The sequence below is a fragment of the Chryseobacterium sp. R2A-55 genome, from assembly GCF_021401085.1.
In the GTDB taxonomy this organism is placed as follows: Bacteria; Bacteroidota; Bacteroidia; order Flavobacteriales; family Weeksellaceae; genus Kaistella.
In genome coordinates this window covers 1-54,140 of the sequence record NZ_JACBFP010000011.1, presented here as the reverse complement: position 1 = coordinate 54,140, position 54,140 = coordinate 1, and the positions used below count along the sequence as shown (strand labels likewise).

71 protein-coding genes (1 of these 71 running past the window's edge) are annotated in these 54,140 nt (G+C 39.6%); 63 read left to right on the top strand and 8 right to left on the bottom strand.

The genetic code is table 11. From position 1 onward, the window contains the following. The 11 genes from L0951_RS11715 to trmB form a co-directional block, all read left to right on the top strand. Positions 1-96, top strand: partial view of a thermonuclease family protein gene (locus L0951_RS11715; protein WP_234111447.1) — the 3' end only. Its footprint begins 405 nt before the window's first position; 96 of the gene's 501 nt are visible here — the last part of the coding sequence; its start codon lies beyond the left edge, outside the window; it ends in the stop codon at positions 94-96. A 214-nt stretch (positions 97-310) separates the two neighbouring features. Then, entirely contained in the window at positions 311-1,834 is a 1,524-nt protein-coding gene (locus L0951_RS11710; RefSeq protein ID WP_234111446.1) for a TlpA family protein disulfide reductase, read from the top strand. A gap of 80 nt (positions 1,835-1,914) precedes the next feature. Beyond that, on the top strand, positions 1,915-2,211 hold the full coding sequence (locus L0951_RS11705; RefSeq protein ID WP_234111445.1) for a hypothetical protein: 297 nt from the start codon (positions 1,915-1,917) through the stop codon (positions 2,209-2,211). Continuing rightward, a complete protein-coding gene (locus tag L0951_RS11700; RefSeq protein WP_234111444.1) occupies positions 2,208-2,516 on the top strand; it encodes a hypothetical protein in 309 nt (102 codons plus the stop codon). Before L0951_RS11705 ends, L0951_RS11700 begins: the two co-directional genes overlap by 4 nt. 127 nt (positions 2,517-2,643) lie before the next feature. Then, positions 2,644-4,059: a 23S rRNA (uracil(1939)-C(5))-methyltransferase RlmD gene (gene rlmD, locus L0951_RS11695; protein WP_234111443.1), complete on the top strand. Its 1,416-nt coding sequence runs from the start codon at positions 2,644-2,646 to the stop codon at positions 4,057-4,059. A gap of 34 nt (positions 4,060-4,093) precedes the next feature. Next, a complete protein-coding gene (locus L0951_RS11690; RefSeq protein WP_234111442.1) occupies positions 4,094-4,570 on the top strand; it encodes a DUF6452 family protein in 477 nt (158 codons plus the stop codon). Beyond that, positions 4,536-5,195: a DUF6048 family protein gene (locus tag L0951_RS11685; RefSeq protein ID WP_234111441.1), complete on the top strand. Its 660-nt coding sequence runs from the start codon at positions 4,536-4,538 to the stop codon at positions 5,193-5,195. The genes L0951_RS11690 and L0951_RS11685 overlap by 35 nt, the downstream gene beginning before the upstream one ends. A 346-nt stretch (positions 5,196-5,541) precedes the next feature. Beyond that, positions 5,542-8,478 carry a reprolysin-like metallopeptidase gene (locus L0951_RS11680; protein WP_234111440.1) on the top strand — a complete coding sequence of 979 codons (2,937 nt, stop codon included), beginning with the start codon at positions 5,542-5,544 and terminating at the stop codon, positions 8,476-8,478. A 253-nt stretch (positions 8,479-8,731) separates the two neighbouring features. Beyond that, complete coding sequence (locus L0951_RS11675; protein WP_234111439.1) at positions 8,732-9,445, top strand: hypothetical protein; 714 nt, start codon at positions 8,732-8,734, stop codon at positions 9,443-9,445. A gap of 143 nt (positions 9,446-9,588) precedes the next feature. Continuing rightward, the gene (locus L0951_RS11670) at positions 9,589-10,314 is read left to right on the top strand and encodes a DUF6759 domain-containing protein (RefSeq protein WP_234111438.1); all 726 of its coding nucleotides are present in this window, start codon (positions 9,589-9,591) and stop codon (positions 10,312-10,314) included. A 126-nt stretch (positions 10,315-10,440) separates the two neighbouring features. Further along, positions 10,441-11,118, top strand: coding sequence for a tRNA (guanosine(46)-N7)-methyltransferase TrmB (gene trmB / locus L0951_RS11665; protein WP_234111437.1), 678 nt, complete (start codon positions 10,441-10,443; stop codon positions 11,116-11,118). A 33-nt stretch (positions 11,119-11,151) separates the two neighbouring features. Here trmB and L0951_RS11660 read toward each other — a convergent pair whose 3' ends face one another. Together L0951_RS11660 and L0951_RS11655 are read right to left on the bottom strand one after the other, a co-directional pair. Further along, positions 11,152-11,628 carry a Dps family protein gene (locus L0951_RS11660; RefSeq protein WP_234111436.1) on the bottom strand — a complete coding sequence of 159 codons (477 nt, stop codon included), beginning with the start codon at positions 11,626-11,628 and terminating at the stop codon, positions 11,152-11,154. A 102-nt stretch (positions 11,629-11,730) separates the two neighbouring features. Continuing rightward, positions 11,731-13,359 (bottom strand): leucine-rich repeat domain-containing protein, encoded by a 1,629-nt coding sequence (locus L0951_RS11655; protein WP_234111435.1) that lies wholly within the window; start codon positions 13,357-13,359, stop codon positions 11,731-11,733. Between the two features lie 85 nt (positions 13,360-13,444). Here L0951_RS11655 and L0951_RS11650 point away from each other — a divergent pair, with 85 nt between their 5' ends. Next, a complete protein-coding gene (locus L0951_RS11650; protein ID WP_234111434.1) occupies positions 13,445-15,052 on the top strand; it encodes a hypothetical protein in 1,608 nt (535 codons plus the stop codon). Between the two features lies 1 nt (position 15,053). Here L0951_RS11650 and L0951_RS11645 read toward each other — a convergent pair whose 3' ends face one another. Further along, positions 15,054-15,905, bottom strand: a complete 852-nt coding sequence (locus tag L0951_RS11645; RefSeq protein ID WP_234111433.1) for a hypothetical protein — start codon at positions 15,903-15,905, stop codon at positions 15,054-15,056. Between the two features lie 152 nt (positions 15,906-16,057). Between L0951_RS11645 and rpsL the strand changes: the two genes are divergently transcribed. The 4 genes from rpsL to rpsJ are packed head-to-tail and all read left to right on the top strand — an operon-like array spanning position 16,058 to position 19,422. Continuing rightward, positions 16,058-16,471: a 30S ribosomal protein S12 gene (gene rpsL / locus L0951_RS11640; RefSeq protein ID WP_048499091.1), complete on the top strand. Its 414-nt coding sequence runs from the start codon at positions 16,058-16,060 to the stop codon at positions 16,469-16,471. A gap of 25 nt (positions 16,472-16,496) precedes the next feature. Next, positions 16,497-16,973, top strand: coding sequence for a 30S ribosomal protein S7 (gene rpsG, locus L0951_RS11635; RefSeq protein ID WP_048499090.1), 477 nt, complete (start codon positions 16,497-16,499; stop codon positions 16,971-16,973). A 6-nt stretch (positions 16,974-16,979) separates the two neighbouring features. Beyond that, complete coding sequence (gene fusA / locus L0951_RS11630; protein WP_234111432.1) at positions 16,980-19,097, top strand: elongation factor G; 2,118 nt, start codon at positions 16,980-16,982, stop codon at positions 19,095-19,097. A gap of 19 nt (positions 19,098-19,116) precedes the next feature. Further along, positions 19,117-19,422, top strand: a complete 306-nt coding sequence (rpsJ, locus tag L0951_RS11625; RefSeq protein WP_002661363.1) for a 30S ribosomal protein S10 — start codon at positions 19,117-19,119, stop codon at positions 19,420-19,422. A gap of 187 nt (positions 19,423-19,609) precedes the next feature. On the opposite strand, the gene L0951_RS11620 is transcribed toward rpsJ, so the two are convergent. Both L0951_RS11620 and L0951_RS11615 read right to left on the bottom strand, forming a co-directional pair. Beyond that, the gene (locus L0951_RS11620; protein ID WP_234111431.1) at positions 19,610-19,843 is read right to left on the bottom strand and encodes a DUF4919 domain-containing protein; all 234 of its coding nucleotides are present in this window, start codon (positions 19,841-19,843) and stop codon (positions 19,610-19,612) included. Between the two features lie 3 nt (positions 19,844-19,846). Then, a complete protein-coding gene (locus L0951_RS11615) occupies positions 19,847-20,269 on the bottom strand; it encodes a hypothetical protein (RefSeq protein ID WP_234111430.1) in 423 nt (140 codons plus the stop codon). Between the two features lie 206 nt (positions 20,270-20,475). Here L0951_RS11615 and rplC point away from each other — a divergent pair, with 206 nt between their 5' ends. From rplC to rplQ, 28 genes are all read left to right on the top strand, one after another. Beyond that, on the top strand, positions 20,476-21,102 hold the full coding sequence (gene rplC / locus L0951_RS11610; RefSeq protein ID WP_234111429.1) for a 50S ribosomal protein L3: 627 nt from the start codon (positions 20,476-20,478) through the stop codon (positions 21,100-21,102). Further along, complete coding sequence (gene rplD / locus L0951_RS11605) at positions 21,093-21,722, top strand: 50S ribosomal protein L4 (protein ID WP_234111428.1); 630 nt, start codon at positions 21,093-21,095, stop codon at positions 21,720-21,722. The genes rplC and rplD overlap by 10 nt, the downstream gene beginning before the upstream one ends. 3 nt (positions 21,723-21,725) lie before the next feature. Then, complete coding sequence (gene rplW, locus L0951_RS11600) at positions 21,726-22,013, top strand: 50S ribosomal protein L23 (protein ID WP_234111427.1); 288 nt, start codon at positions 21,726-21,728, stop codon at positions 22,011-22,013. A 78-nt stretch (positions 22,014-22,091) separates the two neighbouring features. Beyond that, positions 22,092-22,913 (top strand): 50S ribosomal protein L2, encoded by an 822-nt coding sequence (gene rplB, locus L0951_RS11595; protein ID WP_234111426.1) that lies wholly within the window; start codon positions 22,092-22,094, stop codon positions 22,911-22,913. Between the two features lie 2 nt (positions 22,914-22,915). Next, on the top strand, positions 22,916-23,194 hold the full coding sequence (gene rpsS, locus L0951_RS11590) for a 30S ribosomal protein S19 (protein WP_048499083.1): 279 nt from the start codon (positions 22,916-22,918) through the stop codon (positions 23,192-23,194). A 2-nt stretch (positions 23,195-23,196) separates the two neighbouring features. Then, entirely contained in the window at positions 23,197-23,598 is a 402-nt protein-coding gene (gene rplV / locus L0951_RS11585) for a 50S ribosomal protein L22 (protein WP_234111425.1), read from the top strand. A 3-nt stretch (positions 23,599-23,601) separates the two neighbouring features. After that, positions 23,602-24,348 carry a 30S ribosomal protein S3 gene (gene rpsC / locus L0951_RS11580; protein WP_234111424.1) on the top strand — a complete coding sequence of 249 codons (747 nt, stop codon included), beginning with the start codon at positions 23,602-23,604 and terminating at the stop codon, positions 24,346-24,348. Between the two features lie 113 nt (positions 24,349-24,461). Beyond that, positions 24,462-24,887 (top strand): 50S ribosomal protein L16, encoded by a 426-nt coding sequence (gene rplP, locus L0951_RS11575; protein WP_048499080.1) that lies wholly within the window; start codon positions 24,462-24,464, stop codon positions 24,885-24,887. 10 nt (positions 24,888-24,897) lie between these two features. Continuing rightward, positions 24,898-25,086, top strand: coding sequence for a 50S ribosomal protein L29 (gene rpmC / locus L0951_RS11570; protein WP_234111423.1), 189 nt, complete (start codon positions 24,898-24,900; stop codon positions 25,084-25,086). A gap of 12 nt (positions 25,087-25,098) precedes the next feature. After that, on the top strand, positions 25,099-25,356 hold the full coding sequence (gene rpsQ / locus L0951_RS11565) for a 30S ribosomal protein S17 (RefSeq protein WP_234111492.1): 258 nt from the start codon (positions 25,099-25,101) through the stop codon (positions 25,354-25,356). Then, positions 25,356-25,724 (top strand): 50S ribosomal protein L14, encoded by a 369-nt coding sequence (gene rplN / locus L0951_RS11560; RefSeq protein WP_031503404.1) that lies wholly within the window; start codon positions 25,356-25,358, stop codon positions 25,722-25,724. Before rpsQ ends, rplN begins: the two co-directional genes overlap by 1 nt. A gap of 19 nt (positions 25,725-25,743) precedes the next feature. Further along, positions 25,744-26,064 carry a 50S ribosomal protein L24 gene (gene rplX, locus L0951_RS11555; RefSeq protein ID WP_234111422.1) on the top strand — a complete coding sequence of 107 codons (321 nt, stop codon included), beginning with the start codon at positions 25,744-25,746 and terminating at the stop codon, positions 26,062-26,064. A gap of 13 nt (positions 26,065-26,077) precedes the next feature. Continuing rightward, positions 26,078-26,629 carry a 50S ribosomal protein L5 gene (gene rplE, locus L0951_RS11550; RefSeq protein WP_234111421.1) on the top strand — a complete coding sequence of 184 codons (552 nt, stop codon included), beginning with the start codon at positions 26,078-26,080 and terminating at the stop codon, positions 26,627-26,629. Positions 26,630-26,632: 3 nt separating this feature from the next. Next, on the top strand, positions 26,633-26,902 hold the full coding sequence (rpsN, locus tag L0951_RS11545) for a 30S ribosomal protein S14 (RefSeq protein WP_031503409.1): 270 nt from the start codon (positions 26,633-26,635) through the stop codon (positions 26,900-26,902). A gap of 147 nt (positions 26,903-27,049) precedes the next feature. Next, positions 27,050-27,448 (top strand): 30S ribosomal protein S8, encoded by a 399-nt coding sequence (gene rpsH / locus L0951_RS11540; RefSeq protein ID WP_234111420.1) that lies wholly within the window; start codon positions 27,050-27,052, stop codon positions 27,446-27,448. A 17-nt stretch (positions 27,449-27,465) separates the two neighbouring features. Then, positions 27,466-28,011 (top strand): 50S ribosomal protein L6, encoded by a 546-nt coding sequence (gene rplF / locus L0951_RS11535; protein WP_234111419.1) that lies wholly within the window; start codon positions 27,466-27,468, stop codon positions 28,009-28,011. Positions 28,012-28,025: 14 nt separating this feature from the next. Further along, positions 28,026-28,373 (top strand): 50S ribosomal protein L18, encoded by a 348-nt coding sequence (gene rplR, locus L0951_RS11530; RefSeq protein WP_234111418.1) that lies wholly within the window; start codon positions 28,026-28,028, stop codon positions 28,371-28,373. Between the two features lie 19 nt (positions 28,374-28,392). Next, the gene (gene rpsE, locus L0951_RS11525) at positions 28,393-28,914 is read left to right on the top strand and encodes a 30S ribosomal protein S5 (RefSeq protein ID WP_234111417.1); all 522 of its coding nucleotides are present in this window, start codon (positions 28,393-28,395) and stop codon (positions 28,912-28,914) included. A gap of 10 nt (positions 28,915-28,924) precedes the next feature. Continuing rightward, entirely contained in the window at positions 28,925-29,101 is a 177-nt protein-coding gene (rpmD, locus tag L0951_RS11520) for a 50S ribosomal protein L30 (RefSeq protein ID WP_048499073.1), read from the top strand. A gap of 78 nt (positions 29,102-29,179) precedes the next feature. Further along, positions 29,180-29,626, top strand: a complete 447-nt coding sequence (gene rplO, locus L0951_RS11515) for a 50S ribosomal protein L15 (protein WP_234111416.1) — start codon at positions 29,180-29,182, stop codon at positions 29,624-29,626. 9 nt (positions 29,627-29,635) lie between these two features. Continuing rightward, positions 29,636-31,015, top strand: coding sequence for a preprotein translocase subunit SecY (gene secY, locus L0951_RS11510; protein ID WP_234111415.1), 1,380 nt, complete (start codon positions 29,636-29,638; stop codon positions 31,013-31,015). A gap of 11 nt (positions 31,016-31,026) precedes the next feature. Further along, on the top strand, positions 31,027-31,242 hold the full coding sequence (gene infA / locus L0951_RS11505; protein WP_004917349.1) for a translation initiation factor IF-1: 216 nt from the start codon (positions 31,027-31,029) through the stop codon (positions 31,240-31,242). 88 nt (positions 31,243-31,330) lie between these two features. Continuing rightward, positions 31,331-31,447, top strand: coding sequence for a 50S ribosomal protein L36 (rpmJ, locus tag L0951_RS11500; protein WP_007839480.1), 117 nt, complete (start codon positions 31,331-31,333; stop codon positions 31,445-31,447). A gap of 9 nt (positions 31,448-31,456) precedes the next feature. Beyond that, the gene (rpsM, locus tag L0951_RS11495) at positions 31,457-31,834 is read left to right on the top strand and encodes a 30S ribosomal protein S13 (RefSeq protein ID WP_048499070.1); all 378 of its coding nucleotides are present in this window, start codon (positions 31,457-31,459) and stop codon (positions 31,832-31,834) included. A gap of 15 nt (positions 31,835-31,849) precedes the next feature. Beyond that, entirely contained in the window at positions 31,850-32,239 is a 390-nt protein-coding gene (rpsK, locus tag L0951_RS11490) for a 30S ribosomal protein S11 (protein WP_048499069.1), read from the top strand. A gap of 79 nt (positions 32,240-32,318) precedes the next feature. After that, positions 32,319-32,927 carry a 30S ribosomal protein S4 gene (rpsD, locus tag L0951_RS11485; protein ID WP_234111414.1) on the top strand — a complete coding sequence of 203 codons (609 nt, stop codon included), beginning with the start codon at positions 32,319-32,321 and terminating at the stop codon, positions 32,925-32,927. Positions 32,928-32,961: 34 nt separating this feature from the next. Next, positions 32,962-33,957, top strand: coding sequence for a DNA-directed RNA polymerase subunit alpha (locus L0951_RS11480; RefSeq protein ID WP_234111413.1), 996 nt, complete (start codon positions 32,962-32,964; stop codon positions 33,955-33,957). 6 nt (positions 33,958-33,963) lie between these two features. Next, positions 33,964-34,518, top strand: coding sequence for a 50S ribosomal protein L17 (gene rplQ / locus L0951_RS11475; protein WP_234111412.1), 555 nt, complete (start codon positions 33,964-33,966; stop codon positions 34,516-34,518). A gap of 202 nt (positions 34,519-34,720) precedes the next feature. Here the strand turns inward: rplQ and L0951_RS11470 are convergent, their stop codons facing one another. Further along, positions 34,721-35,158, bottom strand: a complete 438-nt coding sequence (locus L0951_RS11470; protein ID WP_234111411.1) for a hypothetical protein — start codon at positions 35,156-35,158, stop codon at positions 34,721-34,723. 256 nt (positions 35,159-35,414) lie between these two features. On the opposite strand from L0951_RS11470, the gene eno reads away from it, so the two are divergent. The 6 genes from eno (at position 35,415) to L0951_RS11440 (ending at position 43,573) form a co-directional block, all read left to right on the top strand. Further along, positions 35,415-36,710 (top strand): phosphopyruvate hydratase, encoded by a 1,296-nt coding sequence (gene eno, locus L0951_RS11465; RefSeq protein ID WP_234111410.1) that lies wholly within the window; start codon positions 35,415-35,417, stop codon positions 36,708-36,710. An 81-nt stretch (positions 36,711-36,791) separates the two neighbouring features. Beyond that, the gene (locus L0951_RS11460) at positions 36,792-38,078 is read left to right on the top strand and encodes a citrate synthase (RefSeq protein WP_234111409.1); all 1,287 of its coding nucleotides are present in this window, start codon (positions 36,792-36,794) and stop codon (positions 38,076-38,078) included. Between the two features lie 271 nt (positions 38,079-38,349). Beyond that, positions 38,350-40,842 carry a phenylacetic acid degradation bifunctional protein PaaZ gene (gene paaZ / locus L0951_RS11455; protein ID WP_234111408.1) on the top strand — a complete coding sequence of 831 codons (2,493 nt, stop codon included), beginning with the start codon at positions 38,350-38,352 and terminating at the stop codon, positions 40,840-40,842. Between the two features lie 47 nt (positions 40,843-40,889). Next, positions 40,890-41,579: an SMUG2 DNA glycosylase family protein gene (locus L0951_RS11450; protein WP_234111407.1), complete on the top strand. Its 690-nt coding sequence runs from the start codon at positions 40,890-40,892 to the stop codon at positions 41,577-41,579. Positions 41,580-41,660: 81 nt separating this feature from the next. Further along, positions 41,661-42,425, top strand: a complete 765-nt coding sequence (locus L0951_RS11445; RefSeq protein ID WP_234111406.1) for an enoyl-CoA hydratase/isomerase family protein — start codon at positions 41,661-41,663, stop codon at positions 42,423-42,425. 446 nt (positions 42,426-42,871) lie between these two features. Further along, a complete protein-coding gene (locus L0951_RS11440) occupies positions 42,872-43,573 on the top strand; it encodes a hypothetical protein (protein ID WP_234111405.1) in 702 nt (233 codons plus the stop codon). Between the two features lie 142 nt (positions 43,574-43,715). On the opposite strand, the gene aspS is transcribed toward L0951_RS11440, so the two are convergent. After that, the gene (gene aspS, locus L0951_RS11435; RefSeq protein WP_234111404.1) at positions 43,716-45,470 is read right to left on the bottom strand and encodes an aspartate--tRNA ligase; all 1,755 of its coding nucleotides are present in this window, start codon (positions 45,468-45,470) and stop codon (positions 43,716-43,718) included. Between the two features lie 933 nt (positions 45,471-46,403). Then, on the bottom strand, positions 46,404-47,114 hold the full coding sequence (locus tag L0951_RS11430) for a helix-turn-helix transcriptional regulator (RefSeq protein ID WP_234111403.1): 711 nt from the start codon (positions 47,112-47,114) through the stop codon (positions 46,404-46,406). A 95-nt stretch (positions 47,115-47,209) separates the two neighbouring features. On the opposite strand from L0951_RS11430, the gene L0951_RS11425 reads away from it, so the two are divergent. The 13 genes from L0951_RS11425 to L0951_RS11370 form a co-directional block, all read left to right on the top strand. Next, on the top strand, positions 47,210-47,488 hold the full coding sequence (locus L0951_RS11425) for a hypothetical protein (RefSeq protein WP_234111402.1): 279 nt from the start codon (positions 47,210-47,212) through the stop codon (positions 47,486-47,488). Between the two features lies 1 nt (position 47,489). After that, on the top strand, positions 47,490-47,615 hold the full coding sequence (locus tag L0951_RS13725; RefSeq protein ID WP_262908498.1) for a hypothetical protein: 126 nt from the start codon (positions 47,490-47,492) through the stop codon (positions 47,613-47,615). 10 nt (positions 47,616-47,625) lie between these two features. Further along, the gene (locus L0951_RS11420; RefSeq protein WP_234111401.1) at positions 47,626-47,877 is read left to right on the top strand and encodes a hypothetical protein; all 252 of its coding nucleotides are present in this window, start codon (positions 47,626-47,628) and stop codon (positions 47,875-47,877) included. Positions 47,878-47,952: 75 nt separating this feature from the next. Further along, positions 47,953-49,977: a transposase family protein gene (locus L0951_RS11415; protein WP_234111400.1), complete on the top strand. Its 2,025-nt coding sequence runs from the start codon at positions 47,953-47,955 to the stop codon at positions 49,975-49,977. A 2-nt stretch (positions 49,978-49,979) separates the two neighbouring features. Continuing rightward, positions 49,980-50,840 carry an ATP-binding protein gene (locus L0951_RS11410; protein WP_234111399.1) on the top strand — a complete coding sequence of 287 codons (861 nt, stop codon included), beginning with the start codon at positions 49,980-49,982 and terminating at the stop codon, positions 50,838-50,840. Further along, positions 50,837-51,274, top strand: coding sequence for a hypothetical protein (locus tag L0951_RS11405; RefSeq protein ID WP_234111398.1), 438 nt, complete (start codon positions 50,837-50,839; stop codon positions 51,272-51,274). The genes L0951_RS11410 and L0951_RS11405 overlap by 4 nt, the downstream gene beginning before the upstream one ends. A 1-nt stretch (position 51,275) precedes the next feature. Next, positions 51,276-51,905: a hypothetical protein gene (locus tag L0951_RS11400; RefSeq protein WP_234111397.1), complete on the top strand. Its 630-nt coding sequence runs from the start codon at positions 51,276-51,278 to the stop codon at positions 51,903-51,905. Between the two features lie 6 nt (positions 51,906-51,911). Beyond that, the gene (locus L0951_RS11395; RefSeq protein ID WP_234111396.1) at positions 51,912-52,133 is read left to right on the top strand and encodes a hypothetical protein; all 222 of its coding nucleotides are present in this window, start codon (positions 51,912-51,914) and stop codon (positions 52,131-52,133) included. A gap of 3 nt (positions 52,134-52,136) precedes the next feature. Further along, positions 52,137-52,382: a hypothetical protein gene (locus tag L0951_RS11390; RefSeq protein ID WP_234111395.1), complete on the top strand. Its 246-nt coding sequence runs from the start codon at positions 52,137-52,139 to the stop codon at positions 52,380-52,382. A gap of 18 nt (positions 52,383-52,400) precedes the next feature. Further along, positions 52,401-53,096, top strand: coding sequence for a DUF3164 family protein (locus L0951_RS11385; RefSeq protein WP_234111394.1), 696 nt, complete (start codon positions 52,401-52,403; stop codon positions 53,094-53,096). A 3-nt stretch (positions 53,097-53,099) separates the two neighbouring features. Then, complete coding sequence (locus L0951_RS11380; RefSeq protein ID WP_234111393.1) at positions 53,100-53,405, top strand: hypothetical protein; 306 nt, start codon at positions 53,100-53,102, stop codon at positions 53,403-53,405. A gap of 19 nt (positions 53,406-53,424) precedes the next feature. Then, positions 53,425-53,892 (top strand): hypothetical protein, encoded by a 468-nt coding sequence (locus L0951_RS11375; RefSeq protein ID WP_234111392.1) that lies wholly within the window; start codon positions 53,425-53,427, stop codon positions 53,890-53,892. Between the two features lie 13 nt (positions 53,893-53,905). Continuing rightward, positions 53,906-54,140 (top strand): hypothetical protein (locus L0951_RS11370; RefSeq protein ID WP_234111391.1); only part of this gene is annotated, 235 nt, incomplete at its 3' end.

Here is a 54,140-nt window from a genome sequence, read left to right as displayed (position 1 = left end):
GAATACGCAAGATTGGAGGAGTTGGCCAAAAGCAAAAAACTCGGTTTGTGGAGCGATCCGAATTCCATTTCACCGTGGAGTTTTCGAAAACCATAGCAAGGCTTGTCCACCGACAGGCGCATACGGAATGCGAAGTTTGAATTTCATAAAATCCCGTCACTTATTTTGCAACCTCTTCAATATTTTTATCCGATGCTGCAATTGCGACGCATGCACCAAAAGAAAATCATGTTAAAATAATGATAAAGTGCTTATTTTTTCGTGTGTTCGCAAAGAATAAATTATTTTTGCAGGAATTTAATTTTTAATAATGAAAACTTATTTTTTAGTATTTCTTTTCGCCGTGATGGCAGTTTCATGTTCAAAAAAAGTAGAGGTGACCGGAAATTTTGCCGGCGGTTCGCCATTGGAAAGAGTGGAGATTATTGAAGCTTCAGGAGTAGGAACTTTGCCTTTGATTAATATGGGCGTTGATCCAAAAGGCAGCTTCAGCGGCAGTTTTGATGCTCCGAAAAATGGGATGTACCTCATATCCTATGCCGGAAAGCAGGCGATGGTTTATTTGAAAGGTGGGCAAAAATTCAATATTTCTGGTCAGGCAGCAAATTTTCCGCAGCAGTTCACTGTGACTGGAGACGCACAAAAAAATAATGAATTCATTGCTGAAACCGTGAAATTCATCCAGGAATATGCACCGAAAATCAATATGCAGGAACTCATTGCCAAAGATGAAGCGGGATTCTTGAAGGGTGTGGAAAAAATCAAAACAGATATCGGAAATAATATAGAATCTGCTGCCAAGAAAACTTCTCCGGACAGCGATGCAATCCAGTGGAAAAAAGACGAACTTAATGCAAGCATCCTAAGTGTGATGGCACAGTATGAAAACAATCACGGAATGGCGACCGGGAATCCAAGCTTCAAGGTAACCAAAAATTTCCTTGATCTGGAGAAAAAGCTGACCACAGACCACGATAGACTGCTGAGAAATCAGCCTATTTTCCGAAATTACCTTTTGGGGAAACTGACGAACGGATTTCAAGAATTTGCCGCTTCCCAAAACAAGGACGGGAAATCAACTTCTTCAGAGATTTTTGCGAAGTATTTGGAAACGAAAAAAGATTTGTCGCAGCTGACCAAAGATTATTTGCTCGCATTCGTGATTTCCAGCCAGGATGTCTCTCCCAATGAATCTCCTGAAAGAGCCGAATCCATCAATAAACTGATTGAAAAAAATATCAAGGACTCTGAAGTGAAAAAAGATTTGCAGAGAATCCAGTTTGTGATCAATGGTCCAAAAATTGGCGAAGCAGCTTCCAGCGGGAAATTGGTGAAAGCAGACGGTAATACGGACAAACTTTTTGACGGAAAAGGAAAACCAACCATGGTGATGTTTTACGCTTCATGGAATCCATACATCTCTGAAGCAGCGATTCCGGTACTAAAGGAAGTGGTGAATTTCTACAAATCAAAAATGAATTTCACCTATGTGAATTTAGATGATACCCAAGAACAGTTCGTGAAAACCAGCAACGCCATGTTGAAAGGGATTCCAGGAACCAACCTTTATGCTGATGGTGGACTGAATTCTAAGATTGCCAAAGATTTTGGAATTTATGGTTTCAAAATGCCTTCATTTATCGTTTTGGATAAGGACGGAAAGATTGCAAGCCGTTTCTTTTACAATTTGGCAGATCCAGAAATAGTAAGTGTTTTGGATAAAATGACCGGGTTGAAAGCTCCTACAGTTGCACCGGAAGCACATCTGCAAAACGACTTGTTGGCGCCAAGTGCTCAGGATTTGCAAAAACAACCGGCTCCTACCGCAAAATAAAAATTCAGAAAGTAGATATTCAAATTCCCGATGGCTTTGTCTATCGGGAATTTTTATATATTTACTTAAATTTAAATGTGATGGAACATCCGCTCTTGATTCCAAAAAGATATTTGCTGCCAATGGCGGTTTTTGGGTTAGTCGTTGTTTTGTTTGGCGCTTACATGATGCTCGTTCATTGGAACTTTGGCGATCTCACCGGGAATATTGTCATCGACTTGGGAATTGTTTTTTCTGCAATTTCGTGGGTCATCGTGATTACAGATATTTTCAGAAACCGAAATAAATATTCAGTATTTTGGATAGTGGGAATGATTTTGTTCGGAAGCATCACCACTATTTTGTATCTCATTAGAAGAAAAGAAAAAACAAATTGAATAAGTCTTCAAATCTCCTCGTCTCCAAAAACATCATTTATGCAATCGCTTTACTTGGTTTGATTTTTGGGATTTTTACCGTAACAATTGACCTGACAAATTTTGGCATTCCATTGGAAGTGGGTAAAATCCTCCCTTTTTTAGTTTTGATCTGCAATTTCATCTCTGCGGTGGTTTTGATTGTGGATGTTTTTAAAAATAATCTTTCCGCCAAATATTTGTGGACTATAGGTTTTTTATTGACCGGTTGTGTCGCCGGAGTTTTCTACCTGATGAATCGGGAACGGAATTTGGCGGGAAAATGAATTTCATTTAATAATCCGGATTTTTGAGGTTTTTTAATGAGGTTCTCAAAAATTGATGCATTAGAAAATGGGGATGATTCCCCTTTTTTTGTTTTAAAACCTTAATTTTGTGCCACTAAATTTTTCAATGAGAAAGAAGCAAAAAAATATGGTGTTGGAAAACATCAAACTGATTTCCGCAGGAGCGAAAGGAGTTGCAGTGGGAAAAACGGAAGAAGGGAAAACTGTTTTGGTTTCAGGTGCGGTTCCCGGTGATGTGGTAAATGTGCGGGTGAAGAAATCCAAATCAAAATATGTGGAAGGCGAAGCGCTGGAAATCTTGGAAAAATCTCCGTACCGAGCAGAGCCGAAATGCATCCATTTCGGAGTTTGCGGCGGCTGCAAATGGCAGAATCTTTCCTATGAAAAGCAACTTGAATTCAAACAGGAAGAAGTTTATAACCATATCAAAAGAATCGGCGGGATTGAGGATTTCGAGACTTTGCCGATTATGGGAAGTGAGGAACAATATTTTTACCGCAACAAAATGGAGTTTTCCTTTTCCAATGCTCGTTGGCTTACTTTTGATGAAGTGAGCTCGGGTGAAGATTTTGGTGATAAAAATGCGCTGGGTTTCCATATTCCCGGAATGTGGAGCAAGATTTTGGACTTAAAGGAATGTTGGCTGCAGGAAGAGCCTTCGAACGCGATCCGTCTTGCTGTAAAAAATTATGCGGTGGAAAACGGTCTGGAATTTTTTGATGTGAAAAACCAGGAAGGTTTCTTGAGGACTTTGATGATGCGCCAGAATTCAAAAGGAGAATGGATGGTTTTGTTTCAGCTCTTCCGTGAAGAAAAAGAGCAACGTGAAAAATTGTTTGATTTTCTTTTGAAGGAGTTCCCGCAAATTAAGACTTTGGTTTTTGCCATTAACTCGAAACCCAACGATTCCATTTATGATCAGAATGTTCAGACCTATTTCGGGGAAGGATTTTTGAGGGAAGAAATGGATGGATTGAAATTTAAAATCGGCCCCAAATCATTTTTCCAAACCAATTATCAGCAGGCACTAAACCTTTATCGGAAAACCCTGGAATTTGCTGATTTAAAAGGTGATGAAGTAGTTTACGATTTATACACGGGAACCGGAACCATTGCGCAATATGTGGCCAGAAATGCGAAACAGGTCATCGGGATTGAATCCGTTCAGGAAGCAATTGACGCGGCAAAAGAACATGCGGAATTAAATGGGCTTTCCAACTGCACATTTTATTGTGGCGACATGAAAGATATCTTTAATGACGAATTTTTAGCCAGCCATCCCAAAGCAGACGTTTTGATTACCGATCCGCCAAGAGACGGGATGCACCAGAAAGTGGTGGAGCAAATTCTGAAGCTTTCACCTGAGAAAATCGTGTATGTGAGCTGCAACTCGGCAACTCAGGCCAGAGATTTGGCTTTGATGAAAGACCACTATCGGCTGGTGAAAATTCTGCCGGTGGATATGTTTCCGCAAACTCATCATGTGGAGAATATTGCACTTCTGGTGAAAATCGCGAATTAGTTTATAAGCAAAGTCAATTAAATACAATTGAATCATGAGATTTCTGAAAATATTTTTGTCATCGGTTTTTCTGCTTTCACTTTTTTCCTGCGGAAGTGATGACGATATTTGCGTCGGGGGGGAAGCTACTCCGAGAATGAAACTGAAATTCAAGACCAAATCGACCGGAAAACTGAAAACCTTGGATTCATTATATGTGCAGGTGAACTATGGAAACGGTTTGATTCCTGTTATTGCAAAAAGTAAGGTGGATTCGGTGTTTATCCCTTTGCGAGTGGATGATGGTCCATTTACCGAGATCTTGGTGGGCTTGAAAAAAGCAGAAATTAACTCAAAAATCAAAGTCAATTACACCACTGCTGCTCAATATGTTTCACCTGCTTGCGGAATTAAGAAGATGTACGAAAATGTGACTTCTCAGTTGGAAGTTGCAGATGCCGTGATTGATCTGGAGCAAAATCAAACCCAAATTACAGATGAAAACAAAACGCATCTTTTCCTTCTTTTTTAGTGTTCTTTTCGTTTTGAGTCTTGCGCAGACACAGCAGGATTCCACGAAATTTAAATGGAAATATCAACCAAATTTCCTGGTGGGAATTGATGTGCTGAATGCCGCAACTGGTTTATTTTCGGACCGGATGCTTTATCAGGGATTTGTTTCCTCACGATTGACCAAAAACATTCATGCGGTGGTGGATGCGGGTTTTGAAAGAAACGTGTACCAGAAAAACGGATATGATGCCACTGTAAACGGACCTTTTCTGAAATTGGGGGCTTTCTATATGCTCGCAAGTGACCGAGAGAATCCGATGAACGGTTTCTATCTCGGTGGCAAATTGTCCGGTTCATTCTACAGTCAGGAATACAAAGCGGTTCCTGTTCGTGGATATGGCGGAAGTGAGACATCGGTAGCATATCCCGCAAGTTCTCAGAGCTCTTTTTGGTTGGAGGGCGCCGTGGGGGGAAGAGTTCAGCTTTTTGAGAGTCCTTTTTATATAGAGGTCAACATTCAACCCAGATACCTATTGTTTTCCACAAAACAGGAAGATATCCAACCTATGATTGTCCCAGGATTTGGCAAAAGTTCGGGCAAGTTTAATGTAGGTTTTGCCTGGAATATAGCTTACTTCTTCTAAGAAAAATGCAGTTGCTGCATCATTTTTCCTCCTGATGGTCTTTATTATTGAAGCGCAATGAATTGCGCAGGGTGGTCATTGTCCCTTTCAAAATATTTTATGCCATAAAATATGCCATTTTATTATTGCTAATTTTTTCATCCAAAAATTAGGTCAAATTTTTTAAATTGGAAACTATCATTGTGTTGTAGTTATTTTTTGATTGGTTATAGTATAAAATCTGCAACATAATGTTTGTCTTATTAATGATAATCTGAAAAACATTCTTTAGAATTAACATTTTTATTTTGATGGAGTGCTAAAAAAGCAATAAATTTGGCGATATCAAAAAAATATTATTAATTCTATGAAGAAAATTTTTACTTCTTTGCTTTGTGGATTGATGAGCACTGCTGCCTTTGCGCAATGGAGTCCAACGTCAATGCAAGGCGAAAGAATCCGACCGACAGCCAATGTCACAAGTTATTATTCCCTGGATCTTAATGTGATGAGATCCAAGCTTGCTAAAGCGCAGGAAACAGGAAAAAATTCAACTGCTGTTGAGATTAAGTTGCCCACTTTAGCTGGGAGTGTCCAAAGATTCGCTGTTTACAGTGCTCCTGTAGCAGTGAAATCATTAGCGGATAAGTACGATTTGGGATCTTATGTAGGAGTCGGGATTGATGATCCTACTGCTTATGTGAGATTCAGCTTGTCTCAAAACGATTTTCAATCGATGATGCTGAGAAATGGTGCTTATGAATTTATCGAGCCACAAAACGCTTCGAAAACGGTTTACGGAGTGCTTCCAAAAACAAATAAGATCGACTCGGACAATGCATTTTTCTGTTCAAGTACTGAACCGGCATTGAGCAAAGCGCAGATTGACAAATTGTACATGTCTGGAAAAGGGTTTGCCAATAATCCGACTAACTTCAATAAGGCGTCTGACAAAAAATTCAGAACCATGCGTCTTGCAATGTCTGTAACTGGTGAATATACCCAGTATTTTGGTGGAACGGTAGCCGGAGCACTGACTGCAATCAATGCGACTTTGACCAGATGTAATTTTGTTTTCGAGAAAGATTTTGCCCTTCAGCTTTTGTTGCAGGATTTCCCTCAATTAATTTATACGAACCCGAACACAGATCCATATTCCCCAGCTGCTACCGGAGCCGGTGGTGCGTGGAATCTTGAACTTCAGAATAACCTGACCAATACGATTGGGAATGCTGCTTACGATATCGGACATTTGTTTGGTGCCACCGGTGGAGGTGGAAATGCCGGATGTATCGGTTGTGTTTGTGTGAACCCTGTTAATTCAAGTTCGAAAGCAAAAGGGTCGGCATTTACTTCCCCTGCAGATGGTAAGCCATTTGGTGATAACTTCGATATCGACTATGTTGCCCATGAAATGGGGCATCAGCTCGGAGCAAACCACACATTCTCAATGGGTCTTGAAGGAACTGGGCAAAATGTGGAGCCTGGTTCAGGTTCAACGATCATGGGTTACGCAGGTATCACCGGTGCTACAGATGTGCAGCCGCATTCCGATGCATACTTCCACATTAATTCGATTATTCAGGTTCAGAATAACCTCATTGCAAAAACCTGCGATGTGGAAACTTCGATCAACAATAGTCCTCCGGTGATTACTCCAATGCCTGCAGTGACCATTCCGAAGGGAACTGCTTTTGTCTTGACCGCACAAGCAACTGATCAGGAAGGAGATCCACTCACCTATACCTGGGAAGAAGTTGATAATGCTACGGTAGAAATTACAAAAACCAACTTGGGAACAACTACAAGTGGAGCGAGCTTCCGTTCGATCATGGGAACTGCAAGTCCAACAAGATATTTCCCTAAGTTAGCTACAGTAATGTCAGGAGTTTTGAGTAATCCAAACGGATGGGAAGCTGTTTCCTCTGTTGCAAGATCTTCTAACTATAGAGTAACCGTAAGAGACAATAACCCTGATCCTCTACAACAACAGACTCAGGAAGCTTTGCAATCGGTAACAGTTCATGCGAATGGACCTTTTAAAATTACCTCTACTAAAGTCTATAATAACGCTCCAGGTGCATTGACTTGGGACGTGGTTGGAACAAACGCAGCACCATTTAATGTGGCGAATGTAAAAATCGATTATACCACAGATGACGGGGCAACATGGACCGTATTGGCTGCTTCAACGCCTAATGATGGTTCAGAAAACTTCCAGTTTACCCAAACAACCGGAGCCACATTGAAAATCAGAATTTCAGCGATTGGAAACGTGTTTTATGCGGTTCAGCCAGTAACCGTGGCTGCGATGGATCCTTGTACTGGAGCTGCTCCTACAGGACTTGCGGTTACCAATATTACCACTGATGGTGTGACAGTTTCTTGGAACGCAATAGCAAACGCAACCTTTATCGTGAGATATAAAAAAGCGAGTGACACTAATTGGACTGAAGTGCCTGTAGCAACCAATACCTACAATATTACTGGACTGGATGAAGGAACTGCCTACAATGTTCAGGTAGCCGCTGTGTGTTCTGGAACTACAGGAACTTATACCGCCGTGACCAATTTCAATACCTCCATGTTGCAGTACTGCAATTTGACTTCTACCAATTCTAATGACGAGTTTATTTCTAATGTGAAAATAACTCCGGAAGGTGGTACTCCAGTGATGAACAGTAACTCCGGTGCATCAACATATACCAATTATACGACAGATCCGGCGAGACTTGTAAACTTGGTGGCAGGAACCAGCAACAACGTGATTTCCGTTTCAAAATCTTGGACAGGAACCCAATTCAACGAAGCAGTAACTGCCTGGATTGACTTCGACAGAAGTGGTACTTTTGATGACAGTGAATTCATCTTGTCTACATCTGCAGATAAAACAACACCGGTTACCGATATTTTCGCAGTACCGTCAAATGCGTACACTGGACCAAAAACTGTGGGAATGAGAGTGGCATTGAGATATAGCACTCCTCAAATTACCCCATGTGGATCTTACACTTATGGTGAAGTAGAGGATTATGCTGTGAAAATTACTTCAAATCTTGCGGTGAATGACGCAGTGAAATCAGAAGGAGTAAAAGTATTCCCTAACCCGGCCGTTGATTTGTTGAATATTGTGAAAATTTCTGACAAAGCTACTTACTTAATTACCAATATGGCTGGTCAAGTGGTTTCTAAAGGACAGGTAACCGGAAACAAAGTTCAGGTTTCTAACTTGGAGAAAGGAGTTTACATGATTTCCATCAATGACAATGGGCAAGTAAGCCAAGTGAAATTTATCAAAAGATAATTTTAGCTCAATAAATTCGTAGTCCCCGAGGTTTTGCTTCGGGGATTTTTTGTTGAAAAAGAGAACGTTCAAAATTCATTTAACGGAATTTCTCATTATTTAACCTAACTTTAACCGTGTTGCCTCATCAAATAATCGGATTTTGCATAAAAATTCGATTATTTTTGCTGCTCCTATGAAGAAAACTTTTTTCCTGTTGATCGTCCTTTTCTTTTGGAAGGCGAATGCTCAATTTTTCTCCGGTGAAATTTTGATGAGAGATCAATCAATCTATTATCTGAATCAAATTTACGTTACTAATATTACCGAGCATAACACTGTTTATACAGACTATTATGGATCATTCAGAATACCTGCAAAACCGGGAGACATCATCCGGTTCACCTCTATCGTCACCGATAGAAAAGATGTGGAAGTGACAGCTGAAAATTTAGAAAACACCCGAAATATTGTTGAATTAAAAGTCGCCTATTATGACATCCAGGAGGTTGTCATCAGTAGGTTCAAGCCCACGGGAAATTTAAGGAAGGACGTGGCATCTCTGAAAAACGGGGAAAAAGAACTCGCACTGCAAAAGGTGATCGGATTGCCTGCTCCCAAAGGTACCGGTTTGCCCACCCAACTTCCTGTCGCGAGTTTGGCCAATGGTGGACTCAGCTTCGGCCTAGAAAGTATATATGATATTTTATCCGGAGAACGAAAGAAGAAAGAGAGAGCTCAAGAATACGAGAAAATGAGCAACGCTATTACCGCGGTGAAAAACTATTTCGGAAAAGCCTATTTCAATAATTTGAAGATTCCCGAAAATCTAGTTGACAATTTTCTGCAATTTGTCTATACTTCCGATAACTTCTACGCTTTGGTAGAAAGCCAAAAAATAGAGATCGTGGGGGTTTATATTGATAAGTATCTTCCTGTTTACCAAAGGCGTCTAAGAAATTCCCATTTAATAGAGGAGGCCAAATAGAGGGAGGTACTTCTAAAAAAAATTAGCTATTTTTGACGGAGTAATTGAATGTTTTTGTCCGGAATTAGCCTATGAAGAATTTTTCCAAAGTTATCCTTTTGTTCATGGTTTTTTGTGCTGCCTCTTTTCATTCGCAAGAAAGAATGAAAGACTACTCGCGCATTATGAGCAGCACGAATGTTTACGAAATCGAAGCGTTTCTCCGCGATGCTCATCCAGACGACCCGAAAAGGATTATTCTAAGACCACGCCTGATCAAAATGTTGAGGGAATATATCAAAAATGCAAAAGCTGGCGATCAGAGGGTTAAGGAATATCAGGAAAAGATTTCTCTCCTCGTGAAAAGGGGATCTACCAAGATTAGCTTTGATGAAATGAATGCGAAAATCAGACAGGCTCAGATTGCCAAGTTTCAGAGGGAGCTTGCAGAAAAAGGAAATTATTCGACAAAAGTTTACGGAGCCAGTTCTCCAGCGGGTTTAGAAACTCCAAAAGACCAACTCTCTTCTGAAGATGCTGCCTCCAACCGAATGTCTGCCGAGGAAGATAAAGAATTTAAAATGTTAATGTCTGAAAATCCAATCGAACACAAAAACCGAACGGTGAAAATCCTGAATTCCCTTTTTGATAATGATCCCAATAGCGCTGAAAGCATTGTGATGATTACAAATAAGTCGAAATGCAATATGATTATGCGTATCGAGGGAGTGGGCTATACCAAATACAGGCTTCCGGTTCCTGCGAATGGTGATAATACGATTGTGGTGAAAAAAGGGGATTACCTTTTCTCCAGCATCGTGTGCGGTTCCCAGTATTCCTCGCAGAAAACCGTGCAAAAAGCAATTATGGTTTCCCTTGGTGAAAATTAACTGGTCAGTGAGGCATAAAAATAGATAACATTATTGCCCAAAAACTTCGCATATTATTTTGCCACCCTTTAGGAATATTCCTAAGTTTTAATATTTTTTTTTACATTTGTTCCCTTTGATTTTTAAATGGGTAAAAATAAACTGGCAAGATTTGCCGAAAATAAGACGCTTCCGAATGTTTTTCAGCCAACTCGGGAGGAAGCGCTGAATAATTCCTACTTAAAGGGAAAATGGAGGTCTGATGTTTTTAAGAATGATCATCCGATCGTTTTGGAACTCGGGTGCGGAAAGGGAGAATACTCCGTGGGTTTGGCAAAAGCTTTTCCTGAAAAAAACTTTATCGGCATTGATATTAAGGGTGCTAGATTTTGGTTTGGAGCCAAGGAAGCAATCGACAGCAAATTAAGAAATGTAGCTTTTCTGAGGACTCAAATCGAACTGGTCGATTGTTTTTTTGACCATGATGAGGTGGATGAAATCTGGATCACCTTTCCGGATCCGCAAATTAAATACCGAAGGACGAAACACAGAATGACACACCCTGATTTCCTGAAAAGGTATAAGAAGATTTTGAAAAAAGACGGCGTGATCCACCTGAAAACAGATTCCGAATTTCTGCATGGGTACACATTGGGATTGCTTCAGGGTGCAGGCCACGAGATTATTTCCGCCCATCACGATATTTATGGAGCACCAGAGTATGAACCAGGAACTCCACTTCTGCGAGAAATAAAAACCTATTATGAAGGCCTGTTTTCAGCGAAGGGAAAAACAATTACCTATACCAAATTCAGGCTCAGATAATTCATCGTCACCTCCCGAAAACTACTCCTTAGATTATTTTCCCAGATAGGAATTGTACATCCAGACTTCTTTCTCCTGTTCGGTAATATAATCGCTCATCTGTGAATTGGTTCCCTCGTCACCTGCTTTTTCTGTGAGATCCAGCAGGTCTCGTTGCAGATCGATAATGATTTTGAAGGAAGCCAAGATGTTTTCCACACATTTTGTGGCGTCACTGACTTCTTTGCTTTCCTTGATGGAAGAAAGTTTCAGATAATCGGAATAATTGTGGTTTGGAACTCCGCCAAGAGTGAGAATCCTTTCTGCAATCTCATCAATTTTCAGAACCAAATTATTGTAAAGTTCCTCGAATTTCGGGTGAAGCGTGAAGAATTGTTCTCCCTTGATGTTCCAGTGTGCACCTCTCGTGTTTTGATAAAAGACGGAGTAATCTGCCAGAAGGATATTGAGCTGTTCCGCTATTTTTGCGCAGTCGGTTTCTTTGAGGCCAATAATATTCGAATTTTTCATAACATTTAATTTATCACAAAAATAAGAAAATTGGACCTCTTTAGAAAGGATTAGCAATAGTCAAAAACAATCGGAGTTATGTTGAAAGATTTTAAAAATCTATTACTGTTTGATGAATTTGAAAGATTTCACGCCGTCTGAAGTCTTGATCGACAAAATATAGTTTCCAGATGGAAGATTGGAAACATTGATGCGCCTGCTGTTTTCTGAAAAGATGACCTTTCCGCTTAGGTCAAACACAAAGACTTTTTCGATATCGTTCCTATTCGTTTTGATATTCAGAAAATCCTTGGTCGGATTAGGATAAACGATCAAATCTCGGGACACCTCCTGAGTTGCTAGTGCATTCGCCAGAGTCACGGGTTCCCGGTAAAATGCGACCTCCATCAATGCTTGCGGAAGTTTTTCGAAATAGTAGGCTTCACAGGTATAATCTGCAAAGTCGCTTTCAGTCACATTGCTGATGTAATAAGACTCGGTGGTAGAGGGCGTTTTTTCGTCCAAATTCTTAAACCAGGTAAAAAGGTAATCATCCCCGCTGAGTTCTTGCGGAAGCGCTGCAGATGCTCCTAGTAGTGCAGAGATTGTTTTTTGCTCATCATACCTTTGTGGAGAATAGGTAAAGTCTGCCATCTCTTTGTTTTTCAAAAGAAAATCCCGGAGGTCCGATTTGGTGTACCGGTTGTTATCGATGAAGGTTAATTGGGGGATTAGATCCGGAATTGTACCAGTCATTTGGTTTCCAACCAGTGAAAACATTTGCAGCATCGGAAGCTGAAGCAGAGTTTCGGGAAATGCGGTGATTTGGTTTTTATCCAAATACAGTTGCTCCAATTTTTTCAAGAGTCGGATAGGCTGAAAACCTGATGAAATTTTATTGTCGCCCAAATTGAGATGAACCAGATTGGTGAGCTGCGGTAATTCGGCAGGAACTGCGGTGATCTGGTTACTTCTTAACGAAAGCCATTCCAAATTTTTCAATGGCAAAAGTGCTGCTGAAAAATTGGTGACGAATAAATTATCACTTAGGTCCAGTGTTTTCAGCGTGGTGAGATTTCCAACTTCGGTTGGGATTTTTGTCAACTGATTTCCCGACAGGTTTAATTCAAGAATTTGGGTTAAAGTAGAAAGATTCCCGAAATTCTGCGTAATCGCGTTATTGCTTAGGTTGAGCGATTTCAATGAAGTCAGTGTGGAGATTTTTTGCGGAACTGCAGTCAACCCGGTATGTGAAAGATCCAATACCGATAGTTGGGGAAAGTTCCCGAGCAGCATATTGAGGTCTGCAAACTGAAAATTATTGTTACCCACGGAGATTTCCGTCAATTTTGAGAGGGGCAGAATTGCAGCGGTAGGATCGCCGGTGAATCGGTTGTTGCTTAAATCCAGGCGAATCAGGTTTTGCAAAGAAGAAATCGCTGGAGAAACATCACCCGAAAGCTGATTGGAGCTCAGATCAAGTTTTTCCAGTTTCAGCAGACTGGAAACTAATGTAGGAAAACTGCCTTTCAAGCCGTTTCCGCGCAGGTTCAGTTCCACCACGCTTCCGCCAATTACCTTCACGCCGAACCATGTTTTAGGATCTTTGGCCATGTCCCAGGTTTGGCTCCACTGGTCGCCGGAAGTAGTGTTGTAAATGCCGATCAGCGTGTTTCTTTCTGCGTTGGAGATGCTCCATTGCTGCGCGTAAAATAGCTGCGAGAAAAATAGAAAAAGTAGAATTTTTTTCACCCTGTTTTGTGTTTTTTTAGAAGTACAAATATATATTAAAAGTTGAAATGAGAAATTAATTTTTAAAATTTTGCATATTTGCCAAATGAAGCGGTATTTGTTTTTGCTTTTATTGATCTTCACTGTCATTACAGGTGGATATTTTTTATGGAGTTGGAGCTTGCTTCCAAAAGGTGAGCGGTTTGTTTATCCTCTGGACGATGCCTATATCCATTTGGCGATTGCGAAAAATTTTGCGTTGAATGGAGCTTGGTCGATTAATGCAACAGGATTTGACAGCGCTTCGTCTTCGATTCTTTATACATTGTTGCTTTCCACATTGATTAAAGTTTTTGGCGACTGGGAATTTTATCCTTTGATCATCAATATTGCAGCTGGATATTTGGCGGTTTATTGGTTTTACAGGTACTTCAAAGATTTTTACACTTCATCGGAAATGAAGTGGGCAATTATTCTACTTTTGCCCTTTTCCTTATTATATGCGATGACACTGATCGGAATGGAACACACCATCCACATGTTTCTGATGGTTTTGGCTGTTTACTGGATCCATAAAAATGTGGATGCCAATTTTGAAGGTTCGAATTTCATTAAACTTTTGATCATCGTATTGCTCATTTCGATGATTCGCTTCGAAAGTATGTTTTTTACAGCAGCACTTGCTTTCGCTTTATTTTTAAGACAAAGTTTCCGGAAAGGTTTTTGGGTGTTGCTGATTGGTTTTTTCCCGATTTTGATTTTCGGTTTGATTTCGATGCAAAATGGCGGCTTTTTTTTTCCGAATTCGGTCTTCATAAAAACCAGTGTTCCGAGTGAGGGAAATTTGTTTTTCAAACTGTGGATTATATTTCGGGAAGGAATTCTGCTTAATGCGAGTTTTTACAAATGTCTGTTTTTCCCGTTTCTGCTGGCGGGGGTTTATTTGATCAAAAAATATCGTGGTCAAAATATGCGGGACTTGTTTCAAAGAGAAACTTTAATCATCACCATTGTTTCAGTGGGTTTGATGCATGCATTATTTTCCATTTTGAAATACCGCTATGAAAACTATCTGATGATTTCACTTTTGCTGGTAATCATTCCGATTATTTCCGGTTTTCTTAAAAACCTTAAAGCAGGAAAAGTCAAGCTTGATGTTTTCAACATGATTTCTTTAATGAGCATATTGGGTATTTCGGTGATTTCTGTTTATAGGTTTCAGTACATGCATCGTCCTTCAGTAGTTGGTTCCAGGGATATTTATGGTCAGCAAGTTGAAATGTCTAGGTTTCTTGGCGAGTTTTACCGTGGTGAAAAAGTGGTTGCAAATGATATTGGTGCAATTTCCTATTTCAGTGGTGTTCAGTTATTGGATATGGTGGGATTGGGTTCCACAGAGGTGGCCAAAATGATTTTGGAAAATAATGATTTGCCGGCTCCCGAATTTCAGAGTCATTATCGAAACTTTTTGATGGAGTACACTGCCGAAAATAATTATCAAGTCGCCGTCATCTATCCAAAATGGTTTCCCGGTGATATTCCTTCCTCCTGGATTCCGGTTGCGTCTTGGACTAATCCAGATAACCGCATGGCTGCGCAGAACCGGGTTGTTTTTTATGCGCTAAAACCAGGGCAGATAAAAAAACTTCAGCAAAATCTGATGCGTTTTGATCGGAACAAGAAAGTGGTTCAAAGTTTTTATATAAAGAACTAATCTACTTAATTCTGTTCATGGCATCCCGCACAAAATCGTAATTCGGTTGTTGATCCTCGCATTTCAAGATGTCTTCCGGAGACTTTTCCCGGATGAAATCATTATAATCATTGCAGTTCTTGAAAATGTTGAATTCTTTATTTTTGAAATCCCAAACGACTCCTTTCCAGGTGGTCAGTGTGGAGGCAACCGCAGCTCCGGCAACTCCTGCATTATAGGCAAGTGCTTTCGCCCATAGATTTCCAAGCGGAACCTCGGTATAAAGATAATTGTCGCCTCCCACCAATGCTTTTACGAAGCTGTTCGGATTATCGGAATCTTGCGCCCGGTCCGTTTTATTTCGGTTTTGAAGAATGGCTCTCACGTTGAAATAGAGAAGACTGTTATGAACCACCGCGAAAACATATTTTAGTTTTGAATCAGATTTGTCATAGAAGTAACAAATTGGGGCACTATCGCCCAAAGGCGGTTTGTCTAATCCATAAAGACCTCGTTTGAAGAGTCTTGGATTTGAACTTGGTGTTTTGTTGATGAATTCCTCTTTGGTTTTGTAAACACCTTCAGGATAACCGAAACTGTCATTTTCTATGGTTTCAATTTTCTGCGCAACCGGAGCTTCTATGGTGATCTCTTTTTCTTCAACTTCTTTAATGGAAGCATCGAACAAATCTTCCGGCTGATTGGTATTTGCATTAATATAATATGCTTTGTCATTTTTCCAGGTCAGATCCTTGAACAGGATTTTGTCATTATTGATTAAGGTCATTTCCCCAGATTTCATATTTCTTTTTTCAATTTGTGAAAAAGCCATTTGCGAAATAAGAACGCAGATCAAAAAGGTAATTATTCTCATGTTAAAGTTTGTTCTTCATTGGCAAATATATCAAAATTCAATATTCTGATGGAATTGATTCCTAATGATTTAATTCAAAAAAATATTTGGGAAGCAGTTTGCCAATTAAAATTTTATTCCTACTTTTGCACCCTAAAATAAAAAGCAATTAAATGCCTACTATTCAACAACTAGTAAGAAAAGGAAGAGCCACACTTGCCAAGAAGAGCAAATCGGCTGCCCTTGAATCTTGTCCACAAAGACGAGGTGTATGTACAAGAGTATATACCACCACTCCGAAGAAACCAAACTCTGCACTAAGAAAAGTAGCAAGGGTAAGACTTTCTAACGGTAAAGAAGTCAACGCTTATATCCCGGGCGAAGGACACAATCTTCAAGAGCACTCGATAGTATTGGTGAGAGGCGGAAGGGTGAAAGACCTACCGGGAGTACGCTATCACATTGTTCGTGGAGCTTTGGATACCGCAGGAGTTAACGGAAGAACTCAGAGAAGATCTAAGTATGGAGCTAAGAGACCAAAACCAGGTCAAGCTGCAGCAGCACCTGCAAAAGGTAAGAAGAAGTAATCATTAATTTTTAAGAAACGAAACAATGAGAAAGACAAAAGCGAAAAAAAGACCGTTGTTACCGGATCCAAAATTTAATGATCAGCTGGTAACGAGATTCGTAAACAATTTGATGCTTGACGGGAAAAAGTCAATCGCATTCAAAATTTTCTATGATGCGTTAGACATCGTGGAAGCTAAAAAAGGTGAAAACGAAAAGTCTTCCCTTGAAATCTGGAAAGATGCTTTGACTAACGTAATGCCTCACGTGGAAGTGCGTTCAAGAAGAATCGGTGGTGCAAACTTCCAAATTCCAATGCCAATCAGAGCCGACAGAAAAATCTCTATGGCGATGAAATGGCTCATCAAATATTCTAAAGCAAGAAATGACAAATCGATGGCTCAGAAATTGGCTGCCGAAGTAATCGCTGCTGCTAAAGAAGAAGGTGCTGCGTACAAAAAGAAAACAGACACTCACAGAATGGCTGAAGCTAACAAAGCATTTTCACACTTTAAATTCTAATCTGAAATGGCAAGAGACCTTAAATATACAAGAAACATCGGTATCGCTGCTCACATCGACGCAGGGAAAACAACCACTACAGAAAGAATTTTATTTTACACCGGTAAAACCCACAAATTGGGAGAAACTCACGAAGGTTCTTCTCAAATGGACTGGATGGAGCAGGAAGCTGAAAGAGGAATCACGATTCAGTCTGCAGCAACGACTTGCCAATGGCAGTTCCCCACTTCACAGGGACAACTTTTACCTGAATCTAAGCCTTACCATTTCAACATCATCGATACACCGGGACACGTTGACTTCACTGTAGAAGTAAACCGTTCCCTAAGAGTATTGGATGGATTGGTATTCCTTTTCTCCGCAGTAGACGGAGTTGAGCCACAATCCGAAACCAACTGGAGATTGGCAGACAACTACAAAGTGGCCAGAATGGGATTCGTAAACAAAATGGACCGACAGGGAGCCGACTTCTTAATGGTGGTAAACCAGGTGAAAGAAATGTTAGGTTCAAACGCAGTTCCAATCGTTTTGCCAATCGGTTCTGAGGAAGATTTCAAAGGAGTGGTGGATTTAATCAAAAACAGAGCAATCGTTTGGGACGATGCTGGTCAAGGTGCAACTTACCAAGTAGTTCCAATTCCGGAAGATATGAAAGAGGAAGTTCATACTTACCGTGAAAAACTGGTTGAAGCTGTAGCTGATTATGACGATACTTTGATGGAGAAATTCTTCGAAGATCCAGATTCTATCACTGAGGACGAAATCAACGAAGCGTTGAGAAAAGCAACCATCGATATGTCAATCATCCCGATGACTTGTGGTTCTTCATTCAAAAATAAAGGAGTTCAGTTCATGCTGGATGCAGTTTGTAAATACCTTCCTTCTCCGATGGATAAAGAAGCGATCGACGGAACTGACCCAAGAACTGACGAGCCGATTACCAGAAAACCAGATGTGAAAGAACCTTTCGCAGCGCTGGCTTTCAAAATCGCAACCGATCCTTTCGTAGGAAGACTGGCTTTCTTTAGAGCTTACTCCGGAAGACTTGATGCAGGTTCTTATGTTTTGAACACCAGATCTGGTAACAAAGAAAGAATCTCCAGAATTTATCAGATGCACGCGAACAAACAAAATCCAGTGGAATATATTGAGGCAGGAGATATCGGTGCAGCTGTAGGATTTAAAGATATCAAAACTGGTGATACTTTGTCTGACGAGAAAAACCCAATCGTTTTGGAATCGATGATCTTCCCAGATCCGGTAATTGGGATCGCCGTGGAGCCAAAAACAAAAGCTGACCAAGATAAAATGGGTAACGCTCTTGCAAAACTGGCTGAAGAAGATCCAACTTTCCAAGTGAAAACTGATGAAGCTTCTGGGCAAACGATTATTTCCGGTATGGGTGAACTTCACCTGGACATCATCGTGGACCGTATGAGAAGAGAATTCAAGGTGGAGGTGAACCAAGGTCAGCCGCAGGTGGAATACAAAGAAAACCTTACCGCTACTACTAACCACAGAGAAGTTTACAAAAAGCAATCTGGTGGTCGTGGTAAGTTTGCGGATATCGTTTTCGAATTGGGTCCAACCGATGACGGAAAACCTGGTTTGGTATTCGTGAATGAAATCAAAGGTGGTAACATTCCAAAAGAATTTATCCCTTCGGTGGAAAAAGGATTCAAAGAGTCTATGAAAAACGGACCGTTGGCAGGTTTCGAAATTGAAGGGATCAAAGTTACCCTTAAGGACGGATCATACCACGCAGTGGACTCGGATCAGTTATCTTTCGAATTGGCAGCTAAAATGGGATTCCGTGAAGCGGGCAAGAAAGCGAAACCAGTAATCATGGAACCAATCATGAAACTGGAAGTAGTAACTCCGGAAGAATATATGGGAGATATCGTGGGTGACCTTAACAGAAGAAGAGGAACCGTGAACGGTATGGACGATAGAAATAACGCCAAAGTAATCAAAGCTTTCGTGCCACTTTCCGAAATGTTCGGATATGTAACTTCATTGAGGACTTTATCATCAGGTAGAGCAACCTCTTCAATGGAATTCGAAAGATACGAAGCAGCGCCTCAAAACGTTGCCGAAGAAGTAGTCGCTAAAGCTAAAGGTTAATTTTAAAAATTAGATTAAAATGTCACAACGAATCAGAATAAAATTAAAATCTTACGATTACAATTTGGTGGACAAATCTGCCGAGAAAATCGTAAAAACGGTAAAAGCGACCGGTGCTGTAGTAAACGGACCAATCCCTTTGCCAACGAACAAGAGAATCTTCACCGTATTGAGGTCTCCACACGTTAACAAAAAAGCAAGAGAACAGTTCCAGCTTTCTGCACACAAAAGATTGATGGACATCTATTCCTCTTCCTCAAAAACTGTAGATGCTCTTATGAAATTGGAGCTTCCATCAGGAGTTGACGTGGAAATCAAAGTATGATGATGGAGCGGGAAGTCCGAAGTCCGGAGACGGAAGACTAACTGCGAAATACTTATAATGAATCCGTTCTCTAAAGAGGGCGGATTTTTGTGTTAAAAATAGTCGATAGTGCATTTGCTCCAAATCATGATTTTAGCAATTTTTGGTAATGAGTACTCGTTTTATTTTCCGCACTCCGTCTTAAAATCTAAAATCCTTTACCATAAAAAGAAGTAATATCGAAGTAAAAGCTTTTGGTAGAACCATCCGGCTTTGTAACTGTGATCACGTCAAAAAATCGGCCTTTGTTCTCACTGAGTGACTGGCTATTTAATTTGCAGTCGCTACAGTTTGCTTTCACGTATTGATATTCTTCCGGCACGCTGCTTATTTTGATGGCGTTTTCATAGGAGGATCCGTCATTTTTTGTTGCGGTTTCCATTTTTTAGTTTCCGGTTTTCGTGTCTATGAATTCATAACCGTTGTTTTCCATGCCAACTGTGATTTGTTCGCTCTTAAACTTTACCCGCTTTGAATCCAGAACAGTATAGCTGTAGACATCTGTTTTCCCGTCATAGTCATGGAATTCGTAATATTTTCCATTTTCGGTCCACCATTTACCTTCTTCGTGGGTGGTATCTGTGATTTCATCTTGCGTGAATTTGAAATTGATGGTGTAGGTTCCGTCATCCATTCTTTTCATTTCCCAAGACTTGGAGACGCCGTCTATTTGCTGGTCTTTTTCGGAACCGGTCCAAACTCCGGCCAATCTGGTGTCTATTTGTTTTCCGTTTGCAAGGGTTTTGATCTGTGGCGAACATCCAGTTAAAAACAGGCTAAAAATGGATAACAGAAATAATTTCTTCATGATTAAAATATTTGCAGAAAATATACAAAAATTAGTGAAAGCTCCGCGATTAAATTTTATAAATATTTTTATCTCTCTCATTGTCAATTCAAAAAATCTTCATACATTTGCACTCTCAATTTAGGGAAGAAGTGTGCCTATTTCGAACGTAGAAATCACTGCAATCTCTGATTGACAATGAAGAACTTAATAGATATATATAAATAATGTCAGGTATTATTGGTAAAAAAGTCGGGATGACTTCCCTGTTTAACGAAGAAGGAAAAAACATTCCTTGTACCGTTATTCAAGCAGGTCCATGCTCGGTTTTACAGGTCAGAACCATAGAAAAAGATGGGTACAAAGCTGCTCAGCTTGGTTTCGATGACAAGAGTGAAAAGAACGTTGGTAAAGCGTTGGCCGGCCATTTCAAAAAGGCGGGTGTAACTCCAAAAGCTAAACTTGTGGAATTCTACAATGAATTCGTAGACGAGTTGAAAGTTGGAGATGAAGTAAAGGTAAACTTATTCACAGAAGGGGAATATGTAGATGTTACTGGAACTTCTAAAGGTAAAGGTTTTCAGGGTGTTGTTAAAAGACACAACTTTGGTGGTGTAATGCAGGCAACACACGGACAGCACAACAGATTGAGAGCTCCAGGTTCTATCGGTGCAGGTTCAGACCCGTCCAGAGTTTTCAAAGGAATGAGAATGGCGGGTAGAATGGGTGGCAAACAAGTTACCGTTCAAAACCTTGAAGTGTTAAAAGTGGATGAAGAACAAAATCTTTTAGTAGTAAAAGGTGCTGTTCCGGGAGCAAAAAATTCTTATGTAATTATCAGAAAATGGAACTAGTAGTATTAAATACATCAGGAAAGGAAACCGGAAGAACAGTTACTTTGGACGACTCAATCTTCGGGATTGAGCCAAACCAGCACGCGGTTTACTTAGAAGTGAAACAATACCTTGCTGCACAAAGACAGGGGACTCATAAATCAAAAGAAAGAAGCGAAATCACCGCTTCTACCAGAAAGCTTAAAAAGCAAAAAGGTTCTGGATCTGCAAGATATGGTGACATCAAATCACCTACTTTCAAAGGTGGAGGTAGAGTTTTTGGTCCAAAACCAAGAGACTACAGATTCAAACTGAACAAAGCTTTGAAAAGATTGGCTAAAAAATCTGTGCTTTCTCAAAAATTGAAAGATAATTCTATTAAAATTTTGGAAGCTTTCACTTTCGATGCTCCTAAAACTAAAGAATTTATCAACTTGAACAACGCACTTGGTTTCGAAGGGAAAAAGTCTCTATACATTTTGCCGGAAGCCAACAAAAATGTTTACTTGTCATCAAGAAATTTACCGAAAACCAAAGTTCTGACTTACAATGAGATCAGTTCTTATGACTTGGTACATGCAGGTGAGATCGTATTCTTAGAAGGTGCTATCGAAAAATTCCAGGAAAATTTAAGAAAATAAATCATGTCTATTATCATTAAACCAGTTATTTCAGAAAAAGCAAACTATCTTACTGATTTAAGAGGGACTTACAGCTTCTTGGTGCAACCAAAAGCTAACAAAATCCAGATTAAGAAAGCGATAGAAGATGCTTACGGTGTGAAAGTGGCGGAAGTAAACACCATGATTTACGCTCCTACAGTTTCTTCGAAATACACCAAAAAAGGACTACAAGTTGGAAAAACCAACAAATTGAAAAAAGCGGTAGTGAAGCTTGTAGAAGGCGAAGTTATCGACATTTTCGCAGTGTAAATAGCAGATGGCGAATAGCTAAAAGCCAGCCGCCAGTAGCCAAAAGCAAATAGCAATTAAATAATATAAACAATAGTAATGTCTGTTAGAAAATTAAAACCTATCACCCCGGGACAGAGATTCAGAGTTGTAAACAACTTTGAGGAAATTACTACCAACAAGCCAGAGAAATCTCTAACCGTTGGTATTAAAAAGTCAGGTGGACGTAACCAAACTGGTAAGATGACCATGCGTTACACCGGAGGTGGACACAAAAAGAAATACAGAATTATCGACTTCAAAAGAAACAAATTCAATGTTGAAGCAACGGTAAAAACTGTAGAGTACGATCCAAACAGAACTGCTTTCATCGCACTAGTGGAATACACAGACGGAGAGAAGAGATACATCATCGCTCCAAACGGTATCAAAGTGGATCAGAAAGTAATTTCTTCTGAAAGTGCAGAACCAAACGTTGGTAATGCAATGAAATTGAAAAACATTCCTTTAGGAACTGTGATTTCTTGCATAGAATTGAAACCTGGACAAGGTGCAATTTTGGCCAGATCTGCAGGTTCTTCAGCGCAGTTGGTCTCAAGAGACAAGAAATATGCAATCATCAAATTGCCTTCAGGAGAATCCAGAATGATTCTTTCAGAATGTATGGCAATGATTGGATCTATCTCCAACTCAGACCACCAATTGACCGTGTCTGGAAAAGCTGGTAGAAGCAGATGGTTGGGTAGAAGACCAAGAACCAGAGCCGTAGTAATGAACCCGGTTGATCACCCAATGGGAGGTGGTGAAGGTCGTTCTTCTGGAGGTCATCCAAGATCAAGAAACGGTAAACCGGCGAAAGGTTATAAAACAAGAAAGAAAAACAAAGAGTCTAACCGATTTATCGTATCTAAAAGAAAATAATTATGGCAAGATCACTTAAAAAAGGACCTTTCATTCATCATACTTTAGATAAGAAGGTTCAGGCAAACATAGAGTCTGGTAAGAAGACAGTAATCAAAACGTGGTCCAGAGCGTCAATGATCTCTCCGGATTTCGTGGGACAAACCATTGCAGTGCACAACGGGAAATCTTTTATCCCGGTTTACGTTACTGAAAACATGGTAGGTCACAAGTTAGGCGAATTTTCTCCGACAAGATCTTTCAGAGGTCACGGTGGTAACAAAAATAAAGGAGGTAGATAATCATGGGATCAAGAAAAAGAGAGAGTGCTTTGGCACGTAAAATAGCAAACCAAGATGTGGTAAAAGCGTTGCACAACGATTGCCCGTCTTCTCCTAGAAAAATGAGGTTGGTTGCAGACATCATCAGAGGCGTTGAGGTGGACAAAGCTTTGGCTATCCTTAAATTCTCGAAAAAAGATGCATCCAACAAATTAGAGAAAGTATTACTTTCTGCAATGGCAAACTGGCAGACTAAAAATGAAGGTGCAGACATTGAAGAAGCAGGACTTATCGTGAAGGAAATTCATGTGGACAGTGCAAGACAATTGAAGAGACTCAGACCAGCTCCTCAAGGAAGAGGGTACAGAATCAGAAAAAGAAGCAACCACATCACTTTAATTTTAGGTACTAAAGATAATAAATAAGGTATGGGACAGAAGACAAATCCAATTGGTAACAGATTAGGAATCATCAGAGGATGGGATTCTAACTGGTTTGGCGGAAACGATTATGGAGACAGAATCGCAGAAGACTACAAAATCAGAAGATACCTTGAAGCAAGATTATCTAAAGGCGGGATTTCAAAAATCTTTATTGAAAGAACCCTGAAATTAGTAACCGTAACCATCACCACTGCAAGACCAGGTTTAATCATTGGTAAAGGTGGCCAGGAAGTTGACAAACTGAAAGAAGAGTTGAAAAAGATTACTGACAAAGACATCCAGATCAATATCTTCGAAATCAAAAGACCTGAGCTTGACGCAGTATTGGTTGCAGACAGCATCGCAAAACAAATCGAAAACCGTATCTCTTATAGAAGAGCCGTGAAAATGGCAATGGCTTCCACAATGAGAATGGGTGCAGAAGGAATCAAAGTGATGATCTCCGGAAGATTAAACGGTGCTGAAATGGCAAGAAGCGAATCTTTCAAAGAAGGAAGAATCCCATTGTCAACATTCCGAGCAGATATCGATTACCACATCGGGGAAGCATTGACACAATACGGAAAACTAGGTGTGAAAGTTTGGATCATGAAAGGTGAAGTTTACGGTAAGAGAGAACTTAGCCCACTAGTAGGACAACAGAAAAAAGGACCTTCAGGAAGAGGAGAAAGAAGCGAGAGAGGCGAAAGAGGGGACAGAGAAAGAAAACCTAGAAGAAATACTAACAACTAAAATTTTAGATGAGTTTTTAAATTTTAAATTACCGTTACTTTTTTAAAATAGAAAATTTTAAAGTCTAGAATCTAAAACCTGCCTGTCGGCAGACAGGTCTAAAATTTAAAGAAATGTTACAACCAAGAAGAACTAAATTCCGTAAAGTTCACAAGATGAAGATGAAGGGGATTGCCCAAAGAGGGAATCAACTCGCTTACGGAACTTTCGGGATCAAGGCAACTGAAGGTGCTTGGATTACTGCAAGACAAATCGAAGCTGCGCGTATCGCCGCTACGAGATATATGAAAAGAGAAGGTCAGCTATGGATCAAAATCTTCCCAGATAAACCAATTACCAAAAAACCAGCCGAAGTACGTATGGGTAAAGGTAAAGGTGCCGTGGAATATTGGGTAGCCGTAGTAAAACCAGGTAAAATTATGTTCGAAGTAGGTGGTGTCCCTTACGAAGTAGCGAAAGAAGCACTTAGACTTGCCGCACAGAAATTGCCGGTAGTTACCAAATTTGTAGTCGCTAACGATTTTGTTCAACCTCAATAATTGTAGAAAAATGAAGAAAGCAGACATCAAAAATCTAAGCGAAGGAGATATCAAAAACAAATTAGCTGAGACAAGAGCAGATTTGCAGAAGCTGAAATTGGCACACAAAATCAGCCCGATCGAAAATCCAATCCAAATCAGGGATCTGAGAAAAACGATCGCCAGACTGGAAACAGAACTAACACTTAAACAACAATAAGAATTTCATTTTATCATGGATAGAAATTTAAGAAAAGAAAGAATCGGAATCGTTTCTAGCAATAAGATGGAAAAAACCATTGTTGTAAGTGAAACGATGAGAATGAAACACCCGATGTACGGTAAGTTCGTTTTGAAAACGAAAAAATATACCGCTCATGATGAGAACAACGAGTGTAGCGAAGGCGACAAAGTTTTGATTACCGAAACCAGACCTTTGAGCAAAAATAAAAGATGGAGATTAGTAAGAATCATTGAAAAAGCTAAGTAATGTTACAAACAGAATCAAGATTAAAAGTTGCTGATAACACAGGTGCAAAAGAAGTACTTGTAATCAGAGTTCTAGGTGGAACTAGAAGAAGATATGCTTCAGTTGGTGATAAGATCGTAGTGACTATCAAAGATTCCACACCACAGGGAAACGCTAAAAAAGGTACAGTTTCTAAAGCTGTAGTAGTGAGAACTAAAAAAGCGGTGAGAAGGAAAGACGGTTCATACATCAAATTCGACGACAATGCTTGCGTGCTTTTAAACGCGGCAGGAGAAATGAGAGGAACACGTGTTTTCGGACCAGTGGCAAGAGAACTGAGAGACAAGGAATATATGAAAGTAATTTCTTTGGCACCCGAAGTACTTTAATTTTTAAAATTTTAAGAAAATGACTAAAGTTAAAATTAAAAGAGGAGATAACGTCATCGTTACTACCGGAAAAAATAAAGGAAACAAGGGCGAAGTTCTTGAAGTAATTAAGAAAGAAGGCAAAGATCCAAGAGTGATCATCGCTGGATTGAACATCGTGAAAAGACACACAAAACCATCCGCAGGAAATCCTCAAGGTGGAATTGTAGAAAAAGAGGCATCTATCCACATTTCCAATATAGCACTTTTGGATGACAAAGGAAATGCTACCAAAGTAGGATTCAAAACGGAAGGTGACAAAAAAGTAAGAGTTGCTAAAACAACCGGTAAAACAATATAATTTGTAAATGACAATGGAATTTATAGCAAGACCTAAAAAAATATACAAAGAGAAAATTGTTCCTGCAATGATGGAAGAATTTGGGTACAAATCTGTGATGCAGGTTCCTAAATTACAGAAAATCGTTGTATCACAAGGATTGGGAGCTGCTACAGCTGACAAGAAAATTGTGGACTATGCAGTGGAAGAATTAACAGCAATTACCGGCCAGAAAGCAGTGGGAACAATCTCTAAAAAAGACGAAGCAGCCTTCAAATTGAGAAAAGGAATGCCGGTTGGAGCAAGAGTAACATTGAGAGCTGAAAGAATGTATGAGTTTCTTGATAGATTGACCTCTTCAGCATTACCGCGAATCAGAGATTTCAGCGGAATCAAAGCAGACGGTTTTGATGGAAGAGGAAATTACAACTTGGGAATCACTGAGCAAATCATCTTCCCGGAGATCGTAATCGACAAAGTGAAAAAAATCCAAGGGATGGACATTACTTTTGTAACTTCTGCGAAAACTGACAAAGAAGCAAAATCATTATTAACTCACTTCGGTTTACCTTTCAAAAAGAACTAAGAAATGGCTAAAGAATCAATGAAAGCGCGTGAGCGCAAAAGAGAAGCTACAGTTGCAAAATATGCTGAGAAAAGAAAGGCTTTGAAAGAAGCCGGTGATTACGAAGCATTGCAAAAACTTCCGAAAGACGCGTCACCAGTTAGATTGCACAACAGATGCAAATTGACCGGTAGACCAAGAGGATATATGAGAACCTTCGGTATTTCCAGAGTAACATTCCGTGAAATGGCCAACGCAGGTCTGATCCCGGGAGTTAAAAAAGCAAGTTGGTAATAATTATTTACTAATCTAGACAGTCAAGTTGACTTAAGATAAAAGATAAAAGAATAAATTACAAATACTAAGTCTTGTTTCTTTGTTCCTTGATCTTGGTTCTCTTTCAAAACTGATTGTCCTTAACCAATAACAACAAATAGAAAAATGGTAACAGATCCAATTTCAGATTTCCTGACCAGAGTAAGGAACGCACAAAGCGCAGGCCACAAAGTGGTGGAAATTCCTGCATCGAAAATCAAAAAGGAGATTACGAAAATTTTGTTTGACCAGGGTTATATCTTGAACTACAAGTTCGAGGACAACGCTGTTCAGGGAATTATCAAAATCGCTTTAAAGTATGACAAACAAACCAACAAACCGGCAATCAAAAGCATTCAACGTGCTTCAAGACCAGGTTTGAGACAGTACAAAGGTTCTGACGAGCTTCCAAGAGTACTGAACGGTTTGGGAGTGGCTATCATCTCAACTTCCAGAGGAGTAATGACTGATAAGAAAGCCAGACAAGAAAAAGTTGGTGGAGAAGTAATCTGCTATGTTTATTAATTTTTAATCCAAGGAAAATGTCAAGAATTGGTAAAGCAATTATAGAAGTTCCCGCAGGAGTTACCATTACTGAGAAGGATGGACTGGTTACTGTGAAAGGCCCGAAAGGTGAACTTACACAGCAATTGAGCGAGGGAATCACTCTAAAACAAGAAGACGGAACACTGACTTTAGATAGACCGTCTGAATCAAAACAACACAAAGCATTGCACGGTCTTTACAGAGCGTTAATCAATAATATGGTTCAAGGAACTGCTACTGGCTGGACCAAGCAGCTTGAACTCGTAGGGGTTGGATACAGAGCATCACATTCAGGTCAGAAACTTGAGTTGGCTTTGGGATTCTCTCATGGGATCGTATTGGATCTTCCAAAAGAAGTAGGGGTGGAAACACTTTCTGAAAAAGGTAAAAACCCGATCATCACGTTGACGTCTTATGACAAGCAACTTTTGGGAATGGTGGCCGCTAAAATCAGATCATTCAGAAAACCTGAACCTTACAAAGGAAAAGGAATCAGATTCGTAGGAGAAATTGTTAGACGTAAAGCTGGTAAATCTGCTTAATAAAATTTAAGAAAATGGCACTGAATAAAGTACAAAAAAGAGACAGAATCAAAAGAAGAGTCCGTGGAAAAATTTCCGGCTCTGCTGAATTGCCAAGATTATCCGTTTACAAAAGTAACAAGGAAATTTACGCGCAATTGATCGACGATAAAGAAGGTAAAACTTTGGCTTCAGCTTCTTCAAGAGCTTTGAACGCTAAAGGAACTAAGGTAGAAATCTCCGCAGAAGTAGGTAAAGCGATCGCTGAAAAAGCCAAAGCTGCAGGAATTGAAACCATTGTGTTTGACAGAAACGGATTCGTGTACCACGGTAGAGTGAAAGCTCTTGCTGATGGCGCTAGAGAAGGAGGACTAAAATTCTAATCAATAAATTTCGGATAATATGTTAGGACTAGATAATATAGAAAAAGTAAAACCGGGAGGATTAGAATTGAAAGATCGTCTCGTGGCTGTAAACAGAGTAACCAAAGTAACTAAAGGGGGACGTGCATTCGGATTTTCTGCAATCGTGGTTGTAGGTGACGAGGACGGAACCGTTGGTTACGGTTTGGGAAAATCAAAAGAAGTTGCTTCCGCAATCGCTAAAGCAGTGGAAGACGCTAAGAAAAATTTGGTAAAAGTTCCGGTAATCAACCATACCATTCCTCATCAAACTTCCGCTAGATACGGTGGTGCAGACATCTTTCTGAGACCTGCTACCCACGGTACAGGTGTAATCGCAGGTGGAACGGTGCGTATGGTAGTAGAGGCGGCCGGAATTAAAGATATCCTTTCTAAATCTAAAGGATCTTCAAACCCGCACAACGTAGTGAAAGCCACTTTCAAAGCGTTGTTGGACATCAGAAGACCGGAAGAAATCGCTAAATTGAGAGGTGTTTCATTAAATAAAGTGTTTAACGGTTAATTTTAAAGCAATGGCAAAAATTCAGGTAAAACAAGTAAGAAGCGCTATTGGTAGAACTAAAACCCAAAAAAGAACGCTTGAAGCATTAGGATTGAAAAAACTTCACCAAGTTGTAGAGCATGAGGCGACTCCTGCAATCTTGGGAATGGTAGCGGCAGTAAGCCACTTAGTTGAAGTTCAAAAGTAAGAAAATGGACACCAGAGCGGAGACTGAAAGAAATTAAAGTCTCCTTTCTCTAATCTTTAAATATCAAATCTAAACAAAATGAATTTAAATAATTTAAAACCGGCATCAGGTTCCACTCACAGCCAAAAAAGAATTGGTAGAGGACAGGGAAGCGGATACGGAGGAACTTCTACAAAAGGGCACAAAGGTCAGAAATCCAGAGCCGGATACTCTCAAAAAATTGGTTTTGAAGGTGGACAGATGCCTTTGCAAAGAAGATTGCCTAAATTCGGTTTCAATAATGTAAACAGAAAGGAGTACAGAGGAATTAACCTAGATACCATTCAACTTTTGGCAGATGCTAAAAACATCACCGAGATCACAAAAGATGTCTTGGTGGAAAATGGTTTGGCAAAAAAATCTGAAATCGTGAAAATCATGGGTAGAGGTGAATTGAAAACAGGCGTTTCGATCTCTGCAGACAAATTCACAAAATCCGCTGAAGAAGCCATTTCTAAGGCAGGAGGAAAAGCAATTACCCTTTAATTTTCACCCATGAAAGAATTTATACAAACACTGAAAAACATTTGGACTCTTAAGGAACTCAGAGAAAAAATTCTTTTTACGCTCGGAATTATCCTTGTGTATAGATTCGCATCTTATATTTCCCTACCTGCGATCAATATGACGGAGGTGGGAAGTTTATTGGAGCAATACAAAAATCAGGGTGGTAACAAACAGGGAGCAGGACTTCTCGGGCTGCTTTCGTCCTTTACAGGGGGAGCGTTTTCCAGAGCGTCAATCATGGCACTCGGAATTATGCCCTATATTTCTGCATCCATCATCGTGCAGCTGATGGGTATGGCAATTCCTTACCTTCAGAAATTACAAAAGGATGGGGAAAGCGGCCGAAATACCCTTAATCAGATCACAAGATGGTTAACTATTGCAGTTTGTTTGGTACAGGCACCATCTTACCTTACCTCAATTACTCAGATGTTCTTGCCACATGCACAGTTTGCATCGGCATATTATGTTGATCCGCAGTCAATTATGTTTTGGCTTCCGAGTATCGTAATTCTTGTGGCAGGATCTGTATTTGCAATGTGGTTGGGAGAAAAAATAACAGACAAGGGAATTGGAAACGGTATCTCCATCCTCATCATGGTGGGAATCTTGGCAAACCTTCCATCTTCTTTTCTTCAGGAACTTGCAACACAGACTGGAAAAGGCGGATTGGGAACAATCATGATTCTGATCGAAGTATTATTCTGGATGTTGGTGGTATTGCTTGGAATTCTACTTTCTGTGGCCGTAAGGAAAATACCGATTCAATATGTAAGCAGAGCACAGGCGAGAGGAGGAGTAAACAGAAACTTGATGCAGGGAGCAAGACAGTGGATCCCATTAAAGGTGAATGCTGCCGGAGTAATGCCAATCATCTTTGCACAGGCATTGATGTTCGTTCCGGGATTATTGACCAAAGTGGATGAGTCCAACACTTTCCTTGCAGGTTTCAAGGACGTGTTCAGCTGGCAATACAATGTATTGTTTGCCATACTGATTGTGATTTTCACCTTCTTCTACACTGCGATCACCATTCCAGTAAACCAAATGGCGGATGACCTGAAGAGAAACGGCGGATTGATCCCGAAAGTAAGACCTGGTAAAGAAACATCTGATTATCTGGATGATATTTTATCTAAAATTACCTTTCCCGGTTCAATTTTATTAGCTATCTTTGCAGTCCTTCCGGCGTTTATACACGGTTGGCTTGTTCAGACTGATGGATTTGCCCTGTTCTTCGGTGGTACGTCCCTTTTAATTATGGTCGGTGTAACCCTAGATACCGTTCAGCAAATCAACACGTATTTGTTGAACCATCACTATGATGGGTTAATGCAGTCCAAATTATCCAGAACAAGCAATTCATAATTTAAAGGTTAATGGCAAAACAAAAACATATCGAACAAGATGGCGTGATCGTGGAGGCACTTTCAAACGCCATGTTTCGTGTTGAACTTGAAAATGGACACGTGCTCATCGCGCATATTTCTGGCAAGATGAGGATGCACTACATCAAGCTATTACCCGGAGACAAAGTGAAATTGGAATTATCTCCTTACGACCTGTCGAAAGGGAGAATTACTTTCAGATATTAATCTGATTGAAATAGAAGAATACTTTTAAACATAAAATGCGAAACGCCGAAAGCCAAAAGCCAAAAGCCGATTGCGAAAATTAGAAACAATGAAAGTTAGAGCATCTATCAAAAAAAGAAGTGCTGATTGCAAAATCGTCCGTAGAAAAGGCGTACTCTTTGTAATCAACAAAAAGAACCCAAAATTTAAACAAAGACAAGGCTAAAATTAAATTATGGCGAGAATTTCAGGTATTGATTTACCAAAAAACAAAAGGGGCGTTATCGGGCTTACTTACATCTACGGAATCGGAAGAAGTACCGCTGCTCAAATTTTGAAGAACGCTGGAATCAGCGAAGACAAGAAAGTCAACGAATGGAATGACGATGAATTGGCATTAATCAGAAACTACATCACCGACAACATCAAAGTAGAAGGTGAGCTGCGTTCTGAAGTACAGTTGAACATCAAACGATTGATGGACATCGGTTGCCAACGAGGAATACGTCACAGACTGGGATTACCTTTAAGAGGCCAAAGAACTAAAAACAATTCTAGAACCCGAAAAGGAAGAAGAAAAACTGTTGCTAACAAGAAAAAAGCAAGTAAATAATCTTTAGAATTAATTATGGCAAAACAGACTAAAGTCGTAAAAAAAAGAAAAGTAAAAGTTGAAGCGATCGGAGAAGCACATATCCAGGCATCATTCAACAATATTATCATTTCTTTGACAAATAAAAACGGAGAAGTAATCTCTTGGGCATCTGCCGGTAAAATGGGATTCAGAGGGTCGAAGAAGAATACTCCATTCGCAGCTCAGATGGCTGCAGAAAATTGCTCTCAAGTAGCTCATGAAGCAGGACTCAGAAGAGTAAAGGTGTTTGTGAAAGGTCCCGGTGCAGGTAGAGAATCTGCCATCAGAACCATCCACAATTCAGGAATTGAAGTAAGTGAAATCGTTGATGTGACTCCTATGCCGCACAACGGATGCAGACCACCAAAAAGAAGAAGAGTGTAATCTTAGTTCCGAGTTTCGCGTTCCATGTTCTGCAAGGAACTTTGTACCGGAAACTTGAAACCTTTTAAACAAAAATTTTATGGCAAGATATATTGGACCAAAAACTAAGATTGCAAGAAAATTTGGTGCTGCAATCTTCGGAGACGACAAAGACTTCGAAAAAAGAAAAAACCAACCACCGGGACAACACGGCCCGAATAAAAGAAGAGGAGCAAAAAAATCTGAGTATGCAATTCAGTTGACTGAAAAGCAGAAGGCAAAATACACTTACGGTATTTTGGAAAGACAATTTGCTAACTTATACGAAAAAGCGCAAAGAGCAAAAGGCGTTACAGGTGAAGTTCTTTTACAATTATGTGAATCTAGATTAGACAATGTGGTATACAGATTCGGTTTCGCAAAAACCAGAGCTGCTGCTAGACAATTGGTTTCTCACAGACACGTAACAGTAAACGGAGAATTGGTAAACATTCCTTCTTATTCATTGAAAGCAGGCGATGTGGTGGCAATCAGAGAGAAATCAAAATCTCTTGAAGTGATTGCCGATTCATTGGCTTCAAAGTCTAATTATGAGTGGTTGCAATATAACGATGAGAAGAAAGAAGGTACTTTCATATCTGCACCGGAGAGAATTCAGATTCCGGAGGATATCAAAGAACAACTGATCGTCGAACTTTACTCTAAATAATAATTTTTTCAAATTTTTGCTCAACCCAAATTATATGGCAATTTTAACATTTATTAAACCCGATAAAGTAATCCTTCTCAATTCCGATGACTTCAAAGGACAATTTGAATTCAGACCATTGGAACCAGGATTTGGACTTACCATCGGTAATGCTTTGAGAAGAGTTTTGCTTTCTTCTCTAGAAGGATATGCTATCTCATCTATTAAAATAGAAGGCGTAGAGCACGAATTTTCAACCATTCCGGGAGTAATTGAAGACGTAACAGAAATCGTTCTGAACCTGAAACAATTAAGACTTAAAGCGAAAACTGAAAACGCAGCGGCGGAACAGGTTACCGCTAAAATTTCCGGTCAAACAATCGTGACTGCGGGAGATTTAGGAAAATCAATTCAAGGATTCGAAGTATTGAACCCTGATTTGGTGATCTGCACTCCAAACAAAAGCGTGAAGTTTGAAATGTCTTTCCAAATTGAGAAAGGAAGAGGTTACGTTCCATCCGAACAAAACAAGTCTGCAAACGCTCCAATCGGAACCATTGCCATAGACTCCATCTTCACCCCGATCAAGAAAGTTCAGTACAGCGTTGAAAACTATCGTGTAGAGCAAAAAACAGACTACGAAAAACTCGTTTTGGATATTGAAACTGATGGTTCTATCAGTCCTCAAAATGCTTTGACGGAGGCTTCAAAGATATTAATCTATCACTTCATGTTGTTCTCTGATGAGAGAATTACTTTGGAAACCGAAGCAGTGAAAGCATCCATCCAATACGATGAAGAAACCCTTCACACAAGACAGCTGCTTAAATCTAAATTGACAGATATGGATCTTTCGGTGAGAGCATTGAACTGTTTGAAAGCTGCCGAAGTAGAAACTCTGGGCGAGCTGGTTTCTTACACCAAGTCTGATTTGATGAAATTCAGAAATTTCGGTAAAAAATCTTTAACAGAATTAGAAGAATTAGTGCATGCAAAAGGTCTGAACTTCGGTTTCGACGTTGCTAAATATAAATTAGACGCTGATAAATAAAAAACAATGAGACACGGTAAAAAAATCAATCACTTAGGAAGAACGGCTTCGCACAGAAAGGCAATGCTTTCTAATATGGCTTGTTCTCTTATTGAGCATAAAAGAATCAACACTACTGTTGCCAAAGCAAAAGCTTTGAGAGTGTATGTTGAACCTCTCCTTACAAAGTCGAAAGAAGATACAACACACAACAGAAGAACGGTTTTCTCTTACCTGCAAAGCAAAGAAGCAGTTACTGAATTATTCAGAACAGTTGCTCCGAAAATTGCAGAAAGAAATGGTGGGTACACCAGAATCATCAAAACCGGATTCAGACCGGGAGACGCTGCTGATATGGCAATGATCGAACTTGTAGATTTTAATGAACTCTACAACCCGAATGCTGAAGAGAAAAAAGCAACCAGAAGAAGCAGAAGATCTGCGGCTCCTAAAAAAGAAGCTGTTGCTGCCATTCCTGCAAAGGAAGAAGCAAAAGCTGAGGAACCAGTTGCAGAAGCTCCTGCGGCAGAACTTCCGGCTGCTGAAGCAACAGATGCTACAGAAGAAAAAACTGAAGAGTAAAAACTTCGGTTTTCCCAATAAAAATCCACTCAGAATTTCTGGGTGGATTTTTTTGTTTTTAAGAATCCGAAGTCTGAATAAAGTTTGGTTTTAGATTTAAACCTCTGTCATTTCCATGAAGGAGGAATCTTAAAAAATCACTCAGATAAATTTACCCGAAGAGATTTGCAATGCAACAATGCTCACCAAGTCCCCAACTCTATCATTGTCCTCTCGCTTTCTTCAGTTCGATCACATTATTTCCCTGGGTAATGGTGACTTTGTCATTTTCGGATTTTATTTCGATATCCTGGTTGTGGTAAATGTGGGCTTTGCCATCGGAAGCTTTCTGTTCCGCTACAATCGTCTTGTTGTTACTTCGGATACTGATGGTGTGCTCCGTATCGGAGTTTTTAAAAGTGACTAATGCAGAACTTCCATCCTCTGCAACGTAGCGTTCTGTGATTTCCTGAGATTTGGCGTTGCCGTTTTCAACAGTTTTTTCGGCAGTGTAGCTACTGTCGGTTTTTCCATTTTCATTACTGATTTTTTCTTCAACATTTTCTTTCACGATGACGCTTTTATTTCCATCACTGGATTTCTTGCAGCTGAACGTCACAAACAAAGAAAATGCGGCGATTGCGATAGTGAATTTTTTCATTTTTTATATTTTTTCTTTTCTCAAATTTAATGATATCTTTCCTAATATTTGGAATTAACCAAAAATTAACGCAAACCTTATCAAAATCATTTGCGCAAACATTAATAAATGCTCAATTTTAACTAAATTTGTACAGCAAAATCTCAAGCGCCTTTTCAGCGTTCAAAACTTGCACCGTGCAACCTGCATCCTGCACCAAGATTGAACATTTTTGAACCAGTTTGAACAAAATTGAACCTTAAACAAATTATAGAAAATGAGTTACATTTCTTACATTGAAGCAAGACAAATTCTGGATTCCAGAGGAAATCCAACCATCGAAGTAGATGTGTTTACCGAAAACGGAGCCATGGGAAGAGCCGCGGTTCCTTCCGGAGCGTCAACCGGAGAGCATGAAGCGGTAGAACTTCGAGATGGTGGTGCAGAGTATTTAGGAAAAGGAGTTTTGAAAGCCGTGGAAAATGTAAGAGAAGTGATCGCTCCGGAATTGGTGGGACTTCCAGTTTACGACCAAAATTTCATAGACCAGATCATGATCGAGCTCGATGGAACCAAAAATAAGGGAAATCTTGGAGCCAACGCCATCCTGGGTGTTTCACTGGCTACTGCGAAAGCAGCTGCAACCGAACTCAGAATGCCGCTTTACAAATATGTAGGCGGAGTCAATGCGAATACACTTCCCGTACCAATGATGAACGTGATCAATGGCGGTTCCCATTCCGATGCACCGATCGCTTTCCAGGAATTCATGATTATGCCGGTGATCGCAGATTCATTTTCTCACGCTTTAAGAAAAGGGACGGAAATTTTCCATAGCTTAAAATCGATCCTTCACTCACGCGGACTTTCAACTGCGGTTGGTGACGAAGGTGGTTTCGCTCCAACCTTCAGCGGGACTGAAGATGCTTTAGATACTTTGCTTCAGGCTATCGAAAAAGCGGGTTACAAACCTGGAGATGATGTGATGATCGCTCTGGATTGTGCCTCATCAGAATTTTACAAGGACGGAATCTACGACTACCGAAAATTCCAGACTCCGGATTCTGCGCAGTTCAGCAGAAGCGAACAGGTTAATTATTTGGCAGAACTCGCTGCAAAATATCCAATTATCTCTATCGAAGACGGAATGCATGAAGACGATTGGGAAGGCTGGAAAATGTTGACCGAAAAAATTGGAGACCACGTTCAGTTGGTTGGTGACGATTTATTTGTAACCAATGTCGAAAGGCTTTCGAGAGGAATTAAAGAAGACATTGCCAATTCAATTTTGGTTAAAGTCAACCAAATCGGTTCACTTTCAGAAACCATGGCGGCAGTTCAGATGGCGCAACACAACAAATACACTTCCGTAATGTCTCATAGATCGGGAGAAACAGAAGACTCCACCATCGCGGATTTGGCGGTTGCCATGAATTGCGGACAGATCAAAACCGGTTCCGCTTCCCGTTCAGACAGAATGGCAAAATACAACCAACTCCTAAGAATTGAAGAGGCATTGGGCGAAACAGCAGTATTCCCTGGATTAGATGCTTTTAAAGTAAAAAAACCATAGATAAAATAAATAGAAAACCAGGTTTTTCATTTGCTGTTTTCTATCAATATTCATAAATTAGTAATAAAAATAAATTTAAAGATGTCAGACAATAAAGTTGTATTGAACTATGATGGTAATTCCTACGAATATCCTATCATAGACAGCACTCTCGGCGATCGAGGAATCGATATTTCCAAACTCAGAGACCAAACCGGTTTGATCACACTCGATTTGGGTTATAAAAATACCGGAGCAACCATCAGCGAAATTACCTACCTCGATGGTGACCAAGGTGAGCTTTATTACAGAGGGTATCCAATCGAGCAAATCGCAGATAAATCAAATTTCACAGAGGTGATGTATCTTTTGCTTCACGGTGAATTACCAACGAAAGATCAGTTCACCAAATTCGAAGCGGGAATCAAAAACTATAATTATATTGCCGATGAAATGAAGCGATTAATTGATGTGTTCCCTCGTTCTGCGCATCCAATGGGGGTTTTATCCTCCCTCACTTCCGCACTCACTGCCTTTAATCCAAAAGCAGTTGACGTCAATTCCCCAAGTGATCTGGACCATGCAGCGGAAATGCTCATCGCAAAATTCTCTCACCTTTGCGCATGGACTTACAGAAAAAAATTAGGTCTGCCAATCAACCATGGCGACAATAAACTGAACTATGTGGAGAACTTCTACAGAATGTGCTTCCGTCGTCCAAATGAAGAATTTGAGATTGATCCGGTTGTAGTTGGAGCATTAGATAAACTCTTGATTCTTCACGCAGATCATGAGCAAAACTGTTCTACATCGACCGTGAGAATGGTTGGTTCCGCACACACTGGATTGTTCGCTTCTGTTTCCGCAGGTATTTCCGCACTTTGGGGACCACTTCATGGGGGGGCAAACCAGGCGGTAATCGAAATGCTCGAATTGATCGAAAAAGATGGCGGCAACGTGGCAAAATATGTAGAAAAAGCGAAAAACAAAGATGACAATTTCCGTTTGATGGGATTCGGTCACAGAGTTTACAAAAACTTCGATCCGAGAGCAACCATCATCAAAAAAGCTGCAGACGATATCTTAAATGCGCTTGGAATTGACGATAAAGCACTCGACATTGCCATGCAACTGGAAAGAGTAGCGTTGGAAGATGAGTATTTCGTGAGCAGAAAATTGTATCCAAACGTGGATTTCTATTCAGGAATCATTTACCGCGCACTGGGAATCCCAACCGAAATGTTCACCGTAATGTTCGCATTGGGCAGGCTTCCGGGATGGATCTCCCAATGGAAAGAAATGCGTTTGAAAGGCGATCCAATCGGAAGACCAAGACAGGTTTACCAAGGCGCACAAAAACGTGACTATGTAGATATGAACGCAAGATAACAGCTTGAATTAAATAAAACTTCCCTTTCAAATTATTTTGGAGGGGATTTTTTTGGGCGCACATTTCCGCCTTCCGCTCCCAATCTTTTTTTGCCTGCACCAATCCTGCAGCAAAAAAAGGATTTCCGCTCAAGTCGGGGCGCGGTTTCGTCATCTAATCACCATTTTAGCAAAACTGAAATTTTCTGTATCTTAGAACCTTTGATAATTGCAAATTCAAAGAATTGAGATTGCTACCTTAATATATTTTTCAAATTGCTACATTAAAACAATGAAACTAAAGAACTACCTCCACGGAGAATGGATCGAAGGATCCGGAAACGGCACTCAACTATATAATTCGGTAAACGGCGAAAAAGTCGCAATCGCAGATACAGAGGGAATCAACTTCAAACATGCACTCGAATACGGAAGAACGGTTGGTTACAAAAACCTTTCTTCAATGACTTTCTATGACCGTGGTGAAATGCTGAAAAAAGTGGCACTTTACCTGCTTGAAAGAAAGAAAAAATATTACGAAATCTCTTACAAAACCGGGGCAACCCACGCTGATTCCTGGGTGGACATCGAGGGAGGTTTCGGTACTTTTTTCACCTATTCCGGTTTGGCCAAAAGAATGTTGCCGAACACGCCTTTTTGGGTAGATGGCGACACCCAGAAAATTTCAAAAAACGGAACTTTCCTGGGAACGCATATTCTTACGCCGAGTGAAGGCGTTTCCGTTCAGATTAATGCCTACAACTTTCCGGTATGGGGAATGTTGGAAAAATTATCGACCTCGCTTTTGGCAGGAGTTCCGAGTATTATCAAGCCGGCAACACCTACAAGTTACCTCACTCACGCCGTTTTCCAAGATATGATCGAAAGTGGAGTTCTGCCGGAAGGTGCGATTCAGCTGATTTGCGGAAGCGCAGGAAATATGCTGGAATTCATGAAAGATGGCGACTCGGTTTTGTTCACCGGTTCGGCTTCAACGGGAAAAAAGCTGAAATCAATGCCGTCAGTTTCCAACAATGCGGTTCGTTTCAATATGGAGGCGGATTCCCTGAACTGTTCGATTTTAGGACTTGATGCAAAACCCGGAACACCGGAATTCGAACTCTTCATCAAAGAAGTACGAAACGAAATGACCACAAAATCCGGACAAAAATGTACAGCAATCAGAAGAATCATTGTTCCTGAAAACCTAATCGGCGATGTTCAAAACGCATTGATAAAATCTTTAGATCAGGTAAAAATCGGAAATCCTTTGAGCCGCGAAACCAGAATGGGCGCTTTAGCCGGAAAAGACCAATACAGGGAAGTTTCCGAGAAAATAGAATTGCTGAAAACCGAAACCGAACTGATCTATGACGGAAAACAGGAACTCATCGACGCAGATTACGAAAGCGGTGCGTTCATGTCCCCTAAACTATTCCTGAATGACAAACCTTTCGAAAAAAACATTTCCCACGATGTGGAGGCATTTGGACCGGTTTCTACTTTGATGCCGTACCGGGATGCAGAAGAAGCGGCCGCTTTGGCGAAAAGGGGGAAAGGAAGTTTGGTTGGTTCAATTATTTCCTACGACGAAAAATTCGTGGCAGAAACTTCCTGGAAAATGGCTTCCACACACGGAAGGATTTTTGTTTTAAATAGAGATAATGCCAAAGAATCCACCGGTCACGGTTCTCCGCTCCCGACCTTGATGCACGGCGGTCCCGGTAGAGCAGGCGGAGGTGAAGAAATGGGCGGTTTGAACGGACTTCATTTTTTCCTTCAAAGAACCGCAATTCAAGGCTCACCAGATATTTTGACGGCGATTACTAAAATTTATCAGCAAGGAGCGACTCAGCATTTTTCCGACAAACATCCGTTCAGGAAATATTTTGAGGAAGTAGAAATCGGCGATTCTTTGGAAACGGCAGGAAGAACGGTTACCGAAGCAGACATTGTGAATTTTTCCAATGTCTCATGGGATCATTTTTACGCACATACCGACGCAACTTCTTTGAATGGAACCATTTTCGATAAACCGGTTGCGCACGGATATTTCATCCTTTCCGCTGCTGCAGGATTATTTGTCAGCGGCAAAAAAGGTCCGGTTATCGCCAATTACGGTTTAGAAAATGCAAGTTTCTTGAAGCCTGTTTATGCAGGTGATACCATTACGGTATATTTAACAGCGAAAGAAAAAATCAACAAAGGTGTTAAAGGCAGAAATATTCCGAGCGGAGTAGTGAAATGGTTGGTCGAAGTCGTAAATCAGCGCGACGAAATTGTTTGTATAGCCACAATTCTAACACTTGTTGCTAAAAAATCACCTTTTATTCCGTTGCAGACCAAGATGATTCAAAACTTACTCAACGGCTTGACTGAAAACTCTAAAAGAAAATTCGGAATGATGTCGCCTCAGATGATGGTTGAACATTTGGAGGAGGTGTTGCGCAACGGTTTCGGTTCTTTGGAGCCTTCTGATTTTCCTGAAATTCCTGCCGATAAGCTCGTGCTGCTTCAGGACTGGATTTATTCCGATCAGAAAATCAGACCTGGTGCGCAGTACCCACTTCTTAAAGAAGGTGAAGAGCCGCAACTTCGATTTAAGGATCTTGCCGAAGCAAAAGAGAAGCTGCTGGAAACCTTAAAGGAATTCCTGATTTACTACCGGGAAAACCCACAAGCCGAGCATTTTCATCCACGTTTTGGAATGCTGAACAAGGAAATGATGGAACTTTTCCACAGGAAGCATTTCACGCATCATTTTGAGCAGTTTGATTTGATTTAAAATACTTTGACGCAGTTAATTTTTCCGGGCATTGTGTTGAAAAAGAGATGGAAACATTCGGCCAAAAAGTTGTAGCATATAACAAGAACCTAAAATTTTCGGGTGAACTCCCGAAAGGATTCGCAGTATTAAATCCTTTTTTCGACAATCCCGAAACATTGGTCGTCATGCAGCAGTTTTACGAAAAGTTCTACTGCGATAATCGGAGTAGAAAATTCATCATCGGGATTAATCCAAGCCGCCACGGAGCAGGAGTTACCGGGGTTCCTTTCACCGATACGAAAAGGCTTTTAAGCCACAACGGAATCAAAATGAATTCCGCCAGAACCCACGAAGTTTCTTCTGTTTTTCTTTATGATGTGATTGAACAGTTTGGTGGTGCGGAGAAGTTTTATAGTGAATTTTATATCAACTCGCCATTTCCTCTGGCAATTGTGAGGCAAACAAAAAACGGCTGGTTGAATGCCAATTACTATGACGACAAAAACCTTTTCGAGGCGGTAAAAAGTTTTATGGTCAAAAGTTTAAAAAACCACATCGAACTGGGACTGGATACTTCTGAAGTCTTCATATTAGGAAAGAAAAACGCTGAATTCCTCCAGAAACTCAACCGCGAAGAAAAGTTTTTCGAAAAGATGACGGTTTTGGAGCATCCAAGATATATTCAGCAATACAGATCGAAGGAAAAACAGTTGTATATAGATAAATATATCATGGCATTGAGCGGGCATTCATAAGCGAAGTGCCTTTGTGAACTTAAAAATATTTTCAAAAAATTTTAGAACAAATCTTTGCGCTGTATGCGTTAAATAAAAATTATGGAAGCATTCGTAACATCAGAACTCAAAAACAATATCGCCGAAATCACTTTCGGAACCCCGAAGAGCAATTCTCTTCCGGGACATATTCTGCAAAAACTTGCAGTAACTATCTTGTATGAAGGCGCAAAACCAGAGGTAAAAGCAATCCTTCTGAAATCTGCGGGAGATAAAGCTTTCTGCGCCGGAGCAAGTTTCGATGAACTTTTAGAAATAGAAGATTTGGAAACTTCGAAAAAATTTTTTGGCGGATTTGCCAAAGTGCTTGATGCGATGCGGAGTTGCGGAAAACTCGTCATCGTAAGAGTTCAGGGAAAAACGACAGGAGGCGGAGTTGGAATCGCATGTGCGGCGGATTATTGTTTCGCTACCCGCGATGCATCTATGGCTTTAACCGAACTGAATTTGGGAATAGGACCATTTGTGATCGGGCCTTATGTGGAAAGGAAAGTGGGAAAGTCGGCTTATGAAGCGATGTCCATCGATGCGGATTTCAGAAGTTCGGAATGGTGCGCGAGACGCGATGTTTTTCATTCGGTTTCGCATACGATTGAGCAAATGGATGAAGAAATTTTTGAATTCCTGCAAAAACTTTCGGGCAGAAGTTCGGATGCTTTGGCTTTAATCAAAAAGGTTTCCTGGGAAGGAACCGAACATTTTTCTGAACTGATGCCGGAAAGAATCCACATGAGTGCAAGTTTGATTCTGGAAGATTCTGCGAAGAAAAATATTGAGATGATTAAGCAGAGATTGAGGACGAAATAATTGAAATAATACCGGAACCTTTGAAACCTGTTCTTATTTTAGGCGCCAATTCCGAGGTTGCAAAACAATGTATTTTGAAATGTTTAGAGAATGGAAAATGATTTATTTTATTTTGAAGATGTTGTCAGAAAGTTTGGTAGCGAAGTTGCCATAATTATTAAATAAACTTAAGAATTTCTTTGAAAATAATTTGATAAAATAGTACAATCATAATTCTTGAATTCGGGTTTGAGTGAAAATATGAAAATTAAATTATTGTGCGAATGGATTGTCGTAAAGTGTTATAAAAAAGAAACATATATTTCGGAAATGATGAGGTTTAAAAATGTTGATGTTCATAAAGATAGATAAAGAAGCAATTATTTAGTTGTTTTTACGGAAAACCGTAAGGTGGAACTGAAGATTAAGTGCAATTTTGAATAAAATAATTATCAAAATTAAATATTATGAAAAACACTTATTTCTTCATTATTGCAATTAGTTTTTTACTAAGTAGTTGCTCTACAACGAAAACAATAAAGTTTACCCAAAAACCAAATGAAGTTCAGACTACAGAGGTATTGAGTGTTTTTTTAAGCAAAACAAAAAATCCCAAAGTTGTTTTAAGGGTAAAAGAGACTTCGAATAATGTTACTGATAAAGAGAATAATGATTATTTATACAATGCGATAGAGAATCAGTTGATGGCAAGTGGTTTTATAGTTCGTGATCGTCAACTTTTTAACCAGATAATTGGTAACAACGAAAATAACTTGAATTATGAAAATTTGAACAAAAAATCGGATACAGACCTAATTATTGAATTAACAAAATTAGATAGAAGTGTTTTGTATGAAACAAACAGATATATTGATTCAAAAGGTTCGGAAAGAACAGATGATCTTAGCGGTCCATTTCAGCGTTATGGTGCTACTGTACAATTTAAAGTAGTTTTGATAAAGAATAACCAATTTGCTGGATTATATGATTTTAATTATACCCCATGTGTTGATGGTTGTATTATCACTAAATCTTTTCAGGATATGAAGGAAGAAATGAAAAGATTAAGAAAGCAAGGCGTGCAGCCTTATGAAGGAGTAGAGAAAAATGAATTGGAGGAATTTATTAAAACCGCTACGAAAAACTTAGTTTCAGAAATGAGAAGTTAAAAATTGCTTCAAAAAAAAGAAGCCGTCTCACAATTCGTGAAAGACGGCTTTTTTTGTGATTTTTCCTGTACCTCTATACGAGAATGTGTTTCGTTTAAAGGATTTTCAACCCATATCATTTAGTTGTGATACGGCTTATTTTTTATTCTTTAGGATCTACTTTTAAAAAAAGTTCCTCCAGCTGCGCATCCGCAATCGAACTCGGCGCATCAATCATCACGTCTCTTCCTGAATTGTTTTTCGGGAAGGCGATATAATCTCTGATGACTTCGTTTCCGTCCAAAATGGCAACCAGTCTGTCAAAACCAAAAGCCAAGCCAGCATGAGGTGGTGCGCCGTATTTGAAGGCGTTCATTAAAAATCCAAACTGCGCTTCTGCTTCTTCCTTGGAAAATCCTAATAAATCGAACATTCTGCTTTGCAAATCTTTATCGAAAATTCGGACAGAACCGCCGCCAATTTCGTTTCCGTTTAAAACCAAATCGTAGGCATTTGCACGAACTTTTCCCGGTTCAGAATGAATTAATTCCAAATCTTCGGGTTTTGGCGAAGTGAATGGGTGGTGCATGGCGTGGTATCTTCCGGTTTCCTCGTCCCATTCCAAAAGTGGGAAATCGATGACCCAAAGTGGCGCAAATTCGTCGGGTTTTCTTAACCCCAATTGATTCCCCAATTCCATTCTCAAGGCGGAAAGTTGGGTCCTTACTTTGTGCGAATTGCCGCTCATGATGAACATCAAATCTCCTGGTTTTGCTCCGAATTTTTCTGCGATTTTCTTCAGGTCGTCTTCCGGGTAAAATTTGTTTACCGAAGAAGTTACAACTCCATCATTTTGGAATTTAATCCAAACCATTCCTGAAGCTCCAATTTGTGGGCGTTTTACCCAATCAGTTAATGCGTCGATTTGCTTTCTTGTGTAATCTGCACAACCTTCCACATTAATTCCAACAACCAATTCTGCATCGTCAAAAATTTTGAAATCTTTTCCTTTCACCAAATCGTTCAGTTCGCAAAACTCCATTCCGAAACGGATGTCCGGTTTGTCGTTTCCGTATTTTTTCATCGCTTCGTCGAAAGTCATTCTCGGGAATTTTCCGAACTCTTTTCCGGAAATATCTTTCAGTAATGAAGCAGTCATTCCTTCAAAAATCTCTAAAACATCTTCCTGTTCCACAAAAGCCATTTCGCAATCGATCTGGGTGAATTCCGGTTGGCGGTCTGCACGCAAATCTTCGTCACGGAAGCATTTCACGATTTGGAAATAGCGATCCATTCCTCCGACCATCAATAGTTGTTTGAAAGTTTGTGGTGATTGCGGAAGTGCATAAAACTGTCCTGGATTCATTCTGCTCGGAACCACGAAATCTCTCGCCCCTTCCGGTGTTGATTTGATGAGGACCGGCGTTTCTACTTCGATAAATCCTTTGTCGGAAAGATAATTTCTGACTTTCTGTGCCATTTGGTGGCGAAAAATCAGTTTGTCTTTCACGGGATTTCTGCGGATGTCCAGATAACGGTATTTCATTCTCAACTCCTCTCCGCCGTCGGTTTCATCTTCGATGGTGAAAGGCGGAAGTTCGGATGCGTTGAGAATTTTCAGATCCTCTACCAAGATTTCAATTTCACCGGTTGGAATTTTCGGGTTTTTGGAAGCGCGTTCGATTACTTTTCCTTTTACTTGAATCACGAATTCCCGCCCAAGTTTTTTGGCGTTTTCTAAGATTTCTTTTGGGGTTCTGTCTTCGTCAAAAACCAGTTGGGTAATTCCGTATCGGTCGCGCAAATCAATCCAAGCCATAAAACCTTTGTCCCGGATGGTTTGGACCCAGCCGGAAAGGGTAACGTTTTCATTGAGATTTTTGATTGATAATTCTCCGTTGGTGTGCGTTCTGAACATAAATGCTTTTGTTTGAAATCGTTTGATTTAGTTTGAGATGGTTTGATTTTCTGCTGTTAAAAATCGTTTGCAAAGATAAGATTTTTGGGTGGTAATTAACCTTGTCAATCTTGAAACTTAGGGATTGACAAGGTTAGGTGTGAATAGCAATGACGGTATGAAATCGTTTGATTCGGTTTGATTTTGCTGGTGATTGCTGGGAATGAAGGACGAACGAGGAAGCCATCTCTACTTATTTGCGTCAGCGTTTTCATATCAGGGATTTTGCATGGCGGCGGGAAGTTGGATAAGCAAAGTTTTTCAATTTAGACGGGTTTTTGAAAGGATTACCGCTTTGCGTGAGGGATTGGAATGGTGCGACCAAAGGGAGCAGTGCGGAGCGAAGCGGAGCACCGAAACGAAGTGGAGCCATGGAAAGCCCGACCTAGGGCAGACAGCACAAAATGTCAAAAGAAAAAAAAGAAAAAATTTATTAAAAACTCCGTGTTAGCCGTTGTTTGAAGCAAAAAAAGTAAAAAAAAAGAATTTGACAAAAGGTAAAATTTACTGCCATTTAGTACCATTTTGGTTCCTTTAAGATCACCTTTAAAAGCCAAAATTTAAGATACAATACCATCTCCAACGAAAAAACGCCAAAAAAATAAGTATTATAAGGTTTTTTGGCGTTTTTTATTGTGTTTAAAAAAGTATTTAAGACCATTTTAAAGACGTTTTAAATCAAAATTTTCGTCGCTTATCAAAAATCAAAATATATCAAGTGCGGTTAGATTAGGGGTTATGTTTGGGGTTATAAAAAAAATATAAATACGTACATAGAACAATAGTTAATCACTGTTTAATCGTAGTGAATTACATTAAAAAGGATTGAGTTATATGGGCAATGATGATGAAAATTAAGGCTTTTTTGAATATAAGTAACTCAAAAACAAGCGTTTAAAACATTGTGTTGTATCTAATACTAGCTTTTACCATTGCAATCGCTATAATATGCTTAACATCAATGTCTTTTGATTGATGGTGTTGGTTTTGGCTAACCAGTTTTACGAAATTTTCTCCTTTGTCAGATTTTTGCACATACTTAACTGTCACATATTCTTCCCAATGGTCTATTTTCACACTGAGAAGGTACATTTCACCAAAAAATATGTTTTCGACGGAGGTTTGTTTAAATAGAATGATATCTCCGGATTTTAACAATGGATACATGCTATCACCGGTTATGGGCAATGCACCATCGCATCTGGGAAGGTTAGGTATCTTAATAGTGTCAAGAATCTTATGAGACTTTCCACTATCGAATAGTTCGGTAAGACCGGCAGTAGCTTCCAGATCATATAAAGGCACTTCTTGAATGCCGATTATAGCCTCTTTGGTCTTCTTGGCACTATAAACTTTCATTGGCTCATTTACATGACCATTTTCACTTTTCAGAAGCATTTCGGGTGAAAGGTCCATAAGCCACATAGGATTGATGTCATTATATGCAGATAGAAACTTTTCTAAAGTATCAGTTTTAATTGTTGTTTTGGCTTTAAATGGCTTACTCAAACTTGCATTTGATAAACCAACCTCCCTTTCAGCAGTAGCTACAGGTATATTTTTAAAGTGAAGGTACTCTTCCAGTTTTGCAACAATATTTCTCATAAATTAAAATAATTTGAAAGTTTTCTATGATTTATTTGGTGAATAGAAAACTTTCTATTTATATTTGTCTTGTAATTAAGACAAAAATAAGACAAATGAAAATAAATAAAGTACGGGAAGCCGTAAAATGTGAAAAAGCACCCAAAATATATTTTGATCCTTCTACTCCAGAAGAGGAAAAATATTTGGTAACTCTTCAAGAGTTACTTAAGTCGAAAAGACGGGGTGATTGGGATCTGGCCGCTAACATTGCTAACATCTCCCGCTTTTCTGTTGAAAAAGCTTTTGTGAGAGTGTATTCCAAAAACCACACAGAAGCGGTCGCCGCTTTAAAGGCTGTCATTGAAAATCGCAGAAAACTTTTAAATCCATAAAATGAAAAAACTAATCTCACTTATTCCTTACAGAAAACACAGCTCCAACGTGATAAAATATTATTTACACGTCATTTTATTGGACTGGCATTTCGATTTTCACTTTAGAACTGATTTTAACCACTAAAATTTTACAGATGAAATTTACTCAAGAACAGGAGGCTATTTTAAAAATTTCCGAAAAGCTAAAAACCAAATTAGAGAAATTGGAAGAAACAATCTCTCAACGTGAAGACTATGTATGCGAAAAATCTGAAAAATGGCTGGAGTCATCAGCAGGTGAATCGTATCAAGAAAAAACAGAACAACTGGATGATACATGTAGCACAGTTCAAAATATAGTTGATGAGCTGGAAGATCTGGCAAGCCAGCTCGAAGATTTACAATAATCCCAAACGGTTTCTCAGAGGTTCGATTCCTCTGTTGGGAACAAATTAACAACCATTTAAACACCGTTTAAATCTATGTTTGAATACTATAACAATACTTTATGCGTCCAGGCTAATTGGCTATCTGAAACGGGTGTCATTTCCTATAATAACCTAAAGCAGTTAGCAAGTAAAGGTAAAATAAAGAAGGCTCGCAATGGTGGTGGGCTTGGCAATCCTGCCTTATATATCTACAGTTCACTGCCAGAACGTTTCAAAAATATCATCGAGCATGATTTAGGAATTAATCCACACCAGCAAAAAAGCACGATTCATTTTTCTGAGTTTCTAGCCTATGATGAAACGGCAGCTTCGTATTTTGCGAATTACGAACTTGAGGACGGCAGATATCTGTCAGAAGCGAATAGTGATGCTGTTGCACAGTACACGGCAAACGTTTCTATTTTCAATGCAATTACAAAGGTTTTGGCAAAAGTCATGTCCGCAAATCCAAAAATCAACAAAGCTGAATTATGGCAGAATATCGCCGAATCAGTTCACAATATCAGCGATGATTTAAGATTTAGATACCCGTTTGACCTTCCTGAAAATCCGCAAGCACTCCGTGCAAAGTATGAAGCTTGCATTCTGGAAAAATCAAACAAACGCTATCCTAGAATAGGCTTAGAAGGTTTAATTCACAATAACTATTGTAATAATCACTCTCTGAAGATATCACAGGAAGTTGGCGAATGGTTGATTGCTTATTATTCTTTACCCATCAAATGTTCTATCCCGGAACTTTTCGAAGCTTACGAAAAAAATAGACCCGTTACGGGATTTCCACGGCTTTCAGAAAGTGGAATTCAAAATTTCATTATGAAGCCCGAAAACGAAAGGATATGGTTGCGCCCACGCGATGGAAAGGAGGCATACATTAACAGATTTGGTCACACCATCAAGAAAAACAAAGAAACCCTATTCCCGAATGCACATTGGGCAATCGACGGGACCAAGCTTGACACCATTCATGTTAAGGATAACAAAAACAAGATGGGTGCAGATATGAATATCGATGTCGTAATCGATGTTTATTCAGAAAAAATACTCGGTTGGAGCTTATCAGAATCCGAAACCCACGTTGATCACTTCAAGGCTCTAAAGATGGCAGTAAACGATGCTTGTGCAAAACCTTATTTACTGACTTATGATGCGCAGTCTGGTCACAGAACCAAGAAAATGCAGGAACTGTACAGCAAGGTTGCCAACTCACACTATCACCACAAAGTCGGTAGGAAATCAAACCCTATAGAGCAGGTTTTTAACCGCTTTCAACAGCAGGTTATTGGTAAGCGTTGGTTTTCAGACAAACAGTCGATTAAAGCAAAGCAAAGCCGCTCACAGGTGAATGTAGATTTCATTAAGGAATTCAAAGATGCACTACCAACCAAAGATGAGCTTTACAAGCACTTCATCGTAATGGTCAACGAGTGGAACGGGATGAAACACCCACGGTTCAACAAATCTCGAAACGAAGTTTACGCGGCCAAGTCAGAACATACACAAGAACTTGATGCATTCGAACAAATCTCAATGTTCTGGCTGGAAGAAACCAAACCGAAGCTTTATAAACGTGAAGGAATGAAGCTGACCGTTTCCGGCGTTGATTACGACTTTGAAGTATATGACAAGGATAACCAGATCGACGAGGATTTCAGACAAAAATACGTGAACACAAAACTGATTGTCAACTATGATCCAGAATATTTAGATCAGTATATAAAACTGTATGAGCTGAACGAAAAAGGGCAAAAAGTATTTGTCGCTTACGCGCAGAAAAAACGGGAACACAGCCAAATGATGAAATTCTCTACTGAAGACAGTAAGGCACAAATGCTGAAAGATTTGGCGGTTAGAGACCGCGAAATGATGCGCGACTGGACAAGGTACCAGGAGATTGCAGAACGCACCGGAATTACACGAGAATCCCTCGTTGATGAGCAAAATGCAATGATTGTTGACAACTGGGAACTTGATGCGAAAATGCTTGCATACGGAACTAAAGAGGAGCAAATACAGACAAACAAAAAATCACTATTCGAACAAATAATAAGTAATTAGATATGAATCAAAAGGAAAAAATTGCAATCGTAGAACTCCTAAGAAACTACGTTGAACAAAAAGGAAGTCAAAACAAAGCATCTGCATCTTTGAAAGGTGTTTCCACTGCTGTTGTTTCACATTTATTGAGTGGCAACTGGGAACCATACTCGGATGATATGTTTCGAAGAGTAGGTGCACAAGTTGGGCACAATTCTAAGGAATGGCAATTTGTTGACACCACGAATTCTAAAACAATACTGACAAGAATTGATGATGCTAAGACCAATCATTTGGTTTTAAGTTTTATTGGCAATGCAGGTGCTGGAAAGTCTGAGGCTACTAAAAAATTCGCCTCTGAAAATAAAAATGTTTTTCGGGTAGAATGTGGACAGTATTGGGACAGAAGTTTTTTCCTTTCGGAAATCTTGATGCAAATGGGTTCTAAAGATTTCACTCCGAAAATTTCCCATATGATGCGTGACTTAGTGCGAAAAATCAAGGATTTAGAGAATCCACAATTGATATTAGATGAAATTGATAAAGTTCCCGATGATGTTTTTTTATTTCTCATCACATTGTACAACGAGCTATTCAAACATTGCTCTATAATCATTTTAGGCACTCATTTTCTAAAGAAAAGAATTGATGACGGTATCAGGTTAAGAAAAAAAGGATATGAGGAAATAAAAAGCCGATATGGCTCTTTTATCGAACTGGAGGACACTTCTGCAAGTGATGTAAAATTGGTAGCCGTTGGAAATGGCTTGAATGACGAAAGATTACTGAACAAGGTATCTATGTTATCAAAAGGTGATCTAAGAAAAGTGTACAACGCTGTAATAGCTTCAAGAATTGACGAAAAAGACAGATTAATAGTATGATGAAAGAGTATAGATATCATCCAGAAATAGAAGGTTTAAAAGTGAATGAGGACGGCTCTGAGGTTATATGGAATGAAAACCCTGTTAAAATAAAGGTAAGAGATAAAGGTTCCGAAAGGCACGCTCACAGGTTTTTCTACTTTAAAAACAAACAGATCGGTCTTGCAAAGCTAGTTTTAGAATGTTGGAAAGGTGTTACACCAGATCCGCAGCTCATGCCTAAGCACATCGATGAAGATCACAATAATTACCATTATTCAAACTTAATGTGGGGTCCAAAAGGCGGAAATAAAAAATTCTCTCCAAAGCTTAGCATGACTCAGACTGCTGAAATTTTGGAAAAATTAAAAGGCGGGCAATCCGGCAACTCTTTAGCCAAAGAGTACGGCGTTACAAGAACCGCGATTTACCAGTTGAGAAACAAAAACAAATAATATGGCGAATGATTTTTTCTCGGTAGAAGAGCTGGAAAGTACAAAGTTTAAAGATTTCAACTTCGAAGGAAAATGGGAGGCCTCATTTGGAAAACCGGAAGCACGTGGAGTTTGGATTATCTACGGGAAATCATTCAACGGAAAATCATCATTCATGATGCAGCTCGCAAAGTATCTCACCGGTTTCGTAAAGAACAAAGTTCTGATAAACACTTTGGAAGAGGGTAAAACGAAATCTTTCAAAATGAATGTGGAGCGATCCGGGATCAGTTCGGTAAAAGAAAAGGTTTTATTCGGCAACCGGGTGCCCATGGAAAAGATTTTCGAGCGTCTCGAAAAACAACGCAGTCCAGAAATTATCATGATTGACAGTTTACAATATGCGAAACTCAATAAGAAAGGTTTTGAAGAGTTGAGAGAGCGGTTCCGAAACAAGTTATGGATTTTTATTTCTCAAGCCGACAAAAGCGGAAATCCCAAAGGATCGCTGGCTGAAGATATAAAATTCGATGCTGATGTGAAGATCAAAGTTGAAGGTTTTAAAGCCTATCCCGAAAGCCGATACGGCGGTGGTAAAGAATATATCATCGATGCAGAACGCGCAGCAAGTTATTACGCCAAATTAGAATAAAAAACTATGACAGAAAATTACGAAGACAGATTCCTACAGCTCACTGTAGCTCTACAGTACGACAGTTACGGCGAAAAGTACCTCACGGACTTTGACCGGATGTTCATCCACCAGAACCGAAGCGCTCTGTTAAATAACAAAGATTACAAGTTACCGGAAAATGTGGAAGAAAAAATGAAAACAAAATTAATTTACATCACAAAATACAGCTGGGTAAGCCCCTTTTAAAAAATGAAAAATACAATAATAGAATTAGAAGACAACGGTCAAGACTTCTTAGAAATAGTATGCGACGAAAATGGTGAAATTATAGAAACGAAGCCTTTTCAATCTTCAATCTGGAAGGGCGGTTTTATTCCGATTAAATCACCGGACATGCTTTTACCCGGGTTGCCTTGTCCAATTCATAAGCCTCCACACATTAATTACGGTTTCCTAAAACACCGAATTAAAAATGTAACAACAAAAGAAAATTAACAATTTATTAGCAACAATATGACAACAATTGACATCAATGCTTTATCAGCAGACCAAAAAAAAGAGCTTCAAAAACAGCTCAGAGAGCAAGAAAAAGCAGAAAAAGAAAAGAGAGCAGCCGATCTAAAAGCTCTCGACGAATTGGCGGCTGAAACGCTGCCTGAATCTATGAGAATCCTTCGGGAAGCCTCAGAAACATTAGAGAAAGCAAAAGCAAAAGTTTTTTCTGATTTTGAAATCTATCTCAAACAAAAAATCGAGACTATCGGTATTAAAAGCAATCAGCAGACACACACCATCACAGTAGGTAATGAAAGCATAAGATTGGGTTACAGAATTACTGACGGTTATGGAGAAAATGCCTCCTATGGAATTGCAATGATACACAAGTTCATTGGGTCACTTGGAAAGGATGAAAACTCAAAGAAACTACTTTCAATGATCTACCGTCTATTACAAAGAAACGGAAAAGGCGATTTGGACAGCAAAAAAGTATTGGAGCTTCGTCAGATTGCAGATAAGGATTTCCCTCACACCGATTTTCAAAAAGGGGTTGAGCTGATTCAGGCAGAATATAAGCCAAAGCTTAGCAAATGGTTTATTGAGGCATCATACACCGACAAAACCGGAATAGAAAAGAATCTGCCGCTATCGATCACAAGCGCAGAACTTCCAGCGGATATGGATTTAACATTTTTATTACCATCCGAGTAAGTTATGGAAGCAATAATTTTATTAACAGTCGGATTATTAGCTCTTTTTGCAGGTATCTGCATAGGCGCAATAATTACCGTAATAACTGAGAGCTCGTTCCATCATTTGGAAGAAAAGGAGGTTCCTTATCCGATTTATAAGGGTATCCATGTCGATGTTAACGATTTTGATGATTGCGCAAAGGTTTTAATAAAATACCTCGCCGAGAATCATCATCCACACATGACGGTTATAGTGACCAGCACTAATGCACATCTTTTCGAAGGCGTTACAAGCACTGGCGAAGTATTAGAATATATTAAAGATTAAACAATTAATAATTTTTACAATGAACACATTAAAAATTGAAATTCCCGCAGGATTCAAAGTAGAATCTTTCGACGAAAAAAGCGGAACGGTAAAATTTGCACCACTTCCAAAAGACGTTACCGAAAGAATTAAAAGCATCGATGATGCTGTTGAAGAACTTGGCGAAAATGACTTAGAAGTTATTGAATTACGTAAACTTCAAAAAGCAGAAATAACCAGTCATATTTTAAAGAATCAAATGGCTGTAGTCATTATTAAGGCTCTAAATGAAGGCTGGGTTCCGGATTGGACAAATTCAAGCCAATACAAATATTTTCCCTGGTTTAAAATGTGTTCTTCGTCGGGTGTCGGTTTTTCGTGCACCGTCTGCGATGGCTGGAATACGCTTTCGCTTGTCGGTTCCCGCCTTGCCCTGAAAAATTCTGGTTTGGCAAAATATGCGGGAACTCAGTTTACATCAATATTTAAAGACTTTATGACAATTTAAAATTAAAATAGATATGAAAAAATTACCAAGTATTAAAGAAGCCTTCGAAAAAGAAGGATTGGACATCAACAAAATCGAAATCACTGGATGTCCGGAACGCCATGTTGAAGCTGCAAAAGCATTCATAAAGTTATGCGTTGGTCACGACGCAGTAAATCCAACTTGGAACCCCGATTATACAGATTATTCCCAAATAAAATATGAAAACTGGTGGAACATGGGTTCTTCGTCGGGTGTCGGTTTTTCGT

What these genes read in the sequence shown, in the direction of transcription:
- L0951_RS11710 (WP_234111446.1), top strand. Translation starts at nt 311, where the DNA reads ATGAAAACTTATTTTTTAGTATTTCTTTTCGCCGTGATGGCAGTTTCA.
- L0951_RS11705 (WP_234111445.1), top strand. Translation starts at nt 1,915, where the DNA reads ATGGAACATCCGCTCTTGATTCCAAAAAGATATTTGCTGCCAATGGCG.
- rlmD (WP_234111443.1), top strand. Translation starts at nt 2,644, where the DNA reads ATGAGAAAGAAGCAAAAAAATATGGTGTTGGAAAACATCAAACTGATT.
- L0951_RS11690 (WP_234111442.1), top strand. Translation starts at nt 4,094, where the DNA reads ATGAGATTTCTGAAAATATTTTTGTCATCGGTTTTTCTGCTTTCACTT.
- L0951_RS11685 (WP_234111441.1), top strand. Translation starts at nt 4,536, where the DNA reads ATGAAAACAAAACGCATCTTTTCCTTCTTTTTTAGTGTTCTTTTCGTT.
- L0951_RS11680 (WP_234111440.1), top strand. Translation starts at nt 5,542, where the DNA reads ATGAAGAAAATTTTTACTTCTTTGCTTTGTGGATTGATGAGCACTGCT.
- L0951_RS11675 (WP_234111439.1), top strand. Translation starts at nt 8,732, where the DNA reads ATGAGAGATCAATCAATCTATTATCTGAATCAAATTTACGTTACTAAT.
- L0951_RS11670 (WP_234111438.1), top strand. Translation starts at nt 9,589, where the DNA reads ATGAAAGACTACTCGCGCATTATGAGCAGCACGAATGTTTACGAAATC.
- trmB (WP_234111437.1), top strand. Translation starts at nt 10,441, where the DNA reads ATGGGTAAAAATAAACTGGCAAGATTTGCCGAAAATAAGACGCTTCCG.
- L0951_RS11660 (WP_234111436.1), bottom strand. Translation starts at nt 11,628, where the DNA reads ATGAAAAATTCGAATATTATTGGCCTCAAAGAAACCGACTGCGCAAAA.
- L0951_RS11650 (WP_234111434.1), top strand. Translation starts at nt 13,445, where the DNA reads ATGAAGCGGTATTTGTTTTTGCTTTTATTGATCTTCACTGTCATTACA.
- L0951_RS11645 (WP_234111433.1), bottom strand. Translation starts at nt 15,905, where the DNA reads ATGAGAATAATTACCTTTTTGATCTGCGTTCTTATTTCGCAAATGGCT.
- rpsL (WP_048499091.1), top strand. Translation starts at nt 16,058, where the DNA reads ATGCCTACTATTCAACAACTAGTAAGAAAAGGAAGAGCCACACTTGCC.
- rpsG (WP_048499090.1), top strand. Translation starts at nt 16,497, where the DNA reads ATGAGAAAGACAAAAGCGAAAAAAAGACCGTTGTTACCGGATCCAAAA.
- fusA (WP_234111432.1), top strand. Translation starts at nt 16,980, where the DNA reads ATGGCAAGAGACCTTAAATATACAAGAAACATCGGTATCGCTGCTCAC.
- rpsJ (WP_002661363.1), top strand. Translation starts at nt 19,117, where the DNA reads ATGTCACAACGAATCAGAATAAAATTAAAATCTTACGATTACAATTTG.
- L0951_RS11620 (WP_234111431.1), bottom strand. Translation starts at nt 19,843, where the DNA reads ATGGAAACCGCAACAAAAAATGACGGATCCTCCTATGAAAACGCCATC.
- L0951_RS11615 (WP_234111430.1), bottom strand. Translation starts at nt 20,269, where the DNA reads ATGAAGAAATTATTTCTGTTATCCATTTTTAGCCTGTTTTTAACTGGA.
- rplC (WP_234111429.1), top strand. Translation starts at nt 20,476, where the DNA reads ATGTCAGGTATTATTGGTAAAAAAGTCGGGATGACTTCCCTGTTTAAC.
- rplD (WP_234111428.1), top strand. Translation starts at nt 21,093, where the DNA reads ATGGAACTAGTAGTATTAAATACATCAGGAAAGGAAACCGGAAGAACA.
- rplW (WP_234111427.1), top strand. Translation starts at nt 21,726, where the DNA reads ATGTCTATTATCATTAAACCAGTTATTTCAGAAAAAGCAAACTATCTT.
- rplB (WP_234111426.1), top strand. Translation starts at nt 22,092, where the DNA reads ATGTCTGTTAGAAAATTAAAACCTATCACCCCGGGACAGAGATTCAGA.
- rpsS (WP_048499083.1), top strand. Translation starts at nt 22,916, where the DNA reads ATGGCAAGATCACTTAAAAAAGGACCTTTCATTCATCATACTTTAGAT.
- rplV (WP_234111425.1), top strand. Translation starts at nt 23,197, where the DNA reads ATGGGATCAAGAAAAAGAGAGAGTGCTTTGGCACGTAAAATAGCAAAC.
- rpsC (WP_234111424.1), top strand. Translation starts at nt 23,602, where the DNA reads ATGGGACAGAAGACAAATCCAATTGGTAACAGATTAGGAATCATCAGA.
- rplP (WP_048499080.1), top strand. Translation starts at nt 24,462, where the DNA reads ATGTTACAACCAAGAAGAACTAAATTCCGTAAAGTTCACAAGATGAAG.
- rpmC (WP_234111423.1), top strand. Translation starts at nt 24,898, where the DNA reads ATGAAGAAAGCAGACATCAAAAATCTAAGCGAAGGAGATATCAAAAAC.
- rplN (WP_031503404.1), top strand. Translation starts at nt 25,356, where the DNA reads ATGTTACAAACAGAATCAAGATTAAAAGTTGCTGATAACACAGGTGCA.
- rplX (WP_234111422.1), top strand. Translation starts at nt 25,744, where the DNA reads ATGACTAAAGTTAAAATTAAAAGAGGAGATAACGTCATCGTTACTACC.
- rplE (WP_234111421.1), top strand. Translation starts at nt 26,078, where the DNA reads ATGGAATTTATAGCAAGACCTAAAAAAATATACAAAGAGAAAATTGTT.
- rpsN (WP_031503409.1), top strand. Translation starts at nt 26,633, where the DNA reads ATGGCTAAAGAATCAATGAAAGCGCGTGAGCGCAAAAGAGAAGCTACA.
- rpsH (WP_234111420.1), top strand. Translation starts at nt 27,050, where the DNA reads ATGGTAACAGATCCAATTTCAGATTTCCTGACCAGAGTAAGGAACGCA.
- rplF (WP_234111419.1), top strand. Translation starts at nt 27,466, where the DNA reads ATGTCAAGAATTGGTAAAGCAATTATAGAAGTTCCCGCAGGAGTTACC.
- rplR (WP_234111418.1), top strand. Translation starts at nt 28,026, where the DNA reads ATGGCACTGAATAAAGTACAAAAAAGAGACAGAATCAAAAGAAGAGTC.
- rpsE (WP_234111417.1), top strand. Translation starts at nt 28,393, where the DNA reads ATGTTAGGACTAGATAATATAGAAAAAGTAAAACCGGGAGGATTAGAA.
- rpmD (WP_048499073.1), top strand. Translation starts at nt 28,925, where the DNA reads ATGGCAAAAATTCAGGTAAAACAAGTAAGAAGCGCTATTGGTAGAACT.
- rplO (WP_234111416.1), top strand. Translation starts at nt 29,180, where the DNA reads ATGAATTTAAATAATTTAAAACCGGCATCAGGTTCCACTCACAGCCAA.
- secY (WP_234111415.1), top strand. Translation starts at nt 29,636, where the DNA reads ATGAAAGAATTTATACAAACACTGAAAAACATTTGGACTCTTAAGGAA.
- infA (WP_004917349.1), top strand. Translation starts at nt 31,027, where the DNA reads ATGGCAAAACAAAAACATATCGAACAAGATGGCGTGATCGTGGAGGCA.
- rpmJ (WP_007839480.1), top strand. Translation starts at nt 31,331, where the DNA reads ATGAAAGTTAGAGCATCTATCAAAAAAAGAAGTGCTGATTGCAAAATC.
- rpsM (WP_048499070.1), top strand. Translation starts at nt 31,457, where the DNA reads ATGGCGAGAATTTCAGGTATTGATTTACCAAAAAACAAAAGGGGCGTT.
- rpsK (WP_048499069.1), top strand. Translation starts at nt 31,850, where the DNA reads ATGGCAAAACAGACTAAAGTCGTAAAAAAAAGAAAAGTAAAAGTTGAA.
- rpsD (WP_234111414.1), top strand. Translation starts at nt 32,319, where the DNA reads ATGGCAAGATATATTGGACCAAAAACTAAGATTGCAAGAAAATTTGGT.
- L0951_RS11480 (WP_234111413.1), top strand. Translation starts at nt 32,962, where the DNA reads ATGGCAATTTTAACATTTATTAAACCCGATAAAGTAATCCTTCTCAAT.
- rplQ (WP_234111412.1), top strand. Translation starts at nt 33,964, where the DNA reads ATGAGACACGGTAAAAAAATCAATCACTTAGGAAGAACGGCTTCGCAC.
- L0951_RS11470 (WP_234111411.1), bottom strand. Translation starts at nt 35,158, where the DNA reads ATGAAAAAATTCACTATCGCAATCGCCGCATTTTCTTTGTTTGTGACG.
- eno (WP_234111410.1), top strand. Translation starts at nt 35,415, where the DNA reads ATGAGTTACATTTCTTACATTGAAGCAAGACAAATTCTGGATTCCAGA.
- L0951_RS11460 (WP_234111409.1), top strand. Translation starts at nt 36,792, where the DNA reads ATGTCAGACAATAAAGTTGTATTGAACTATGATGGTAATTCCTACGAA.
- paaZ (WP_234111408.1), top strand. Translation starts at nt 38,350, where the DNA reads ATGAAACTAAAGAACTACCTCCACGGAGAATGGATCGAAGGATCCGGA.
- L0951_RS11450 (WP_234111407.1), top strand. Translation starts at nt 40,890, where the DNA reads ATGGAAACATTCGGCCAAAAAGTTGTAGCATATAACAAGAACCTAAAA.
- L0951_RS11445 (WP_234111406.1), top strand. Translation starts at nt 41,661, where the DNA reads ATGGAAGCATTCGTAACATCAGAACTCAAAAACAATATCGCCGAAATC.
- L0951_RS11440 (WP_234111405.1), top strand. Translation starts at nt 42,872, where the DNA reads ATGAAAAACACTTATTTCTTCATTATTGCAATTAGTTTTTTACTAAGT.
- aspS (WP_234111404.1), bottom strand. Translation starts at nt 45,470, where the DNA reads ATGTTCAGAACGCACACCAACGGAGAATTATCAATCAAAAATCTCAAT.
- L0951_RS11430 (WP_234111403.1), bottom strand. Translation starts at nt 47,114, where the DNA reads ATGAGAAATATTGTTGCAAAACTGGAAGAGTACCTTCACTTTAAAAAT.
- L0951_RS11425 (WP_234111402.1), top strand. Translation starts at nt 47,210, where the DNA reads ATGAAAATAAATAAAGTACGGGAAGCCGTAAAATGTGAAAAAGCACCC.
- L0951_RS13725 (WP_262908498.1), top strand. Translation starts at nt 47,490, where the DNA reads ATGAAAAAACTAATCTCACTTATTCCTTACAGAAAACACAGCTCCAAC.
- L0951_RS11420 (WP_234111401.1), top strand. Translation starts at nt 47,626, where the DNA reads ATGAAATTTACTCAAGAACAGGAGGCTATTTTAAAAATTTCCGAAAAG.
- L0951_RS11415 (WP_234111400.1), top strand. Translation starts at nt 47,953, where the DNA reads ATGTTTGAATACTATAACAATACTTTATGCGTCCAGGCTAATTGGCTA.
- L0951_RS11410 (WP_234111399.1), top strand. Translation starts at nt 49,980, where the DNA reads ATGAATCAAAAGGAAAAAATTGCAATCGTAGAACTCCTAAGAAACTAC.
- L0951_RS11405 (WP_234111398.1), top strand. Translation starts at nt 50,837, where the DNA reads ATGATGAAAGAGTATAGATATCATCCAGAAATAGAAGGTTTAAAAGTG.
- L0951_RS11400 (WP_234111397.1), top strand. Translation starts at nt 51,276, where the DNA reads ATGGCGAATGATTTTTTCTCGGTAGAAGAGCTGGAAAGTACAAAGTTT.
- L0951_RS11395 (WP_234111396.1), top strand. Translation starts at nt 51,912, where the DNA reads ATGACAGAAAATTACGAAGACAGATTCCTACAGCTCACTGTAGCTCTA.
- L0951_RS11390 (WP_234111395.1), top strand. Translation starts at nt 52,137, where the DNA reads ATGAAAAATACAATAATAGAATTAGAAGACAACGGTCAAGACTTCTTA.
- L0951_RS11385 (WP_234111394.1), top strand. Translation starts at nt 52,401, where the DNA reads ATGACAACAATTGACATCAATGCTTTATCAGCAGACCAAAAAAAAGAG.
- L0951_RS11380 (WP_234111393.1), top strand. Translation starts at nt 53,100, where the DNA reads ATGGAAGCAATAATTTTATTAACAGTCGGATTATTAGCTCTTTTTGCA.
- L0951_RS11375 (WP_234111392.1), top strand. Translation starts at nt 53,425, where the DNA reads ATGAACACATTAAAAATTGAAATTCCCGCAGGATTCAAAGTAGAATCT.